This is a genomic window from Streptomyces iakyrus (genome assembly GCF_000717055.1).
Classification (GTDB): domain Bacteria; phylum Actinomycetota; class Actinomycetes; order Streptomycetales; family Streptomycetaceae; genus Streptomyces; species Streptomyces iakyrus.
The window spans coordinates 342,746-400,416 of the sequence record NZ_JNXI01000001.1; the positions used below are offsets into that span (position 1 = coordinate 342,746).

At 66.6% G+C, this 57,671-nt stretch carries 47 protein-coding genes, 3 tRNA genes and 1 pseudogene (2 of these 51 running past the window's edge); 23 read left to right on the forward strand and 28 right to left on the reverse strand.

Going from position 1 to position 57,671, the window contains the following annotated elements; all coding sequences use genetic code 11:
- The 3 genes from OO68_RS01560 to lysX all read left to right on the forward strand — a co-directional run.
- Positions 1–201, forward strand: the 3' portion of a protein-coding gene (locus OO68_RS01560; protein WP_157852656.1) for a nucleotidyltransferase family protein. The gene continues 630 nt to the left of window position 1, outside the view; only the last 201 of its 831 coding nucleotides appear in the window; its start codon lies beyond the left edge, outside the window; its stop codon occupies positions 199–201.
- The gene (locus tag OO68_RS01565; protein ID WP_078625128.1) at positions 198–1,460 is read left to right on the forward strand and encodes an aminotransferase class I/II-fold pyridoxal phosphate-dependent enzyme; all 1,263 of its coding nucleotides are present in this window, start codon (positions 198–200) and stop codon (positions 1,458–1,460) included. The genes OO68_RS01560 and OO68_RS01565 overlap by 4 nt, the downstream gene beginning before the upstream one ends.
- A 300-nt stretch (positions 1,461–1,760) precedes the next feature.
- Entirely contained in the window at positions 1,761–3,251 is a 1,491-nt protein-coding gene (lysX, locus tag OO68_RS01570; protein WP_033306234.1) for a bifunctional lysylphosphatidylglycerol synthetase/lysine--tRNA ligase LysX, read from the forward strand.
- 74 nt (positions 3,252–3,325) lie between these two features.
- Here the strand turns inward: lysX and OO68_RS01575 are convergent, their stop codons facing one another.
- The gene (locus OO68_RS01575) at positions 3,326–4,384 is read right to left on the reverse strand and encodes an ATP-grasp domain-containing protein (protein ID WP_033306235.1); all 1,059 of its coding nucleotides are present in this window, start codon (positions 4,382–4,384) and stop codon (positions 3,326–3,328) included.
- Positions 4,385–4,585: 201 nt separating this feature from the next.
- Here OO68_RS01575 and OO68_RS01580 point away from each other — a divergent pair, with 201 nt between their 5' ends.
- Entirely contained in the window at positions 4,586–5,236 is a 651-nt protein-coding gene (locus OO68_RS01580) for an HAD family hydrolase (RefSeq protein WP_033306236.1), read from the forward strand.
- 10 nt (positions 5,237–5,246) lie between these two features.
- Positions 5,247–6,116 (forward strand): DUF1932 domain-containing protein, encoded by an 870-nt coding sequence (locus OO68_RS01585; RefSeq protein WP_033306237.1) that lies wholly within the window; start codon positions 5,247–5,249, stop codon positions 6,114–6,116.
- A gap of 11 nt (positions 6,117–6,127) precedes the next feature.
- On the opposite strand, the gene OO68_RS01590 is transcribed toward OO68_RS01585, so the two are convergent.
- Positions 6,128–6,679: a hypothetical protein gene (locus OO68_RS01590; protein ID WP_033306238.1), complete on the reverse strand. Its 552-nt coding sequence runs from the start codon at positions 6,677–6,679 to the stop codon at positions 6,128–6,130.
- Positions 6,676–7,689 (reverse strand): AAA family ATPase, encoded by a 1,014-nt coding sequence (locus OO68_RS01595; RefSeq protein ID WP_033306239.1) that lies wholly within the window; start codon positions 7,687–7,689, stop codon positions 6,676–6,678. The genes OO68_RS01590 and OO68_RS01595 overlap by 4 nt, the downstream gene beginning before the upstream one ends.
- Positions 7,690–7,908: 219 nt before the next feature.
- Here OO68_RS01595 and OO68_RS48230 point away from each other — a divergent pair, with 219 nt between their 5' ends.
- From OO68_RS48230 to OO68_RS01615, 4 genes are all read left to right on the forward strand, one after another.
- The gene (locus OO68_RS48230; protein ID WP_280922456.1) at positions 7,909–8,358 is read left to right on the forward strand and encodes a helix-turn-helix domain-containing protein; all 450 of its coding nucleotides are present in this window, start codon (positions 7,909–7,911) and stop codon (positions 8,356–8,358) included.
- 113 nt (positions 8,359–8,471) lie between these two features.
- Positions 8,472–9,458: a phosphotransferase family protein gene (locus OO68_RS01605; RefSeq protein ID WP_033306241.1), complete on the forward strand. Its 987-nt coding sequence runs from the start codon at positions 8,472–8,474 to the stop codon at positions 9,456–9,458.
- A gap of 183 nt (positions 9,459–9,641) precedes the next feature.
- Positions 9,642–11,990 carry an nSTAND3 domain-containing NTPase gene (locus tag OO68_RS01610; RefSeq protein ID WP_157852657.1) on the forward strand — a complete coding sequence of 783 codons (2,349 nt, stop codon included), beginning with the start codon at positions 9,642–9,644 and terminating at the stop codon, positions 11,988–11,990.
- Positions 11,991–12,195: 205 nt separating this feature from the next.
- Complete coding sequence (locus tag OO68_RS01615) at positions 12,196–13,647, forward strand: DNA phosphorothioation-associated putative methyltransferase (protein WP_033306243.1); 1,452 nt, start codon at positions 12,196–12,198, stop codon at positions 13,645–13,647.
- Here OO68_RS01615 and dndA read toward each other — a convergent pair.
- Entirely contained in the window at positions 13,639–14,781 is a 1,143-nt protein-coding gene (gene dndA, locus OO68_RS01620; protein WP_033306455.1) for a cysteine desulfurase DndA, read from the reverse strand. The two genes, OO68_RS01615 and dndA, sit on opposite strands and share 9 nt — an antisense overlap.
- 83 nt (positions 14,782–14,864) lie before the next feature.
- On the opposite strand from dndA, the gene dndB reads away from it, so the two are divergent.
- From dndB to dndE, 4 genes are read left to right on the forward strand one after another with little or no spacing between them, the layout of a single operon-like run.
- Positions 14,865–15,995 (forward strand): DNA sulfur modification protein DndB, encoded by a 1,131-nt coding sequence (gene dndB, locus OO68_RS01625; RefSeq protein ID WP_033306244.1) that lies wholly within the window; start codon positions 14,865–14,867, stop codon positions 15,993–15,995.
- Positions 15,992–17,494, forward strand: coding sequence for a DNA phosphorothioation system sulfurtransferase DndC (dndC, locus tag OO68_RS01630; RefSeq protein ID WP_033306245.1), 1,503 nt, complete (start codon positions 15,992–15,994; stop codon positions 17,492–17,494). The genes dndB and dndC overlap by 4 nt, the downstream gene beginning before the upstream one ends.
- A gap of 4 nt (positions 17,495–17,498) precedes the next feature.
- Entirely contained in the window at positions 17,499–19,496 is a 1,998-nt protein-coding gene (gene dndD / locus OO68_RS01635) for a DNA sulfur modification protein DndD (RefSeq protein ID WP_033306246.1), read from the forward strand.
- Positions 19,486–19,863, forward strand: coding sequence for a DNA sulfur modification protein DndE (dndE, locus tag OO68_RS01640; RefSeq protein ID WP_033306247.1), 378 nt, complete (start codon positions 19,486–19,488; stop codon positions 19,861–19,863). Before dndD ends, dndE begins: the two co-directional genes overlap by 11 nt.
- A 43-nt stretch (positions 19,864–19,906) precedes the next feature.
- On the opposite strand, the pseudogene OO68_RS43625 reads toward dndE, so the two are convergent.
- The 3 genes and pseudogenes from OO68_RS43625 to OO68_RS01660 form a co-directional block, all read right to left on the reverse strand.
- Positions 19,907–20,778 (reverse strand): annotated as a pseudogene (locus OO68_RS43625) (IS5 family transposase).
- A gap of 60 nt (positions 20,779–20,838) precedes the next feature.
- On the reverse strand, positions 20,839–22,569 hold the full coding sequence (locus OO68_RS01655; protein ID WP_033306249.1) for an ATP-binding protein: 1,731 nt from the start codon (positions 22,567–22,569) through the stop codon (positions 20,839–20,841).
- A 454-nt stretch (positions 22,570–23,023) separates the two neighbouring features.
- A complete protein-coding gene (locus OO68_RS01660; protein ID WP_245236878.1) occupies positions 23,024–23,560 on the reverse strand; it encodes a hypothetical protein in 537 nt (178 codons plus the stop codon).
- 257 nt (positions 23,561–23,817) lie between these two features.
- On the opposite strand from OO68_RS01660, the gene OO68_RS01665 reads away from it, so the two are divergent.
- Together OO68_RS01665 and OO68_RS43630 are read left to right on the forward strand one after the other, a co-directional pair.
- On the forward strand, positions 23,818–25,599 hold the full coding sequence (locus OO68_RS01665; RefSeq protein ID WP_157852658.1) for a ParB N-terminal domain-containing protein: 1,782 nt from the start codon (positions 23,818–23,820) through the stop codon (positions 25,597–25,599).
- Complete coding sequence (locus OO68_RS43630) at positions 25,599–26,555, forward strand: HNH endonuclease (RefSeq protein ID WP_078625129.1); 957 nt, start codon at positions 25,599–25,601, stop codon at positions 26,553–26,555. Before OO68_RS01665 ends, OO68_RS43630 begins: the two co-directional genes overlap by 1 nt.
- A gap of 82 nt (positions 26,556–26,637) precedes the next feature.
- Here OO68_RS43630 and OO68_RS01670 read toward each other — a convergent pair whose 3' ends face one another.
- From OO68_RS01670 to OO68_RS01690, 5 genes are all read right to left on the reverse strand, one after another.
- Positions 26,638–26,967 (reverse strand): hypothetical protein, encoded by a 330-nt coding sequence (locus OO68_RS01670; RefSeq protein WP_033306251.1) that lies wholly within the window; start codon positions 26,965–26,967, stop codon positions 26,638–26,640.
- Between the two features lie 77 nt (positions 26,968–27,044).
- The gene (locus OO68_RS01675) at positions 27,045–27,332 is read right to left on the reverse strand and encodes a hypothetical protein (protein ID WP_033306252.1); all 288 of its coding nucleotides are present in this window, start codon (positions 27,330–27,332) and stop codon (positions 27,045–27,047) included.
- Positions 27,332–28,381, reverse strand: coding sequence for a major capsid protein (locus tag OO68_RS01680; protein WP_033306253.1), 1,050 nt, complete (start codon positions 28,379–28,381; stop codon positions 27,332–27,334). Before OO68_RS01680 ends, OO68_RS01675 begins: the two co-directional genes overlap by 1 nt.
- 14 nt (positions 28,382–28,395) lie before the next feature.
- Entirely contained in the window at positions 28,396–28,878 is a 483-nt protein-coding gene (locus OO68_RS01685) for a head decoration protein (RefSeq protein ID WP_245236879.1), read from the reverse strand.
- 40 nt (positions 28,879–28,918) lie between these two features.
- The gene (locus OO68_RS01690) at positions 28,919–29,626 is read right to left on the reverse strand and encodes a hypothetical protein (RefSeq protein WP_033306254.1); all 708 of its coding nucleotides are present in this window, start codon (positions 29,624–29,626) and stop codon (positions 28,919–28,921) included.
- 119 nt (positions 29,627–29,745) lie between these two features.
- On the opposite strand from OO68_RS01690, the gene OO68_RS01695 reads away from it, so the two are divergent.
- A complete protein-coding gene (locus OO68_RS01695) occupies positions 29,746–30,798 on the forward strand; it encodes a nitrilase-related carbon-nitrogen hydrolase (protein ID WP_033306255.1) in 1,053 nt (350 codons plus the stop codon).
- A gap of 28 nt (positions 30,799–30,826) precedes the next feature.
- Here OO68_RS01695 and OO68_RS01700 read toward each other — a convergent pair whose 3' ends face one another.
- The 7 genes from OO68_RS01700 to OO68_RS42915 all read right to left on the reverse strand — a co-directional run bounded on the left by OO68_RS01700 (position 30,827) and on the right by OO68_RS42915 (position 39,151).
- A complete protein-coding gene (locus OO68_RS01700; protein ID WP_157852660.1) occupies positions 30,827–32,527 on the reverse strand; it encodes a hypothetical protein in 1,701 nt (566 codons plus the stop codon).
- A 380-nt stretch (positions 32,528–32,907) separates the two neighbouring features.
- The gene (locus tag OO68_RS01705; protein WP_051814263.1) at positions 32,908–34,344 is read right to left on the reverse strand and encodes a terminase large subunit domain-containing protein; all 1,437 of its coding nucleotides are present in this window, start codon (positions 34,342–34,344) and stop codon (positions 32,908–32,910) included.
- Between the two features lie 53 nt (positions 34,345–34,397).
- Positions 34,398–34,931 carry a hypothetical protein gene (locus OO68_RS42910; RefSeq protein WP_051814268.1) on the reverse strand — a complete coding sequence of 178 codons (534 nt, stop codon included), beginning with the start codon at positions 34,929–34,931 and terminating at the stop codon, positions 34,398–34,400.
- A gap of 25 nt (positions 34,932–34,956) precedes the next feature.
- Positions 34,957–35,859: a ParB N-terminal domain-containing protein gene (locus tag OO68_RS01715; protein WP_033306257.1), complete on the reverse strand. Its 903-nt coding sequence runs from the start codon at positions 35,857–35,859 to the stop codon at positions 34,957–34,959.
- 2 nt (positions 35,860–35,861) lie between these two features.
- Positions 35,862–37,196 carry a putative antirestriction adenine methyltransferase gene (locus OO68_RS01720; RefSeq protein ID WP_033306258.1) on the reverse strand — a complete coding sequence of 445 codons (1,335 nt, stop codon included), beginning with the start codon at positions 37,194–37,196 and terminating at the stop codon, positions 35,862–35,864.
- 132 nt (positions 37,197–37,328) lie between these two features.
- Positions 37,329–37,730: a DUF488 family protein gene (locus tag OO68_RS01725; protein ID WP_033306259.1), complete on the reverse strand. Its 402-nt coding sequence runs from the start codon at positions 37,728–37,730 to the stop codon at positions 37,329–37,331.
- 278 nt (positions 37,731–38,008) lie between these two features.
- On the reverse strand, positions 38,009–39,151 hold the full coding sequence (locus OO68_RS42915) for a ParB/RepB/Spo0J family partition protein (RefSeq protein ID WP_051814272.1): 1,143 nt from the start codon (positions 39,149–39,151) through the stop codon (positions 38,009–38,011).
- A gap of 845 nt (positions 39,152–39,996) precedes the next feature.
- Between OO68_RS42915 and OO68_RS42920 the strand changes: the two genes are divergently transcribed.
- Entirely contained in the window at positions 39,997–40,539 is a 543-nt protein-coding gene (locus OO68_RS42920) for a hypothetical protein (RefSeq protein WP_051814278.1), read from the forward strand.
- A 125-nt stretch (positions 40,540–40,664) separates the two neighbouring features.
- On the forward strand, positions 40,665–41,312 hold the full coding sequence (locus OO68_RS01740; protein WP_033306260.1) for a hypothetical protein: 648 nt from the start codon (positions 40,665–40,667) through the stop codon (positions 41,310–41,312).
- Here OO68_RS01740 and OO68_RS01745 read toward each other — a convergent pair.
- On the reverse strand, positions 41,309–42,283 hold the full coding sequence (locus OO68_RS01745) for a recombinase family protein (RefSeq protein ID WP_033306261.1): 975 nt from the start codon (positions 42,281–42,283) through the stop codon (positions 41,309–41,311). The genes OO68_RS01740 and OO68_RS01745 overlap by 4 nt on opposite strands.
- A gap of 531 nt (positions 42,284–42,814) precedes the next feature.
- Here OO68_RS01745 and OO68_RS42040 point away from each other — a divergent pair.
- A complete protein-coding gene (locus OO68_RS42040; RefSeq protein ID WP_051814280.1) occupies positions 42,815–44,722 on the forward strand; it encodes a site-specific integrase in 1,908 nt (635 codons plus the stop codon).
- Positions 44,723–44,851: 129 nt separating this feature from the next.
- Here the strand turns inward: OO68_RS42040 and OO68_RS01760 are convergent.
- The 3 genes from OO68_RS01760 to OO68_RS01770 form a co-directional block, all read right to left on the reverse strand.
- A tRNA-Ile gene (locus OO68_RS01760) sits at positions 44,852–44,928 on the reverse strand.
- Between the two features lie 190 nt (positions 44,929–45,118).
- Positions 45,119–45,191 (reverse strand) — tRNA-Asn (locus OO68_RS01765).
- 5 nt (positions 45,192–45,196) lie between these two features.
- Positions 45,197–45,269, reverse strand: a tRNA-Asn gene (locus tag OO68_RS01770).
- Between the two features lie 159 nt (positions 45,270–45,428).
- On the opposite strand from OO68_RS01770, the gene OO68_RS01775 reads away from it, so the two are divergent.
- The 4 genes from OO68_RS01775 to OO68_RS01790 all read left to right on the forward strand — a co-directional run bounded on the left by OO68_RS01775 (position 45,429) and on the right by OO68_RS01790 (position 51,102).
- Positions 45,429–45,734, forward strand: coding sequence for a YtxH domain-containing protein (locus tag OO68_RS01775; RefSeq protein WP_033306263.1), 306 nt, complete (start codon positions 45,429–45,431; stop codon positions 45,732–45,734).
- Positions 45,735–45,881: 147 nt separating this feature from the next.
- Complete coding sequence (locus OO68_RS01780) at positions 45,882–47,330, forward strand: xylulokinase (RefSeq protein ID WP_033306264.1); 1,449 nt, start codon at positions 45,882–45,884, stop codon at positions 47,328–47,330.
- Positions 47,331–47,440: 110 nt separating this feature from the next.
- A complete protein-coding gene (locus OO68_RS01785; protein WP_033306265.1) occupies positions 47,441–49,174 on the forward strand; it encodes an ABC transporter ATP-binding protein in 1,734 nt (577 codons plus the stop codon).
- The gene (locus OO68_RS01790; RefSeq protein WP_033306266.1) at positions 49,174–51,102 is read left to right on the forward strand and encodes an ABC transporter ATP-binding protein; all 1,929 of its coding nucleotides are present in this window, start codon (positions 49,174–49,176) and stop codon (positions 51,100–51,102) included. Before OO68_RS01785 ends, OO68_RS01790 begins: the two co-directional genes overlap by 1 nt.
- Before the next feature lie 97 nt (positions 51,103–51,199).
- On the opposite strand, the gene OO68_RS01795 is transcribed toward OO68_RS01790, so the two are convergent.
- The 5 genes from OO68_RS01795 to OO68_RS01815 form a co-directional block, all read right to left on the reverse strand.
- On the reverse strand, positions 51,200–52,495 hold the full coding sequence (locus tag OO68_RS01795) for an RNA polymerase sigma factor (RefSeq protein ID WP_033306267.1): 1,296 nt from the start codon (positions 52,493–52,495) through the stop codon (positions 51,200–51,202).
- An 86-nt stretch (positions 52,496–52,581) separates the two neighbouring features.
- Positions 52,582–54,501: a DNA primase gene (dnaG, locus tag OO68_RS01800; protein ID WP_033306268.1), complete on the reverse strand. Its 1,920-nt coding sequence runs from the start codon at positions 54,499–54,501 to the stop codon at positions 52,582–52,584.
- Positions 54,502–54,626: 125 nt separating this feature from the next.
- Positions 54,627–55,892, reverse strand: a complete 1,266-nt coding sequence (locus tag OO68_RS01805; RefSeq protein WP_033306269.1) for an NAD(P)/FAD-dependent oxidoreductase — start codon at positions 55,890–55,892, stop codon at positions 54,627–54,629.
- Between the two features lie 126 nt (positions 55,893–56,018).
- Complete coding sequence (locus tag OO68_RS01810; RefSeq protein ID WP_033306270.1) at positions 56,019–57,302, reverse strand: deoxyguanosinetriphosphate triphosphohydrolase; 1,284 nt, start codon at positions 57,300–57,302, stop codon at positions 56,019–56,021.
- A 135-nt stretch (positions 57,303–57,437) separates the two neighbouring features.
- Positions 57,438–57,671 carry the final stretch of a sirohydrochlorin chelatase gene (locus OO68_RS01815; protein ID WP_033306271.1) on the reverse strand. 534 nt of this gene lie beyond the right edge of the window, so the window shows 234 of its 768 coding nt (coding positions 535–768); its start codon lies off the right edge, out of view — the gene reads right to left on this strand; the stop codon is at positions 57,438–57,440.

Genomic DNA, 57,671 nt, shown 5'->3' on the forward strand with positions numbered 1-57,671 from the left:
GAACTGGAAGTTCCTCACTGCCGACAGGCTCTAGCAGACCTGACTGCACGCGGAGTCCTAGGACACCAAGGGGATGGCAGCTTCGTTGTCGACGACGACGAGCTCCTTCGCTGGGCCGCTGACCTCGCCGACCTGCACCAATCCGGCTTCGACGCCGCATCCCTGCTCACCGTGACCTCCAGCCTCAGGCTCGCCGTATGAACACACCGACACTGTTTTCCGACCTTCACGCCGCGCACGATTGGCTGGCCGGCCGTGGACTTCTCCCGCCGGAGCGCCGGAGCGAGACCCTGCCCACACCGCACGTACGCCTCCACGACGGCAGCACCGTGGTCTCCTTCTGCTCGAACAACTACCTCGGCCTCAATCACCGCCCCGAAGTGAAGGCCGCGGCCGCCGAAGCACTCCACGAGCACACCCACGCCACCAGCGAATCCCGCCGACTCGGCGGCAACCTCGGGCTACTCGAACAGCTCGAATACGAGCTCGCCGAGTTCAAGAAGCAGCCCGCGGCTCTCATCACCGCAACCGGGCTGCTGGCCAACATCGCAGCTGTCCACGGCATCCTCGATGCCGGTGAACTGGCGCGCCGCTGGTATGGATCCCCGTCGCCCAGCAGCCGACCAGTGGTGATCTATGACGAGCTGTGTCACCGCAGCATCCAGATGGGAGCACGCCAATCGTCTGGCGAGCGGGTTCGATTCCGGCACAACGACGCCGAACATCTGGCCGACATCCTCGCCGTGTACAGGGGGCGCGCCACCCTGGTCGTCACGGAGGGCGTGTTCAGCATGGACGGAGACCTGGCAGATCTACCCCGGCTGGTCGAGGTATGCGATACGCACGGCGCGGTCCTCATGGTTGACGATGCTCACGGCACAGGCGTGTACGGAGCCGACGGATCTGGTACTGCCAACCACTTCGGCCTCACCGGCCGGATTCCCCTCCAAGTTGCCACCCTCAGCAAATCCTTTGGGGGCATGGGAGGAGCCGTTCTGGGCGATGAGCGGACAATCGCCATGCTCCGCACCTTCAGCTCGGGCTACCGCTTCACTTCAAGCCTGCCGGCAGAGCAGGCGGCAGCGACCATCGCAGCCCTGCGCATCCTTCGAAGCGATCCGGGAGTACGAGATCGCCTCTGGGCCAACGTGCGGCGGCTTCGAAGTGGACTGGCCCGCATGGGCATTCACCCGCCTGGCGACGGGCCCATCGTGCCCATCCAGATGGGTACACCACAGGCAGCGGCACAGTTCGAGGAGCTGATGCTCGACAAGGGGTATTGGTGTGTCGCCGTCACACCACCGGCCGTCTCTCCGGAGACATGCCGTATCCGTCTCACAGTGTCAGCCATGCACGACGCCGAGCAGATTGACGGACTTCTCGAACGAATCAACGAAGTGTCGTCGCAGGTCCCTGCACTCATGGGATTAGCGAATAGTTGCGCGGGAAGTGCACCTTGACCCGCTCAGACCTGGCGTTGATCCTTCGTGGCGGCTCACTCGTCCAACGGGTGGGCCGCCTCGGCGAAGGTGGATCAGCTGGTCGGCCGGGGTGCGGGAGGGCTTCGAGGCATCTGACCGCGCCAGTCCAGGGTCGGCTTTGTGCAAGTCTCAGGTGTCTGCGCCGCCAAGCGGTTACGATCTGCGCAGCCGCGAGCAGGAGCGGTCGCATCCAACGTCGTTCTCAGATCGAGGACTTGGCGGCACAGCGTGCCGTTGACCACGGTGAGGCCGTGGGGCGTTTCCCCCTATCCTTGTGCCATGAGTGACGAGATCTACGCAGGTGCCCCGGAGCAGATGCGCGTCCGTCTGGAGAAGGTGGCGCGGCTCCGGGAGGACGGCATCGAACCGTACCCGGTGACCTACCCGCGCACGCACACCATCGGCGAGGTCCGGGGAAAATACCCCGAGCTGGAAGCCGACACCGCGACCGGGGAAAAGGTCGGGATCACGGGACGGGTCATGCTGTCGCGGATCGGCGGCAAACTGTGCTTCGCCACTCTTCGGGACGGGACCGCCGACATCCAGGTCATGATCTCGCTCGCAGGCGTCGGTGAGGAGGCGCTCAAGGCATGGAAGCGCGACGTAGATCTCGGTGACCACATCGGCGTGACAGGCGAGGTCATCTCGTCCAAGCGCGGCGAGCTGTCGATCATGGCGGAGAGCTGGGCGATCACGTCGAAGTGCCTGCGGCCGCTGCCGGAGAAGCACGCCGGGCTCACCGATCCCGAGGCGCGTGTGCGTTACCGCTATCTCGACCTCATCGTCAACGACGAGGCCCGCAAGATGGCCTACCTGCGCAGTGACACCGTGCGGGCGATCCGGGACTTCTGGCACTCCGAGGGCTACCTCGAGGTCGAGACGCCCATGCTTCAGCCGATCCATGGCGGCGCGGCGGCCCGGCCCTTCAAGACCCACATCAACGCCTACAGCATGGAGATGTATCTCCGGATTGCGATTGAGCTCTACCTGAAGCGGCTCGTCGTCGGGGGCATCGAAAAGGTCTTCGAGATCAACCGGAACTTCCGGAACGAGGGCGCGGACTCCACGCATAACCCCGAGTTCACGATGCTCGAGACCTACGGCACTTATCTCGACTACAACGACATGGCCGACCTCACCCAGCGGTCGGTACAGCAGGCCGTGGTGGCTGCGCTGGGCACGACCGTGGTTGTCCACGACAACGTCGAGTACGACCTGGGCATCGCCGACTGGCCGCGTCGGACCGTCTACGGGCTGGTCTCCGAGGCCCTCGGCGAGGAGATCACCCCCCACACCCCGATCGAGGACGTCCGCAGGCTCGCTGATGTCCGCAAGGTCGATTGGGACGCCAAGTGGGGGCAGGGCAAGCTCGTCCAGGAGGTGTTCGAGGAGCTCGTCGAGCACACAATCATGCAGCCCACTTTCGTCATGGACTATCCGGTTGAGACCTCACCGCTGACCCGCCAGCACCGCTCTGAGCCGCTTCTGGCGGAGAAGTGGGACCTCATCGGTTTCGGCGCCGAACTGGCCACCGCCTACTCGGAGCTCGTCGACCCAATCGAGCAGCGCCGGCGCCTCACTGAGCAGTCCCTGCTAGCCGCGGGCGGTGATCCGGAGGCCATGCAACTCGACGAGGACTTCCTCCGTGCCCTGGAATACGGCATGCCCCCCACGGGTGGCATGGGCATGGGCATTGACCGCCTGATCATGGCCTTCACGGGCAAGAACATCCGCGAAACCATCCTGTTCCCTCTGGTGAAGCCCAGCTGACACGTCCCCGACGCTCCAAGTAGTGCGGCCCCTGCGTGAAGCTGACGCAGGGGCCGTCTGACGTTGAATGTCGGCTATCTGGCTAGTTCCCGCAGGATCGTTTCGTACAGATGTTCTACGAGAGCGGCCTGGCTGTCGCCGAGTGAGGCAAAGCCGTCGAGCTCAGGGGCACTGTTGATCTCCAAGACGACGCACTGTTCGTCGCTACGGGCACCGTGCGTCGCATCGCGGTGCGTCTGGGAGTGGAGGAGGTCGGGGTGCTCCATCCCGAGGTCGACCAAGAGGTCCACCCCTGCCAGGCGCAGTCCCGCAGTCTGGGCCGCGCTGACCGCCAAGTCCAACACGTCCGCCGGGAGCGCCCGAGACAGGTCGACTACGTCCGCCCCGGTCGCGACATTGGCGGCGTCCACCAGGGGAACGTGCTCGCCGCTGCGAGGTACGCGATCCAGTCCGCCCGCCCGTCTCGCCAGTCGGGCTGCGACTTCACCGTGATCTGGGAGTCGCCTTGCTGGCCCAGCGGTCTCACCATCGACATACAAGCCTTCGAGAAGCAGCTGGATCGAACGCCGGCCGTCACCAACGAGCACCGGCGGGATACGGCAGTACGCTGCGATCGGTGAACCGTCGAGCACCACGACTCTGACATCGTGCCCCCGGACGAAGGGCTGAACGAGAGCGATCTTGTCCATGCGCAGGGCCTGCTTCACGGCGTGACGCAGGGCTGGCATGTTGTCGACCTTCTCGACCCCTTGGCCGCCGTAGCGACTATTGGGCTTCACGATGAGTGGCCAAGAGTGCTGTGCAACGAAGCAGCCAAGGTGCTCGTCGATGACCGCGTCAAGTGCGCGGATCGGGAAGCTCCACGGAACCGGGATGCCGGCGTTCGCGAGGAAGTGCGCGCAGGCGTACTTGTCCCGCGCAAGGTCGGCGCTACCGGAGCGGTTGATGTCGAGGTTGCCATGGCGAAAGTAGGCGATCCGGCCATTGGGGAATTCGAGCCGGGCCGCTTCGCGTCCCCATGGTTCGAGTTCCAGCACAATGTCGAGCCGGGGCGCCACGCGAGAAATCACCTGGTATGCGAATGGAATCTCCGTGCCCGAGGGCCGATGGATCGCCCCGCTTGCCTTCTCCATGAGCCCATCCTTGTGACGACGAGGGAATGCCTATGAGCTGTCACCGATCGGATGCCAAGCGTGGCTCACTAGGACGGATCAAGCACATCACCGCGGTGATATGTCCACGCCTCGCCCATGTCGCTCGTCGAAGGGCCGAGCAGGGGTCTCATGCACGGTTGCCTGTCCCGAGGGCTCGTTCGTCCCGTAGGGTCTGCTCCCATGCAACGGCTGGTGATCTTCGACCTCGACAACACACTCGTTGATCGCCAAGGACCCTTGGCAGACTGGGTTTCGGCCTTCTCCACGCAGCACGCCCTGGACGACGATGCCCGACTCCATTTGCTGCAGTTCGTGCGAGAGCGCGCCTGCCCTGAGACCTTCGAAGCGATCCGCAACCAGTACGGCCTCGCCACTTCGGCTGCGACGCTGTGGAGCGACTACCTGGCTCACATGGCTCGCTCGGTCACCTGCCCCGCTCACGTGCTCGAAGGGCTGTCCACGCTTCGACGCGCTGGCTGGAAGATCGTCATTGCCACGAACGGTACGACCGAAATCCAGACCGCGAAAGCGACCGCATCGGGGATCGCCGATCACGTTGATGCGGTGTACACCTCCGAGGCCGCCGGTGCACGGAAGCCAGAAGTATTGATCTTCGAGAAGGCGGCCGCCATCTGCGGAGCCGATCTTGCACTCGGCGGCTGGGTGGTGGGCGACGGTGTGGACACCGACATCCGCGGCGGCAGAGCAGCCGGACTGCGCACCATCTGGATCAGCGGCAGCAGGCCCTGGCCCGGAAGAGACATAGCGCCGGACCACATCACCGCTGATGTACGCCAAGCGATCGAGCTACTGCTCGCAACCGAGAGCTGAGGACACCGTGATGGCTTCTGAAGGGATCACGGTTGGGCTGCTACACCCAGGCAGCATGGGCGCTGCCTTCGGCGCCCAGCTGCGCAGGCAGAACGTGCGGGTGCTGTGGTGCACGGACGGCCGCAGCAGCCGCTCCAGAGCCCGCGCCGAGAACGCCGGCCTCGAAGGCGTTCAGAGCCTTGGGCAGCTGGTGGCGCGCGCCAACGTGCTGTTGTCTCTGTGCCCGCCTGCGGCCGCGGTGGACGTCGCACAGCAGGTGGCTGCCTGCGAGCTCGACGGCCAGTTGTACATCGAGGCGAACGCGATCACACCGCGCCGCGTCAAGGATGTCGCAGAGCTTCTCCCCGGCGCGGTAGTCATCGACGGTGCGGTAGTCGGCTCCCCGCCGACGGGCGGCAAGCAGCCCACGTTGTATCTGTCCGGAAACCCGGACGGCTGTACCCGGGCCATGGCCTTGTTCAGCGAGAGTGACGTGAAGACCAAAGTGCTAGGCGCCGAGGTAGGGGCCGCCTCCGCGCTGAAGCTGTCGTACTCGAGCTATCAGAAGGCCTCCCGCGTCCTGGCGGCGCTCGCCTACGGCGTCGCCGATGCCAGCGGCGTTGCCGGCGAACTTCTTGAGATCGCAGGCAAACGGGGCGGCAGCTACCTGACCGAGATCGACTACATCCCCAAGACAGCGTCCCGCGCCTGGCGCTGGGGCCCGGAACTCGACGATGCAGCAGCCCTGCTGCGGGAGGCCGGGCTGCCGGATGACCTGATGCGTGCAGCCAGCCGAGTCCTCAGCCGGTGGTCGGGCGCCCGAGAGCGCGAGCTCACCATCGACGAGGCCCTCTCGCACCTCCGCGTCGACCACGACTCTGGGGAGCGCGACGAACCGTAGTGCCCCGCTGATCAAATAGCTCCTCGAATCAGAAGATCAATTTCTTGTGCCGCCTCTGCGGGGGACATGGCCTCGGTATCGAGCTGTAGATCCCAGGCGAAATTCGGACTCGCCTTGATGTCCTCGGCTGTAGCGTCCCAGGCTGTAAGGCGGGCCTCTGTGTCGCTATCGCCGCGCGCCTTGGATCGAATCTCGGTGCTTTCCCTAGAACACCACAGCAGCACACTGGTCCACGACGCGGCGAACTTCTCCACCACCGCCTCAAGGCCTGCAATCTGTCCTAGATGGAGGATGGGGATGCGCCCCTCCTGCGTGGCCTGTACAAGGCCGGGGCGGTCCACGAGGTAGATGTTGCCGTACCTGTCGTTGCGGTAGATCACCTCCCCGCGCGCCTCCAGCTCTGCGAGCTGATCAGCTGAACCCATCCGGTAGCCATGGGTGCGGCCACTGCCAATCTTCAGGCGCGTGAACGCACAATATGCGTCGTTGAGTTCGGACAGCGCCGCTGTGACGGTGTCCTTCCCCGATGCGGGAGGACCGTACAGCAGGATGCCCCGGCTCATGCGAACACCGTCCCAAAGATCTGCCGAACCTGATCAGTGAGGGATATGGCCGCGCCGAGACGGTTGTCAACCACCAAGTGCGGTACAGCTGGTCGTAGTTCCGGATCCACGGTCGAGGCGTACTCCTCCCAGTTCTGCAACTTCCAGGTGTCGCGGGCTGCTGAACGGAAGCTGATGTACTCGTGCATAGTCTCCAGGTCGCACCGGATCCAGATGACCGCCACGGTCACGCCCCGTGCCTCACAGCGGTTGATCAGCCGGCGCATCCACTGCGCGTCGCTCACCTCAGCAACGAACGGTGCCGTGAGCACCGTGCTGATCGAACAGTCGACGTTGGCGTAAGCGGTCTCCAGTAGGCACTGGTACTCCAAAGGCCGTACCTTCTCCCGATATACCTGGGAGTGGCGGTCATTTGGGTCGCTTCCCATCTCGACAAGTAGACGTTCAACGAGCGGACGCGTGATGGGGTCTTTGTCGAGGACGGGCCACCCGGTGAGCCGTGAAATGAACCTCGAGAACTCCGACTTCCCGCTTCCGGCGAAGCCACCCACCATCAACAGGGTGGGCCGATTCGGGTCGCCGCCTGTGTGGCGACGTTTCCACGCGTCAATGATCCGCTGCTGAACCTCCTGACCGTTGCTGCCAGCGTCGTCGCCTGGAGCGATCTGCAGCACCGCGCGCTCGACGGCCAGTACGTGGTCGCCGAGTGGCTCCACCTGGGCCGGGGTGAGCTTCAGCTGCGTCTGCTCGCCGGGCAGGGCCTTCCGAAACCCCAACTCGGGCTCGGTGGACCGGTAGAGAAGGCAGTAGGCCCTGCGGTAGTGGGGGCCGGGGTAGACCTCGCCCTGCTCGTGCTGCCACAGGGTCTGAAAGTTTGCTGCCGGCACAGTGAGTCCAGCGGCGCGCGCCACTTCACGTAGCCGCTCACCGGCACCCTCAAGCGTCAGACCATGTGCTTCGCGCATGGCGCGAAGCTGGTCCGGACGCCACCCCGTGCGTCTCTTCGCCATGCCTACCGCCTGCCCATTACTCACCATGATCGGGACTCTAAGTCTGCCCCGTGCGAACCCATGTGTAAGCGGATGTTGAAAAGTCACGTCGCCCGATGTTGAGCGGCTTCACCAAGTCCCAGTGATACTCCGCGGTGCTGATCGCAGATGTGATTGGCCCCTCCGGCAGAGCACTGGTCGGAGCCCAAAGTTGAACACTCGACGAGGGGGACGATCAGGGTGTCGGGGCCGCGAACCACCGAGGTAACTGCAACAGCGCGCGCCAGTCGCCGGTGTACCGCCTGCGGGTGCCGCCTGAGCCGGTACAACAACGACAGCATCTGCTCCGGCTGCAACCGTAGTAGGACAGCACCCCATCCAGCGCGCCCCTCTGTCCCCGCTCAGGTCTGGTCTCACCAGGACGTCAAAGACGCACTATTCCAGAGGGACTTCGGCAGACTCTGCCAACTCGTACGAGAGCGCGGCCATCTCCGCCAGGAGGACATGGCTCTCCTAACGGGGTTGAGCCAGTCGTTCCTGTCGATGCTGGAGTCCGGGCAGCGGCGCCTCACCAACATCGACCGGATCATCGTGCTCCTTGACGGCCTGGACGCACCCGCCGACCTCACAGGACCGATGCTCCTTCCCGCCCAGGTCATGCCGGCCCTACCACTGCAAGCCGTCTCCTGACCTCGGTACCCAGCATGAGGACTCCACGACTCAGGGGGAGCACACACCGCTGACGAGCAGAAATCAGCAGGAAACCCGTCGCGCGCTGTCGAGCGTTCCTTCACTCTGGCTGCATGCCGAAGATCCTCACCCCGCGGCTTCAATACGATTCCACTGCCGCGCGCCCGCGCTGGTCGCAGCTTCCGCAACACGTACGCGATCTCATCGAACGCCATCTCGGCGGTGCCGTACACGCCGAGGAGAGCGCCGGGGGCGGCTTCACCAGCGGGTACGCAGCCGTGGTCGAGGGCACTCACCGCTCCCAGTTCGTCAAAGCTGTCGACGCCCGGACCAACACGGTGGTGGCCGAATGCTACCGGCGCGAGGCACTGATCAACGAGGCGCTCCCGTCGGCCGTTCCAGCGCCCCGTATCCGCTGGTTGGACGAGCAGGAAGGGTGGCTCGTGATCGCCTTTGACGCGGTCGAAGGCGGACGTATGCCTGCCGCGCCGTGGACGACCGACGACCTCAACCTCACCCTTGCCACTTACGCTGTCACCGCCGAGGCTCTCGCGGAACCGTCCGAGCAACTTCAACAGGTCGGTCTGAAGCCGGTCGGTGACGGCGGCGACTTCGACGACTGGCGCACCGTAGTCTCCGGTGCGCCCAGCCCGAAGGTTTCCCTTCCCGACTGGGTGCCTTTCGACAAGCTGGATGCGTTGGCTGAGCTGGAATCAGCATGGCGACCAGCGGTGGCCGGCAACGCTGTCCTGCACCACGACCTGCGCCAAGACAACGTACTCATCGACGCCCACGGGACCGCATGGATCTGCGACTGGAACTGGCCCTGCCTGGGCGCCAGCTGGTTCGACCTCGTACTGCTCCTGGCCACCGCGTACGCCGACGGCCACGATGCCACCGCCCTCTTCCATGCTCATCCCACGGCTCGCGGAGTGAACGGCGAACAGCTTGATGCTGTGCTCGCCGCCCTCTCGGGCTTCTTCCTGGTCTCCGGCGCGCAGCCACCGGCGGACTGGTCCCCATACATTCGCCAGCACCAGACCTGGTGTGGCGAGGTCACTCTGCGATGGCTGGCGGATCGCCGGCGCTGGCGGCTCTGACGACGATGGCCGTCTCAGCGAGATCCTGGCCACAGCCTGCCAAGACAGTCTCGTCGGGCCATGGCAACCTGCCGGCCATGGAAAGAACCTGAGACTGCGACAAACCATTGCAGCCGCTCCCTGGACCACCGGCACCGGTCATATCCCGTACTACCTGAGTCCACCGCCAAGTAGCCTTTACGCATGAACAGTTCACACTCTTCCCGGTATCCCGGAGAGGCGTTCGCTCGTCCAAGCTATCGGTTGCACACCCTTGGATGGCGAGCGTTCGAGGATCTCGCCTTGGCCATCATGAGAGAGATCCTGGGCCCGACTGTGGTGAGCTTCGCCGAAGGCAGCGACGGTGGACGTGATGGCGCCTTCTATGGCGATTGGGATCCGGATCCAAAGGCGTCAGCGCCGTTCGGGGGCACGGGTGCCAGCAGACTGGAAGGGCCTTTTGTTATTCAGTGCAAGTTTGTTCAGAACGAGTCGGACACTCTAAAACCTTCGGACGTCGCCGGTGAAGTGAAGAAGATCAGCAAACTGGTGGCAAATAAAATCTGCTCAACCTATGTAGTCATGACTAATGCGCGCGTCACAGCAGACAGCGAGAGAGTGATGCGCGACATGTTCCAGTCTGCTGGAGCCAGGCATGCCCTCGTGTTGAGCGGGACTTGGATACAGGAGATGATCGCCGGCAGTGTGAGCCTGCGCAGGAATCTTCCTCGGATGTACGGGCTGGGTGACCTGACTCAGATTCTTGACGAAAGGCGGTACAGTCAAGCACACGCTTTCCTATCGCACCTCGGTGACGAGAGTCTGGCCACGTTCGTGCGAACGAAATTCTATGCCCAGGCCATGGACTATCTGGATAATCACGGGTTCACCATCCTGGTCGGTGGGGCGGGTTCTGGGAAGTCGATCACTGCGGCTGCTCTTGCCATCGGTGCGGTGGATGCTTATGGGAGTGCCGTCATTAGGGTTGACGCACCTGAGGAATTCCGGGACGCATGGAATCCGCACGAGCCAGACCAGCTCTTCTGGGTTGACGACGCGTTCGGCGTCTTTAGGTTCGATGCCCGGTCTACCGAGAAGTGGGTTCGCAACTTCGGGCTGATGCGAACTGCGATCAAGAACGGTGCACGTTTTGTCTTCACTAGCCGCGATTACATCCTTGAAGCCGCACGAGGCGAGTTCAAGGGAACCGCAAGGGAACTCCTCGATCGCCGGGTGGACCTGTCTCCCCATGGCCTGACGGTGAGAGAGAGGGAGCAGATTCTCTACAATCACCTACGGCACGGAGACCAGCCCAAGAGCTTCCTCACAGAAATTAAGGACCATCTGCACGTCGCGGCTCGATCTACATCCTTCACGCCCGAGCAAGCCAGGAGACTGGGAAATACCTACTTGTCATCCGGACTTGAGAGTGGATCGGAGCGGCAGCTACTGGACTTCTTCGCGAATCCCATCGACCATCTCTGTGAGGTACTCAGAGGGCTGGACCAAGATTCACTTTCGGCGTTGTGTCTGGTGTACATGGCCGGCGAAGGCTTGAAGTCACCTATCGCCTTCACCTCGCGGGAGGTAGAAGCACTGGATCTCATAGGGGGAACCAAGGCCGGAGTGACTCAGGCCCTTGGCCGCTTGAGCGGGTCGTTCCTCCTTAGGGTCGACACTCAGACCAGTCCACGATGGAAGTTCTACCATCCGAGTTTGGCGCACGCCCTGGCGAAACACATCGGCCAGAACAGCGAATTGGTCGAGATCTTTATCTCCGGACTGACCGAAAGAGCACTGTTCACCATGGTCGACTGTGGCGGCCAACAAGATGTCTCACGCGAGACCGTCGTGATCCCGGAGGTGTGCTACGACCTCCTCATCAACCGAATCTCGGAGCTTCAGGACACTCGTCTTCTCTGCGAGTCGCCGGACTTTGCCGAGTTTCTCTCCTCATGCTGTAGCCCCGCATTCCTACTGAGGCTTGCAGAGTTGAGAGGAGACATTATCGGAAAGTTCACTCATGTAGACACGCTTCGCTTCGGGGTAACTGGCATCAAGCTCTTGGCTCGCCTGTGGAGAGCCGGACTCCTCCTGGAAAAGGAACGGAGGTCTGCCGTTGTCAAAATCACAGAGGACGCCGCTTCCCTCCCCATCCATCTTGAGGTCGACTTCGACTGGGCAAAAACGTCCGCAACCACTGAACTCACCACATCAGATGAGTACCAAGAACTCCGAGAGCGAGTCTTCCGCGACGTCATCCCCGAACTAGCGGACGTGATCGAGGATCCGGGAAGCACCATCGAATGGGAGTCCGAAGAAGACTGGCTCTACGTTGCGCGACACTACGAGGCCGCTGTGGACGCATACCGCGCCGCCTACGAGGACCACCCCGATGCTTCCGCTGAGCTCTCGTATACCGAAGACGTACTCCGCACCTACCTGTACTCGTCTCCCATGTGCGGTGGGGGCTTCGAAGAGGAGGAGAGCGAAGAGGCAAGCGGCGACGGCACTGGGGGCCGGAGCATCTTTGACGACTTGGACTCCGCCTGAGCGCGGGGCGACCCGACACCACGAACCCACAGAGAAGTACATCGGGCCCACGCTGTGGGCGGCGAACCTGCCGGAGCCTGACCTGCCCGGGCTTGTAGACGTCCATGCCCGTCGCCGGCAGCCGTTCGCCTTCCCGAGTTACCCCAAGCCCAGGAGCGCCCGACGTTACCCTCCGCGTGTCTCCCAGTTATGCAAGGGCGTGAGCATGGAGCAGCAGGCATGGAACAGCGACCGCAGACTCACCGCGATCAGCCGCACAAGCCTCTCCGTGCCTGCCCGACAGGCTGTGATCGACAGGCAGGTACTCCCCGGACGTACCGTCCTTGACTACGGCTGCGGCCGCGGTGGTGACGTGCGCACCCTTCAGCAGCTGGACTACCGTGCCGTTGGCTGGGATCCGTTCTACCTACCCGAGACGACGCTGGAGCCAGCGGACGTTGTTCTTCTTACCTACGTCCTCAACGTCATCGAAGATCCGCAGGAGCGGCGAAAGACGCTGAAGGCAGCGTGGGAACTGGCGGGAACAGTCCTGGTCGCCTCAGCACGACTTACCTGGGAGAAGTCGAAGGTCCGCGGTGAGGCGTTCGGTGACGGCCTGCTCACCAGCCGGCAAACGTTCCAGCACCTATTCGGGGCGAGCGAACTGCGCGACTACGTCGAAGAAGTAACGGGCGTACGGACTGTCTCAGCGGCGCCAGGGATTGTCTATGCCTTCAAGGATGAGACGGCGCGGCTGAGTTACCTCGCTCAACGGATCGTTCCCGACGCGGAGTGGCTCGCCTCCGAAGACACGACCTCGGCGATCGCCGCAGTGGTCGACCACGTGGAACGGCGCGGGCGCCTTCCCCGTATGGAGGAAGTGCCCCAGCCGATGGCTGAGCTTCTCGGCCACCTACGCCCCAATGAATTGCGCCGCCTTGTCCGGGACTCCGCCGAGCAAGCCAAGGTCGAGGAGGGCCGCAAGCGGACCACGCTCAATACGCTGCTCTTCCTGGCCGTCGAACTCTTCAACGGCCGCGGCCCTTTCAGCAGCCTCCCCCTGAGTGTCCAACTCGACGTCCGTGCCTTCTTCACCTCCTACAAGGAGGCATGCCAGCGATCCGACCGTCTTCTGTTGAAACTCCGCGACGACGTGTACCTCCGCGGAGCCATGAACGCCTCCGCGGTCGGGAAGCTGACCCCGACCGCGTTGTACGTGCACAAGCGCGCCCTCGACCGCATGCCCACGATCCTGCGCCTGTACGAGCACTGCGCCTCGATCGCGGCCGGCCGCCCGCAGGATTGGACCGTGGCCAAGCTGCGTCACCAGGGACGGGCCGTGAGCTGGCTGGACTACCCCGACTTCGACAGCGACCCGCACCCGCGGATCCTGTCGTCGTACCAGGTAGATCTCAAAACGCTCGAGACCTCCCACACCTCATACGCCGAATCGAAGAACCGGCCGCTACTGCACCGCAAGCACGAGTTCCTGGCTCCCGACGATCCGGACGTCGAGCGTTACAAGCGACTCACGGCAGCAGAAGTGAAGGCGGGGCTGTACGAGCACCCACACCTCATCGGTACAGAGAACGGCTGGGAGGCCGAGCTCCTCCGCTGTGGGCGCGAGTTGCGGGGGCATCGTCTGGTCCGGCGGGCTCCGCATGACCGATCAAGCTGAGTCGGGCTGCAAGCGCATGATCGCTTTTGCCAGCTCGGTGGGGTCCAGGTCCGTCGTCTGGCTGGGGAACCACGACAGGCGGAGCCCGTTGGAAGCCACTTCTTCAGGCAGGCCCATGGCGGTCAGGACGTGGCTGGGGGTGTAGGAGGCGCTCGTGCAGGCGGAGCCCGTCGCTACGGCGACCTGGTCCTTCAGCATCACGATGAGTGCCTCGGCGTCCACGCCGTCGAAGGTCAGGTTGAGGATGTGAGGGACTGTGTGGTCTTGGTCACCGTTGATACGGAAGCGCGTCTTCGCGAGTGCGTCCAGGAGGCGAGCACGGAAAGCAGCAGCTTCCTTGTTCCACTGGGCGTGTTCCTTGTGGAAGATCTTCGCCGCTTCAGCCAACCCCATGATCAACGGGACCGGGAGGGTACCCGGCCGAAGTTTCCGCTCCTGACCGCCGCCGAACATGATCGGCTTGAGGGGCAGGGTGTCCCAGCCGCGGTGGCGAGCCAGGAGCATCCCGACGCCCTTGGGTCCGCCGATTTTGTGCCCGCTGACGCTGATCATGTCGATGGGCGCCGTGAGGTCCTGTGTCAGTTTCCCGTAACCCTGTGCGGCATCCACGTGCATGTATGTGGAGGTCTCACGCAGCTTGTGCGCGAGCTCGGCGACAGGCTGCACGACCCCTGTCTCATTGTTGACGTGCATGAGCGATACCAGCAGGGTGTCCGGACGCAGGCGTTCCATCACGGCGTCGACGCTGACGCGTCCTGACGGGCCGGGTTCGATGAAGTCGACCTCGAAGCCCCGTGTCTGCAGGTGCTCAAGAGGCTCGATGACCGCTTTGTGTTCAATTGCCGAGGTGATGATGTGACGTCGGCCAGTCTCTTCGCCATGGGGGGCCAGACCCAGCAGGGCGATGTTGTTGCTCTCGGTCGCGCCGCTGGTGAAGATCAGCTCGTCTACCTCGGCATCGAACGTACCGGCCAAGTACTGACGCGCCTGCTGCACGGCACGTTTCGCCCGGGAGCCGTACTCGTGGGTGCGACTGCCTGCGTTACCGAACTCCTCAGTCATCCAGTGCAGGACAACCTCGGCCACGCGCGGGTCCACGCGCGTGGTCGCTGCCGCGTCGAGATACGTCACCACTAGCCCCACCACACCTCTGTGCGTTATTCCTGCATGCCCTGTACGTCTAATCTCTGACGTACGAGTACGATACCGTTGCGTAGGTGGGATCACAGTCACCTTCGCAGCTCGCAGACGCCGCTACCTCGTCAGGCTTCGAGTACATCTTTCCAGCCATCCGAGGGGTCCAGGCGGGGCGCGAGTTCTACGTCTCCATGTGTCCGCTTCGTCTCATTCCGAAGATCTTCCTGTTCGATGAAGACGAGCTGGCCCCTGAAGTACGCGCGCAACGGGTGCTGAACAAGGGGAGACTCCCAGCCCTCACTCGGTACATCGTGGACAATCCGGACGATTACGTCTTTAGTGCGCTGACGGCGTCCGTGGATGGCGAGATGTACTTCGAGAGCATCTCTGACTCCGGGGTGGGGATGCGCGCAGGGCAGATCCGCATCCCCATGGCCGCTCGCTTCCTCATCAACGACGGCCAGCATCGTCGAGCTGCGATCGAACAGGCGCTGAAGGAGAACCCGGATCTCGGCGAAGAGACCATCGCCGTCGTCTTCTTCCACGATGCCGGCCTCGCCCGCTGCCAGCAGATGTTCGCCGACCTCAACCGCCATGCCGTTCGCCCGGCCCGGTCCATCGGCGTGCTCTATGACCACCGAGACGACCTGGCCATCATCACCCGACTGCTTGCCATGAAGTCGCCCGTCTTCAAGGGACACGTGGAGATGGAGAACAGCACCCTCTCCCAACGGTCCCGCAAGCTGTTCACTCTCAGTGCTGTCTACTACGCAACTCAGTCTCTCCTTCAGGGACTTGAGGTTAAAAAGGAACAAGCGCAGACACTCGCTGAGCAGTATTGGGAGGCCATTGACGCGGTCATCCCAGAATGGTCTCTGGTGCGCCGCCGCGAGTTGACGGCCCCCGAGGTTCGCCGTGACTTCATTCATAGCCATGGCATCGCACTGCATGCCCTAGGCAGGATCGGTAACACCCTCCTGAGGAACGCACATTCTCCCAAGGCGTGGAAGCCGAAGTTGGCCCGCTTGAAGTCCGTGGACTGGACGCGCAGCAACACCGACTGGGAAGGCCGAGCACTCGTGGGTGGCCGCGTGTCGAAGAGCCACCAGAACCTGACTTTGACTGTGAACTACCTCCGACACCACATGGACCTTCGGCTCAGCCCCGAAGAACAGCGTGTAGAGGACGCATACGCACGAGGAGATGCATGAGCACCGTGGCACGTCCCGTGGCCTTCCAGGGCCGGGGCCTTTCCGAGGTCGTGAACGAGCTGACCGATGAAGTGCGTGAGCTCTACACCGCGGACGAGGTGCCCTGGGTCATCGGCTACAGCGGCGGAAAGGATTCCACCGCCGTCCTTCAACTCGTATGGCTTGCTCTGCAAGGACTGCCGGCCGAGCAGCGCACCAAGCCAGTACATGTAATCAGTACTGACACCCTGGTAGAAAATCCCATCGTTGCTGCCTGGGTGTCGCAATCACTTGAGACAATGAAGAAGGCCGCGGCCGAGCAGAACCTGCCGATCGAACCGCACCGGCTCACCCCCAAGGTGGAGGACACCTTCTGGGTCAACTTGATTGGCCGTGGATACCCGGCCCCTCGGCCGAAGTTCCGTTGGTGCACGGAGCGCATGAAGATCAAGCCATCGAACCGCTTCATCCGCCAGGTTGTGCGTCGTCATGGCGAAGCCATTCTCGTCCTCGGTATCCGCAAGGCTGAAAGTCAGGCCCGCGCCCGAGCCATGGCAAAGCACGAGAAGCGGCGCGTGCGCGACCGCCTGTCCCCTAACGGCAACCTCCCAAACTCGCTCGTGTACAGCCCTATCGAGGACTGGACCAACGACGAGGTCTGGGCCTTCCTCATGCAGCAGGCCAATCCATGGGGTTACAAGAACAAGGACCTGCTCACCATGTATCAGGGGGCATCCAGCGACTCCGAATGTCCGCTGGTTGTGGACGACACCACCCCGTCCTGCGGTGACAGCCGGTTCGGCTGCTGGACATGCACGCTTGTGGACCAGGACAAGTCCATGACTGCCATGATCCAAAACGACCCGGAGCAGAAGAAGTGGATGCGTCCACTCCTCTCTCTTCGCAACGAGCTGGACGACGTGTCGAAGGAGAAGGAGACACGGGACTTCCGGCGGATGAACGGTCGAGTGCAGCTGTTCAACGACCGCATCATCCAGGGCCCGTACACCCAGAAGGCTCGCGAGGACTGGCTGCGGAAGCTGCTTCGCGCCCAGGCGCACGTCCGTAGGGAAGGTCCCGAGGAGGCCCGCAACATCGAGCTGATCACGATGGAAGAGCTGCACGAAATCCGTCGGATCTGGGTGTTCAAGAAGCACGAGGTAGAAGACATCCTCCCGCGGATCTACGAGGAAGAGACCGGCGAGAAGTTCCCCGGGCAAGACCTTGAGGAAAGCCTGGTCATCCGCGCGAACGAGATCGACCTCCTCCGCAAGATCTGCGGCGACGACGAAATCCACTTCACCATGGTCCGTGAACTACTGGCTGTTGAACGTGAATACAGGACCAAGACACGGCGCAAGGGTCTCTACGAGGCGCTTGAGAAAGTGATCGAAAAGGGGTTCTACGAGAGCAAAGAGGACGCGCTGGAGTTCGCGCAGCTTAAGCAAGCTATGCACGAGAACGGCGTCCGACCTGAGACCACAGACCAGCCCCAGGCCCCGACTTTGGACGAAGAGTAGAACGATGCTCCTGCATAACATCACGCTGCGCGACTTTGGGGCGTACCAAGGCGAGCAGCGGCTCGACCTCCGCACAGAGCCCGGGCGCCCCATCGTCCTCATCGGCGGACTGAACGGCTGTGGCAAGACCACGCTTCTCGATGCCATCCAGCTCGTACTCTACGGCCCCAAAGCTGACTGCAGCGGCCGCGGCAGCCGCCCTTACAACGACTACCTTCAGCAGTGCATCAACCGAGAGGCAGATCCCGCCGAGGGCGCATCCATCGCCTTGGAATTCTCCATCACCGTGGAGGGGGAAGAACACTACTACCGTGTCGTCAGGAACTGGTACTTCACCGGCAGTAAGACACTGCGTGAATTCCTGACTGTCTTGGTCGATGGCGAGTTCAGTCGCCCACTGACTGAGGGCTGGGCCGATCACGTTGAGACGATCCTTCCGCTCGACGTAGCCACGCTCTTCTTCTTCGACGGAGAGAAGATTGAGGAGCTTGCCGATCCACGAAGCGCAGCCAAGGTCATCGAGTCGGCCATTCACTCGCTCCTCGGCGTCAGCGCCGTGGAACGCCTGCGGCAACTCCTGAAAACCCTCCAGAACCGTCAGCGGCTGTCCGACGCCGATCAAGACGTTCTGGACAAGATCCGGAAGCAAGAACTGGAGTTGGCGCAGGCTACCCAGGCCGCATCTGATGCCCATCAGCTAATGGCGGCAGCCCGCTCAGAACTCCTCGTGCGCCAAAAGGAATTGGATGACGTTGAGTACAAGTTCGAGCGTGCTGGTGGCAAGGAGTACGAGCGCAGGAAGGAACTGGAGGCCGAGCGTAACCGCGTCAAGAATCAAGCGGTGGCTACGAACAAGGCTTTGATCTCCCTAGCCGAAGGACCGCTTCCGCTTCTACTCCTGCAAGATCAACTCGCCGGAGTCAGGAAGCAGGCGGAGCTGGAAAAGGAAGCCGATGATGCCTCGCGCTTCCTCGGAGTCCTAGAGGAACGCGACGAGTGGCTGCTCATGCAAGTCGCAGACGAGCTGCCCGCTAATGCCCGCTCCGCGCTGAAGAGGAAGCTCACCAGCGATCGCAAAAAGCGTGAGAGGGCCGCTGACCTTGAGCACAACCTCGGACTCCCTCACGACGCCTTGCTGCAGTTGTCGGCACTCGACCAGGCGCTGGCCAGTGACTCCGCCCGGGCCCGCGATCTGCTGAAGGAAGCTGCCGACATCGCGGAGCACCTCGAGGCCGCCCAACAGCAGGTAGACGCCGTGCCTGACGACGAGTTCATCGGCGGGCTCGTTGAGGAGCGCCGGACCGCTATCGAGAGAATGGCGGTTGCACAGGCGCAGTTCCAGCGAGGAGAAAGCCTGCACGCTGAAGCTGTCGCACGACGCCAACGGCTAGAGGATGAGCTTGACCGTGCTCATCGGTCCCGCCGTGCGGCCGAGTGGCGCTCTGCGTGGCTGGAGCGAGTGGTCAAGTACTCAGAGAAGACACGCGGCACCCTGGAACAGCTCGGGGACGATCTCCTCGCTCACCACATCGAGAACGTCGAAGCCGCCGTGTTGCACAGCTTCAACACGCTCATGCGCAAGCAGGGCCTCATCCGTGACATCCAAATCAACACGGACGATAAGTTCGCCCTTGTCCTCACCGGCCCGGATGGCGAAACCATCGACCCCGGCCGGTTGAGCGCCGGCGAACGCCAGCTGCTTGCCGTCTCCCTCCTGTGGGGCCTGGCCAAGACCGCCGGCAACCGGCTGCCGAGCGTCATCGACACCCCTCTCGGCCGTCTGGACAGCAAGCACCGGGAGCACCTCGTGGACCGCTACTTCCCCAAGGCTGGCCGCCAGGTGCTGCTCCTGTCCACGGACGAGGAGATCGACGAGAAGCTGCTCGGTCGCCTCAAGCCCTATCTCTCCCACACGTACACCCTCGTCCACGACGACAAGACATTCACCACCACCGTCGAACCGGGCTACTGGTGGACCGCAGGAGCAGCGCATGTCGCTTGAGACCATCCGCCTCTCGCAGACGGCCAAGGACCAGCTCGTCTGGCTCAAGCGCCATACCGGCATCACACACTGGAATGTCCTGTGCCGCTGGGCTCTCGCACTGTCCCTGCGTGACGCTTCGACTCCGCTGGTTAAGGACATCGTCACCGACTCGAACGTCGAGATGAGCTGGAGGACGTTCGCTGGAGCGTACGGGGACGTATACCTCGCCTTGCTGAAGCAACGGTGCCTCGCAGACGGCGAAGAGCCCACGGACGAAGCCGTCTCCCGCACATTGATCATCCACATTCACCGCGGCGTCGGTTTCCTCCACGGGCGACGCGATCTGAGAAGCATCAGCGACTTCGTGTCGCTCGCGGTGGCTTGACAGATGAGGGGCCGGCGGCGACAACTAGGCAGTTTCGTTTGGATCATCGGGCGGACCAGAGGAAGATGCCTGCGATGTAAAGTCCGGCCAGGTAGATGGTGGCGGTTTTCTCGTAGCGGGTGGCGATGCCTCGCCACTGCTTCAGGCGGTTGATGCACCGCTCGACGGTGTTGCGCTGTTTGTAGGTGTCGCGGTCGAAGGCTGGTGGCCTGCCGCCTCGGTTGCCCCGACGCAGCCGGTGGCTGCGCTGGTCTGCGGGGACGGGGATCACGGCACGGATGCCGCGCTTGCGTAGGTGCTCGCGGATCGCGCGGGAGGAGTACGCCTTGTCGGCCAGGACCAGGTCCGGCCGGGTGCGGGGCCGACCTCGCGGACGGGGAACACGCAGGCGGGACATGACCTCGGTGAAGGCAGGTGCATCACCGGCCTGGCCTGGGGTGAGGACGAACGCGAGGGGCCGGCAGCGGGCATCGGCAGCGAGGTGGATCTTTGTGGTCAGTCCGCCGCGGGAGCGGCCGATGGCGTGGTCGCCGGGTTCGCCGGCCGGGGCCCCTTTTTGCGGGCTCCGGCCGCGTGCTGGTGGGCCCGCACGATCGTGGAGTCGACCGAGACGGCCCAGTTGAGGTCCTCGTCCGCGTCGGCCTGTGCCACCAGAGCGGTGAACACCCGCTCCCAGGTACCGTCGACGGCCCACATCCGCAGTCGGTTGTAGACCCCTCGCCAGTTGCCGTACTTCTCCGGCAGGTGGACCCACTGCGTGCCGGTCTGGAACTTGAAGGCGATCGCGTCGATCACCTCACGATGGTCCCGCCAGCGGCCACCCCGCTTCGGCGTCCGGTCCGGGAGTAACGGCTCGATCCGCGCCCACTGCGCATCAGTCAACGGCACACCCGGACCAACGACCGACCGATCCAAACGAAACTGCCTAAGTGTCGCCGCCGGCCCCTCATCCTGTCCGCAGGCCGTCAGCTGACGTCAGAGGACGTCCTTGATCTTCGTCAGGTACTGCTCGGTGAAGCTGCCCCACCACTTCCGCAGCTCCTTGTACTGGTCGACCGGCGTCTCATGCATGGACTCGGCCTTCGCGTACGCCACCAGGAGCAGGGTGATGGCTTCGATGGCTCGACGAGCCGTTGCGGACACGTTGGGGCCGGTGCCCGTACCGCCCTCATTCGACAGCAGCTGCAAGGGCTCGTACATCTCCTGGTAGAACACATGGCGCTGGTTCAGCCGGATGATCGTCTGTTCCTTGAGGTGCGTGAGCTGAAAGAGATCATCTCCGGGCACGTCCACCGTCTCGATGACGAACGGAAGCTCCTTGATCTCCTGCACGTAGGCGGCCTTCTCCTCCTCCGTCTTGTTCCGCCCAGCGTCCTTGGCCAGATTTTCGTACTCCCTCTCCTGCTGGGCCGGCGTGGGGACCTGCTTGACCCGGGCCTTCGGCATGGTGCGGTCCGCGTCCTTGAGGGCCTTCGTGATCGGGGCGTGCTCGCCGGACTTCACTGCGTCGTCGCGGTTGACCTCGCCCCATACGCGGTCGATCTCGTCACGAGCCTTCGGGATGACGCTCTCCGCGATGGTCCGCAGGGTCCTGCGAAGCTCATCAGCGGGGACCGCCCCGCGCTTCACGTTGCGAACGCCCATCATGCGGTCGAGCTCCGGGGTGAAGTAGACCTCGAAGCCGATGTACCGGTCCTTGGTCTGGATCCCGGCGGGAAAGAGCTTGGCCACTGGGGTGTAACTGATCTCGCGGTCAAGCCGCATGAAGCTGATGGCGCCCTCGTTGTCCGGGATCCGCAGCCGCTTGGCGAAGGCGTCGCCGCCGGCGCCCTTGAAGCGCAGGATCTCGGGCGGTGCCAGAGCGATCACGACGCGGATCTTGTGATCGGTGCCCTGCACCTTGACCTCTTCGTTGAAGAAGACCTGACCGTGGAAGTGCCGGGTCTCAGCCCGAGATTCGCCGCTGGCGCGGGCGAGTTCCTCGGTGAGCACCTGATCGGCCCAGGTGCCCTTCCGGAGGAAGGTCGGGTCGTGGGGCTTCAGGTCCGTGTGGTCGACGGTGATCCGAATGCCACCGCTCAGGAACTCCCGGAAGACCCGGGCCAGTTCCTTGTTCATCTCATTGCGAATGTGGTCAGGAGTGCTCCGGCCATGGCCGTCGGAGACCCGGTCGATCTTCGACCACGTCACCATGGTGCCCGAGCCCTCCGGGAAGTAGACCTCAAGGTGGGCGGGCAGAGGCTCGTCATCGGGGGGGTAGATCCCGACCTTGTCGCCGCGCTTCTCGGCCTCGATGCCCTCTTCGAGGTCGAAGAACACGTGCCTGATCTGCTCGCTGCCCTCGACGCGAGACCAAGCGTCGATGCGCATGCCGACGCTGAGACCCGCGAGCTTCGCACCGACACCGAACTTCCCGATCGTCTTCTCGGACATGAACCTCTTGGAGAAGCCGAGCTGCAGATAGTGCTGCAGCGTCTCGTCGTCCATGCCCTCACCGTCATCGATGAAGGAGACCTGTGTGAGGGTCTTCTTGCGGCTCTTCATCGCTTCTTCGGTGATGATCTGGATGTGGTTCGCGCGGGCTTCGATGCTGTTGTCGATGACTTCCCCGACAGCCGACGGGAAGTTGTGGCCGGACTCGCGGAGGCTGAGAAGGGCCTGTCCGGAGAGGACGACCGGGATGATGTCCATGTCGGCGGTGGTCATGATGTGCTCCTGATGTCAGAAGGTCGTGGCCGAGGCAGAGCCCGGCTCAAGGCGCGTTCGATAGCCGTTTCAGGGCAGAAGGGGCAGCGGCGGCCCGTTCCGGCGGGGCTGGCGGGGTGTATCTGGTTCCGGATGGTGCGGCCCGCGGACCGGTATTGGTGGTACCAGTAGGACTCGATCGCATAGGCCTGGTGGGAGTTGCGGGCCGGGGCCACGACGAAGTGGGTTGCACGCCCGCGAAGCGGATGACGGGATAACCTCCGGCGAAGGCAGGTGTCCGACCGTCCCACGTACAGCGGGCGGGCACCTTCCTGCTCGTGCTCCATTAGTAGATAAGCCCCGATGGTCCCGGTCGGGATCTGCATGTTCACGACGCCCCGTGTGAACCGGAGAGCGGCACGAGAGGTGCCTTCGTAGGGCTCAGCAACCCGGACGTGAACGCTGGTGGAAGTCGTCATGCGGTGCCGCTGATCAGCGCCTGGGCGTGGATGCGGAGAGCGCGTCGGGCACGCTCAACCGTTGCCACAGAGACGCCAGTCTGCCTGGCCGAGTCAGGGACGGTCGCCATATCAAGCATGCCTTGGAGGCAACCGGGGCCATGAGGACCAAGCGTGGCGGCGAAGGCCGCCAGCTCCTGGATGGTTTCGGTTGCGAGTGCACGCGCCTCGGGGGTGTCGTACGTGACCATCTCGATGACGGGCGAACCGTCCGCTGCGGTGGTGGACACGCGGCGGCGAGCAGCGTCAGCCAGCGGCCGGCAAGCGGCACTCCGGCGGGCATTGGCCTCCGAGCGGCGGATCGTACGACGTGCGTCCCGGATGACGTTCCGGCACAGAAGGTCGGGATCTTCGGCCACACGCTTGTGGCCAAGTGCGAGGTTCAGAGCGGTGTCGAGAACGTCGAGGTACTCGCCGTCCCACGCCCTTGCCTTGTTCTTCCTGTACAGACGGCACATCGTCTCGACGCGCACGTCGTTGATCTGGAGCATCATGCCCCTCCCCGGGTGCCCGGCTGCTATATGCCGGACCCACTCAGTTGTGACCCGCTCGCCCTTTGGCCGTCGTCGCCGTTCGGTCGACTCCGGCATGAGCAGGTGTTGAAACTGTAGAGCCCGCCACCGACAGTCGGCGGTGGAACGCTCACATCACCTAGGGGACAGCCCAACAGCACATCCCCTCACGGCAGTTGCTGGGTCGATCAGGTGTTCGCGGTCGACGCAGGTCAAGGGCAGGACGGGGAGCAGGCTTTGTGAGACTTGCGGTGGAGCTCGGCCCCCAGCAGGTAGCGTTGGAGGCATCTTGGATCATGCTCTCTGGAGGCCCCTGCGTGAACGCTAAGACGATCACCTACACGTACCCAGCCCACATCACGCAGCAGACCCCGTCGGGCAAGCCACTGGTCTTCTTCGCAGCGCCGGCTACGCAGATTGATCAGTGGGTCGGCGTGCCTCAGCGCAGTCGTCTCGATGACGAGGAAACCATTGGTTTCCAGCGGCAGGAGAGCAGGTCAAGGATCAGGGAGTTGTCCAGCTTCTATCACGATGAGCGCAACATCGTGCAGAACCCACTCCTGGCTGCTCCGCAGAGCGAGACCTCCGTCAGCTTCAAGCCTCTGGACGGCACTCCCGAGTTCGGCACGCTGGAGATCGTGAGCGAGGACTTCAGCGAAACGTCGTTGCTGGAGCTGATGTCGCGCGTAGTTGCACGCCTCGAGTCGCGCATGCCGGAACTGAAGAAGACCGCTCTGGATCAGGAGCGACTTTCGTCGATCATAGATCGGGCTCGAAAGGAGCACGGGCTCGATGCCGTTGGAGACGAAGACGACGAAGACGAGGAGGTGTCAGCGGAGGAGGCGGGGAACGGCGATGAGTCAGATGCAGCGAGCGTGCTCCTCACTGACGAGACCCACCTGATCGACTTCTACACCGAGCTCAAAGGTCGAATCAAGGTCCTCGAAGCCCTCGACGCGGACGTGAAGCCGAAGAAGATCCTCGGCTTCGACCGGGAAGCGATGATCAGCTACCTCAAGCCGATCATGCTCGTCGATGGACAGCACCGGCTGAAGGGCGCAGTGTTGGCCGCGGCGAGCCTGGCTGAGAGCCAGGACGGGGAGGCCTTCCTCCTTGAGGCAGCAGAGAACGGCCTGGACCCTGCTCAGGCAAAGGCCGACTTCATCTCGGCACACGCTCGGCGGCTGCCCGTCTCCCTCTTGCTCGACCCCAGCCCAAGCGAGCACGTTTTCCAGTTCGTGGTCGTGAACCAGAAGGCCACGCCGATGGGCAAAGCCCTTCTGGGCACGATCGTGTCGACGAGCTTGAGCAAGGACGAGCTGGACCCGGTGGCACAGCGACTCAAGGACGCCGGCATCAAGCTGGACGACTCTCAGGCCATCGCCTACCTCACGCGGGCGGAAGAGAGCCCGTTCAAGAACTTCGTACAGACAGGTATCGCGGGAGACAACAGGACCCTGCTGCAGTGGCCGGTCCTCAAGGGACTCGTAGGGATCTTCCGAGAGCTGTCCGGGGGCAAGCTCTACGGCCAGAAGACCGACTGGGCCCGGGTTTGGGGCAAGTACCACCTTGACGAAAGTGCGTTCGTCGCAGACTTCGACACTCACGACGAAAAGGTCGCGGCATGGGCCAGGCCTGACGGTCCCTGGCGGGACGTCTTCATCAGGTTCTACTCGAACATCAGGGACAAGTTCGGCGCCGACGATCCGGAGGCAAAGAACGCCTGGGGAACCACCCGCAGCAACCTGTACAACAAGATCAGCCTCACGATTCTGGCGGCTGACTACTTCGAATTCCTGCGCATGCAGAAGAAGACGCTCAACAGCCTCGACGATGTCGACTCCACCATGGAGGCGTGGCTCACCGACGTCAACCCTGCGTACTTCAACCGACTTTGGAACGTCGAGAAGAAGGACACCCCACTCATCCGCAGAACTTGGAGTCGCCTCTGGTACGACTACCGAAGGAACCCCGAGTCCCTGCCCAAGGAGGGCGAGTACAACCCCGCTGCCGGGGCGTGATGCAGCCACAGGAGGTCGGCGAGTTCTTCGCCGAGATCAAAAAGGCCCTGGACAGTAACTGGTCGGACGAGGCCCTGAAGTCTCTCTCGAAATACACAGTGCCAGAGGTCGTGTCTGGAAATCATGGATGGCTGCTGCGCGGAGACCTGTCAACGGTCTGGGGTCGCTGGTTCATCGAAAGTCTCGTTGACCTGGCTCCGTACGAACTGGACACCGAACTGAGTATCGGACACCTCCACGCGCCCATACTCGACTACTTCAACACCGTCAGCCCGCAAGTCCCCTTGGACGAGCGAAAGAAGTATGCACGCGTGCTGACGAAGTTTGCTTGGCAGCTTGTCTCAGCGCGGAGGAGGCGGAAGCGGTCGGCGGTCGGACTCGCCACCCGCGAAGAACTGTGGGCCATGGGGCAGCCGGAACCTCGCTGCTACCTTTGCGGTTACCTGTTCGGAGACCATGCCCGAGATAAGTTCCTCGGCATCGCCCAAGACGAGCCGCCTATCCCACCGCTCGTTGATTTCACGCGCCCCCGAGGCATGCGCGCGAGTCAGCTGTGCATCGAGGTGGATCATGTAATCCCGGTTGCAGAGGGTGGGAAGACGTCTGTTGAAAATCTGCGCCTTGCCTGTGGCTGGTGCAACTCCGTAAAGAACAGATACACGAACATATACGACACGATTCCGTGGTCGGCCGGCATATTCAACCATCAAGCTCTGGGTCCTGTGACGCAGCCTCAGCCACTTTGGGTGTTGCGGACCGTGGCTACTCGTAGAAGGTGCGAATTCCCCGATGGTTGCACCGCCAAGATCGAGGACAGTGAACTCTTCGCCGGGCCCCGAAATCCCAACGGTGCGCTCACTCCGGTCAATCTGGCCGTATTCTGTGAGCAACACGATCCCTGGCGCCTCGACAGGTGGATCGGTCCCAAGCGCCTTGCTGCGTCCATCGCCAGCTAGAAACGCTCGGCGTCCGAGTCACCTCTGATGACGGCCGCCCCCGCCAACCGGCCATGGGGCAGCCCGAGCTCGTTCCCGGGACCTAGCGGTAGCGGCGCGCAGGCGTCAGCCACGTCATCGCCAGCGCCTCATCTGCGTCGTCCTCGTCTTCGGGGCCACCCGGGGCGGGTGCCTGGCGGACCTGCTCGATCTGCCGCTCGACCCCTCGAAGGTTCTCCTGCAGATCCATCGTCACTACGCCGTCGACGGTTACCTTCAGCGGGTCGGCGAGCAGCCTCGCACGCCGCTCGCCCAGTACCTCGAGTGCAACCGCGCGTACCGACCGCAGCCGGAAGAACCGGCGTTCCAGGTCAGCCGCGTCAGTATCCGGCCCGAGCTGCGCCAACAGCCATGACCTCTGAAACTCATCCACAAGGGACCCCTCCAACGAACGAGGTACGGCCCGTCACCAGACGGGGGATGCTGGTGACGGGCCGTACGAGCGTCATCCTACGACCCGGACGAACGGGAGCGCCGGGATTGCGGCTTCTTGATCGCGCCAACGTCGGCCGTCTCCTCCTGGCCACCGGCCTTGCTCCCGGACGGCTCCGGCTTCTCCATCACGACAGCCTCGTCCGGCTTGTCGCAGTCGTCCGACGGTTCCTCCCACGCGTCGGGGTGGGAAATCAGCACGGCCACCTCCGGGCCCGGGCTCTCGCCCGGCCGCAGGATCACCTCCTCCCGCGTGGTCGGGTCCTGTACGTACACCGCGGCCTTCAGCCGCCCGCGGCCGGCCATCACAGGACCTTCGCCACGATGTGCGCGTCGGGAGTGTGCATGACGGGCATGCCGACCGCCGCGCCCTTGGTCCAGATCTGCACGGGGTCATCCTGGACACCTCGGGTGATGATCAGGCCGGGGGCGTCCTCCCGGATGATCTCCGGGTTCGATCCGCGCGACAGCACCAGGCCCTCCGCGGTCACCCCGTACATGGTCTGCGCCCACTTCTCCCGCTCCGGCGGCACGAGAATCCACAGGTCCTCGGGCAGCACCTTGCGGGGCTTGCCGTCCACCCGCACTTGGGCCTTGTAGAACTGGATCGGCGGCAGGCTGTAGTTGCCGCGCACCACGTTGATCTGCTGCGGGGTGAGCGTGGCCGTCGGCGTGGTCGACGGGTTCACGCTGCCGTAGTAGGCCGCCCTGTAGGCGTTGTTCGCTGCCAGGTAGCTGAACGCCTTCCGGCTGGTGATCACCAGCTCCGGTTCCGGTGCGCCGATGTCGTCCAGGTGCTGGATCCACCGCAGCTCGTCCGCGATCGGGTCGGAGGCCGGGTCCGACCACGGTATCCGGGCGACCGGCATGTTCTCGGCGGGGACGTTCCAGTCCACCTCCAGCGTCAGGCCGTTCTCCTGTTCCAGCGTGAACCGGCCGTCCGCGAGTACGTCGCCGGCGGCCAGCTCCAGCCGGGACCGGATGGCTTCGACGTGGCGTTCCACGTCGTCGTACAGCAGCTCGATCAGCCGGTCCTGGTCCGAGCCGTGCGACGCCTCTAGCAGGATCTGTTCCTGCTCGGAGACGACGAGCTTCTGCCCCAGCGCGGGCAGCGCACCCTCACGGGACGTCTGCCACGCCTCACGGGTCGCGAACGGCACCGAGGCGTTGAACGCCCGGTACTTGGCGACGTTGACGTACCGGCCGGAGTCCTTCGTACGCCACTTCACCTCCCGCATCTCCACGGTCGGGAAGATCGTCTGCGTGAGCAGGAAGTCCTTCGGGGTCGGGATGGCCCTGGCGAACGCCGTCAGGTCCATGACCGAGACGTCCTTGAGCAGGTCCTGAATCGTCACAGCTCAGCCCCCGCTCACACGAAGCGGATCTGCGCGGCACGCGGGTGCCACACGAGCTGGGACACGTCGATGCCGCCCGGGACCTTCGACGCCTTCACCGCGCCGTGCCACAGCAGCGCGGCAGGAACACGGGTCTGCCCCGTCGCGAACGGGACCTCGGCGATCACGAAGCCGCGCAGGATCTGGCGGCCGCAGTGCGCCTCGGGGTCGTACGGGCCGTACAGGCCGGACTCCGCGACCCTGCCGACCGGCACGCCGGACAGCACCCGGCCGTACGGGTCGCAGCCGTCGCCGCACACGTAGTGCGTGCCTTCGCAGAACAGGTTCAGGTCGAGGGTGATCGTGTCGACGGAGTCGGTGCCGTGCAGGGACGCCAGCCACTCGCGGTTGGCGGTGGTGTATTCGGACTTCGAGACGGGCTGGATGGTCATGTGCTTGGTCTCCATGGACGCTGCGGTCAGATTCCGCACACCGCCCACGGAGGCGATGCCGTCCACGAAGTTCAGGGGGCGTGGTCCCCCAAGTTCTGGGCCCGAACTATCGGGCGGCGGAGTCGCTGAACTCCGGGATCAGGCCACGGCGCTTGGCCATCTCCAGTCCGGCTGAACCGGGCTTGGACACCGGGGTCGTACGGGTCGGGCCGCGCCCGGCCGGTGCGCCCGCGGGGGCGGCCGGCACCGGGGTGCGGACCTCACCGAACAGCTCAGGACGCCTGGCTCGCAGGGCTTCGGCCGCCGACTGGATCTGTGCCTCGTCCGCGTCCTCGTCGTCCACGGCCAGCAGACGCTCCGCATCCACCAGGTCGTCGCCCTCCGCGCCGAGCGCCACCAGCGCGGCCCGGCGAAGCGCCGCCCTCTCCCGCTCGGCGGCCAGCTCCTCCCGGCGCGCGGCCTGCAACTCCCGCTCGGCAGCTGCCTGTTCCCGACGCTCCACCTCCGACAGCGCGGCCTGCTCGGCCTCCCGCTGCGCGGTCACGAACTCGGTGAGCGCCTTCGGGGAGTCGAACCCGAGCGTGGCCAACAGCCGTTTGATCGCAGCCCGTTCGCCCTGTGCCTTCTCGCGGGTGAGCATCTTGCCCAACCGGTCCTGGGTGACCGTGACCTGCTGCTCCTGGCCGCCGCTGTCCGTGGCGTCGTCGAGCTGGTCGTTCGTCTCGTCCTCCGACGAGGCACCGAGAATCGGGTAGATCGGCCGCCCGTCACGGCGGTGGCCGACAGGACGGCGAGGCGGCAGGGGCCGGACCATACATCTCCTCCAGAGCGCGCCCCCGCGCTGACGGCCAGTGTAGTCACCTGCACCGACACGGCCACGAACCCTTGTCCGACCGCCCCCACAGGATGGCCTCGAACAAGGAGGCACCACCCATGACAATCGACCCCTACACCGCTGTCGGGCTCATCCCGGAGATCACCGAGATCCAGCAGCGCGACGACATCGCCGCCAACCTCGACCACCTCTACGCCCTCACCCGCACCGCTGTCTCCCTCGGCGGCCTCGACCACCCCGTCCGACTGGTCGCCCTGCCCGAAGGCGCGCTCCAGGGCTTCACCGACGAGATCCACGACCTCGACCACGCCACCTACGCCCGCACCTGCGCCATCAGCCTTCCCGGCGCGGAAACACAAGAACTCGGCCGCTGGGCCCACGAGTTCAACATTCACATCATGGCCCAGGCCAAGGCCCTCCACCCGGCCTTCCCCGACCGGTACTTCAACGTCGGCTTCGTCATCGACCCCGTCGGCGAGATCGTCCTGCGGCACTACAAGCTTGCCCCGCTGCCACCCATGGAACACAGCATCAGCCCACACGACGTGCTCGACCAGTGGACCCGTCTCTACGGCCGGAGCCCTGAGGCGTACTGGCCCGTTGCCGACACCGCCATCGGCCGCCTCGGCGTCATGATGGCCAACGAGGCGTCCTACCCGGAGAACGCCCGCGGCCTCGCCCTCGGCGGATGCGAGATCGCCTACCGCACCAGTTACCCGCTGCCCGGCGTCGCCTCCGACGCCTTCGACATCCAGAACCGCGCCCGCGCCCTCGACAACACCATGTACGTCCTCGCCCCCAACCCGGCCTCCTACACCGGAGCCGACGTGCAGCGTGTCGACTTCTTCGGCGGCCACTCCACCATCACCGACTACACCGGCCGCACCATCGGCCACCTCGACCACGGCGGCGTCGCCACTTTCGTCACCGCCACCATCGACCTGCCCGCTCTCCGCCGCCAGCGCACCACCGCCGCGTGGACCAACTGGGCCAAGGACCTGCGCAGCGAGCTGTTCGCCACCCTCTACGAACAGCCCATCTACCCGGCCAACCTCTACGCCGACCGCCCGCCGTACAACCACGCCGAATACCGCGAGCACGTCACCGAACCCCAGATCGACCTGATGCGCGCCCGCGGCATCTGGCGCTGACCCCCGCTTCACGCACCCCGAGGCCGCGTCACCGGCCCGCCTCCACCGGCTCCCGCTCGCTCACCTTCCCCACCGGCTTCCTCACCCCGGCCGACCCCGACGCGCCGTCCTCCTCCAGGTACTCGTCGTCCTCGTCGGGCCCGCGCCGAGCAGCGGCCTCCGCCACCCGCACCGCGGCCTCGGGCTCCGCCTTCGCCCTGATCCGCTCCACCTCCTGCGAGGCGTCCTTGATCGGGTACCCGGCCTCCAGCAGCATCGCCACCGCCGTCTCCAGCGACAGGACCCCGGCGCCGTACGCCTTGACGACCTCCTCCAGCACCGCGCCCCGGTCCGTCGGCGTGTGCGGCGCCCACGCCAGCCGCGCTGGCAGCGTCTCCCCATCCGTCCAGCCCTCCGCCCGTCCGGCCTGGTACAGCCGCTGCACCATCTTGAACAGCAGCCGGTACTTGTGCTCCCGCGCCAACCGCATCATCCCGATCAGCGCATCCAGCGGCCCCAGAGCCAGCTTCAGCGCGTACCCCGACGGCACCTCCGTGGCCTCCAGCGTCCCGAGCCCAGCCGCCGTCACCCGGCTGTTCGCCGCAATCCGCTCCAGCAGGTGATCCACCCGCGCCCGCAGTTCGGCCAACTGCGGCGACGTGTCCAGGGCATCCATCCGCCCCGTTTCACCGAGCTGCCACACCGCACCGGCCTTCACCTGAAGCTCCTGCGGCTTGCCCGTCGCCCGGTCCACCGGCAGCCGCGCACCCGCGAGCCCGATGATCGGCGTGCCCGTCGTCGCCGAGGCCGCCGAGCTGTCCGAGTCCGTGGCCGCGAGCTCATCGAGCGCCTGCAAAACCCGCGCCAAAATCGAGCGCCCCCAGTGCTCCCCACCGTCGGGGATCGTGTTCGCGATGTGCACCACCGGCACGAAGTCGATCATCAGATCCAGCCGGTTCAGCTCCGTGCCATCCGGCCGCACCCGGAAGCTCGCCTTGTCCATCGGCAGCCGGTCCAGCGTCTCACCGTTCTTCAGATCCTCCAGCAGCCACTCCGCGTCCGTGAGGTAGCACGTCACGTTGGACATCCGACCCGGCTCCCACGGGTACTGCCGCCCACCAGCCGCAGCACCGTCCTCGCCGTCCTCGGAGATCGGACCCAGCTCGTACGTCACACGCCGCACCCGGGCCTTCAAACCGGCGTCGTCGTCCGCCGGCAGCTCCCACGCCAGATGCACCCGCCTGGGAAAGTCCTCGTCCTCATCGCCCCACTGAGGGAAGAAGAACCCCGGATCGTAGACCCGCAACGTCGGCCGCTGCTTCTCCGGGTTCCACGCCAGCACCATCACGCTGTCCCCGAGCAGCACCGCCGCCCGCTCCGCCTGCTGGACCCGGAAGGTCAGCAGCTCTTTGTCCGCCCACTTCCGCAACCGGTCCTGGACCGCAGCGGCCTCGACCGCACCGGGCGTCGGCGTCTCCGCATCGGCATGCTCCGCGCCCTCGACCATGACCTTCTGCTCCGAACCGAGGAGGTAGCCGAGCGCAGTGTCCACGAGGTTGGCCGCGTCACCCAGCTCCCGCCGCTCCAACGCGCTCGCATCGCCACCGGCCGCCGCAAGCTGCCCGACCTGGTTGTTGTCGTACGACGCCAGCACCTTGTACGCGGCCAGCCGACGCAACTCGTGCGGTGGCACCCACGTCTTGGCCAGCTCTGGGAACGCGCGGCTGCCCAGACGGCCAGCCTCAGCCATCACTGGCTTGTAGTTCAGCCACGACCACGCATCGATCACGAGTTGGCGCAGGCCCACGGTCTCCTCCGGACGTCGGCCCCGCGCCGTCGATCAGCCTATAGTCCGGCGAACCGCCCACCGTCGGCCGCCGACCCGGCCACGCCCGCGTACAGGTGACGCCTCCCCCGTCGCCTCACACCGCACGCCATCGTTGTTCACGGCGTGCCTGCCGCCGACAACCCCGACACGCCGCCTTGCCCCCCACCGCCCGGCTCACGGGCGCTTACTGGCTGAACACGCCACCGCACACCCCCGACGAAGGCTGCACCTGGTGTGCCCTACTCCGCGACAGCACGGCCCCGAGCAGACCACATGACCACCCGAGCACACCCCATAGCCGGTCACCGACGACCGCTGAGCCGCTGGTCGTCCCCACCACGTGGTGGTGGCATCGTCGGATCAAGGAACAGATCCCACAGCGCCCACACCGCCGAGTCCAGCAGGTCCGGCGAGTCCTCCGTCTCCCCCTGACCGACGAACGTGGTCATCTGTTCCTCCAGCTCCGCGAACCGTCGAGCCGGGCCAACGTGAGACACCCGAGCCTGCTCGTACAGCTGGGCGGCCGGGGCCGCCCGCGCCCGCTTCCCTCTGGTGGCGTGAACGATGCGCCAGTTCACTGTCGGGTCCACCTGCTCCAGGAGAGCGGGCAGGTAGTCGCCGCCGTTGTTCGCCTCGATGACCACGCAGTCCGCCCGGTGCTCGTGGTACAGCGTGGCGGCCCGCTTCATCGCCTGCGTCGGCGTGTACCGGTCCTGCTCACAGTGCAGCAGATACCCGCGAGGACGGTCGTCCCCGAACATCGTCTCCACCGGGAACCCGCGCCCCGCCACCGTGAACGCGGTCATGTCGGCGTTCTCGTGGCTCTTGGTCGCCGGGTCGACGGCCACCACCACGCGCTGGAGGTCCGGCAGATGCTCGGGCCGGGGCCGGAAGCCCTCGACCTCCAGCATCCAGCCCTTCCACAGCGCGCCCTCCACGTCCTCGAGTAGCTCGCCCGACAGCTCCTGACGGCCCAGCCGGGTGCCGGCGTACTCCTCCTCCAGCTCCTCGCGGGCCGCCGCCGACAGGTTCGCGTCGTTCTCCCGCATGTGCCCGCGGGTCAGCACGACCCGCGGCGGCGCCCCGCCCTCCTCGTGTGCCTTCTCCTGCTTCCTACCGCGCTCGACGAGCCGCTTGACGTGAGGGAGCGGCTTCGGCGTCGTGGAGATGACGACCTGCGGGGTGTCCGCCTCACGAAGGCAGAACCACAGCATGTCGTAGACCTCCTGCGCGGTGTGCCGTGACCAGGCCGCGTACTCGTCCAGCCACGCCTTGTCGAACGCCCAGCCGCGCAGGTTGTCCGGCGTCTCCGCACCGAACCCCCGGATCAGCGTGCCATTCGCCAACCGGAGCGTCGTCTCACCGAGCGACGAGTTGTACTTCGCCACCTCCTCCGGCGGGAACACCGACAACAGCCCCGACTTCGGGGACTCGAAGCAGATGTCCCGCACCAGCGTCGCGTTCTTGGCCACCACCGCGATCTGCAAACCCGGCGTATGCGCCCACTCCCGGACCGTCTCCGCCGCCGTCCGCGACTTCCCCCAGCCACGGCCGGTGAGCAGCATCCACACCGTCCACAGCCACAGCGGCTGACGCTGCGCCGCACGGGCATGGTGGTGCAGCCACCCCGCGTGGGGCAGCCCGTCACAGTTCGGGACCTCGCACGCCCACCTGCGCGCCGACAGCTCATCGGCCCGGACCAGTGCCGCGACCTCAGCCTTCAACTGCTCGTCGCTCATCACTGACGGGTCCGCGAACCCCTCGACTATTCGGCGCTTGGCCCGGCCGCGGCTCACTGCGCGACCTCCGACAACCGGCGCTCCAGCTCACGGCGGAGCTGATCCATACGAGCCCGGCGATCCTCGTCCGATAGAGAGGCCACGTCCACGCCCTGGTCCCGGTCCTCGACCGCTCCGGCCGCCGGGGCCTCACCTACGGCTCGACGTTCGATCTCCGCCGCGACCTGGATGTAGCGCAGCAGCTCCGACGGCGACAGCTCCCGCGGGTCGAGCGTCTGGAGCCGCGCGACCGCCTTGCTCTGCACGGCCTGCGCCAACTTCGCGTGTCTGCGGGCGATGTCCCGCCGCGCCTGTGCCTGCTCCGCGAGGAACAGCCGGTCCTGCTCCCGGTCGTAGGCCGCGGCCCGCATCACCCATGCGAACTGCCGCGACCACCGGCCCAGCAGCGTGCGGGATTTATGCAACTCGCGTGCCGCCTTTGTCAGACTCCGCGCTGGGCCGAGATCGCGGTACACGGCGAACGCCTCGAACGCCTGGACCGACTCCCCGCTCTGCCGCTCCCAGGACTCCACGGTGCCCTCGGCCACCGCTCACCTCCTGGCCGACGGCCGACTAGTTGCTCTGTGCGGCCAGGATTTCCAGCGCCCGCCACGGCTCGTCGGCCGGCACGGTGCCGTCCTGCACCATCCGGTCGATGGCCGCCCGCACGACGGCGGCCGTCTCCACCGGCACGTCCCGCACCCCGAACACCGTCTCCAGCGGCGCCGCCCCCGCCCGGGTCGCCTCCCCGGTGGCGGCGTCGAACCAGCCCTCGGCCAGCTCGCCCAGGTGCCGCTCGAACACAGCGAGGATCACGCCGAGCGCCGTCGCGCTGTTGCCGATCTTGTACGCGGCCCGGGAGGTCTCCAGCGCATCGAGCACCGGCTCGTACTGCTCCAGCCCGGCCACCCATCGCTGGTCCGCCGTCGCCGTGGACCGGGCCGCGTCGAACGCGGCTTCCGCCCGCTCCAGCTCATCGGGAAGGAACATGAACTGCACGCTGGCGAAGTCGAGGTTCGCCTCGCCCAGGGAGGCGACGTCCACCTTCTCCAGCAGGTCCAGAGCCTTGTCGTCCAGGCCCGTGTACTGCCGCCACTCCACCGACTCCAGCTCGTCGTACAGCTCCTTGAGGATCGCCGGATCGTCCTGCCCGGCGATGGCGTTATGCGAGAGCTGAAGCGCGATCTGCCGCTGGCGGGGCAGCGGCTCGTCTATCTGCATCCACCAGATCTGCGACAGGCCGGCCTCGATCGCGGCGAGCGTGCGGTGGTTGCCGGACAGGACGACCAGCCGCCCCGTCTCGCGGTCGTTCCACACCAGCGGCGTCGAGGTCAGGCAGCCGTCACGCTCGATGTTCGCCACGAGCTGCCGGAACTGCTCGTGCGGCAGGAACCGCGCGTTGACGTCGAGCAGCGTCAGCGTGCGCGGGTCGCCCTGAACCATCTGCGGCGGGGCGAGGCAAGTGGTCTCCTCCATGGTCAGACTCCCGTCTTCGTCGTCGGGGCGCCCCACCGCTTCGCCCACATGTGAAGGGCCTCGGCCAGCGTGTGCTGGCCCATAGCCCCCTGGTACTGGAGCTGGAACTTCCAGCCGTCCTCGTTCGACGGGCTGCGCTTGTGCAGCCGCAGCAGCCCGCGGTACTTCATCGACACCGGGTTGTTGCTGAACGCCGTCGTCGCCACCCTCCGGATCCGCCGCGAGAAGGCCCGCTGGCACAGCAACTGCGCCTCGGCGCTGGTGGCCGCGAGCACGATCAGCTTCGACAGCCGCGGGTAGTCGGTTGGGGCGACCGCGAAGTCCGAGAGCACGTACGCCTCGTCCGGCGTGTACGTGCTCGGGGCCATCGCGAACACGCCCAGGAGTCGCCCGTCGCCGTCCTTCACCGCGACGGCCAGGTTCGCCGCGCCCGGCGCGATCTTCGGGTTGAGGTACCGGGAACGCAGCGCGTTGAACTGGCCGGGCTTCAACAGCGACAGCCGGAGCGGGCCGACCAGTTCGTCACCCTCCCGCAGACGCGGAACCTTCACCGGATCGATCGGCTGGCGTGGAGCGACGATCCTCGTCCGGGCCTGACTGGCATACACGTAGAAGGGAGCGGCGCGCGGTGTCGCCTTGATCACGCCGCGCAGGTAGGGGTGCAGCTCAGGCACGTCGTGGTTGGAGGCCGTCAGCCAGTACGGCCGGTCCGTGATCGCGCCGAGCACGCTGACCACGTCGTCGTCGGACAGCGGCTCGTACTCGGGAGCGTCCCAGGTGAAGTGCGCCTCCAGCGGCTCGTACAGCTTCTCGTAGCCGCCGCCGTAGAAGGGAGGGAAGGAGCACACCGGGGCGTCACGGGGAACCTTCTGGAGCCACGAGCGCACGTCCTCCACCTCGTACGAGGCGAGTTCGATGTCCGAGCCGGACAGCCGCTCGACCGTCTCCGCGTGCTTGACCCTCCACTGCTCCCGATAAGAGCGCACGACCCGTTCATGCCACAGCCCCTCGCGGCCGACGCTGGCGAGGAACCGAGTGCCGAGCATGAGCGTGGCGACGGTGCCGACGCCGTCGTCCAAGGAGTCCGCGAGCCAGCCGAGTTCGTCTCGGCTCTCCTCGCGGAGCTGGATGCCGACCGGCTGGCGGGTGAGCCACCGGCCGACCGCGCTGCTGTAGATGGACACGTCGGAGGAGTGGAGGGCGAAGCCCATGCCGGCCACGCTGCGCTCGATGGTGAAGTTGCCGCAGCACGGGACGTACACGGGGCCGCTCGGCCACTGGCTGGCGGTCTCGCGCACGATGGAGCGCATGGGGCCCGGGATGGTGCCCTGGAACATCTCTCGCCTCCCGACGAACGACAACGCCCGGCCTCGGCGGGTGCCGGGCCGGGCGCTGCGCTGGAACCTTACACAAGGAGCGCGCAGCCCCTTGGAATAATGTCACCTATCTTTGAGGCGCGGTTCCGACGCTCAGATCAACGTGCCCTGCTGATCCATCGGGGACAGCTCCCGCACCTCATCTCCCGTGACCTCCTTCCACCAGGCCGCGAACACGCGGCGGTGGCACCACAGGCCCGGCTTGGCCAGGTCCTCGAAGCAGAGCAGCACCAGGCGGTGATCGCCCTCGGCCTGCGTGATCTGCCGCAGACGCGCGGCGATCCGCTCGGGGCCGAGCTGGTCGAGGTCGGCCCGATACGCCGTCGTGAACTCGGGCTCGGGCTGGGAGAGGTAGTCCCGACGCGGGGCGAGCTCCCGCACCGAGTGGGTGAGAGAGTAGGGGAGTTTGAAGCGGGGAGCGCCCAGGGTGATGCGGACCGGCACCCCTTGCGGGGGCTGGAACGCCTGGAACCGATTGGTGAACAGGGTGAGCACGTGGCCATTCCTTTCGTGGTGCTCAGATACCAGGGCGCGTCGGCGTCCCCGCCGGCGGCCCCGGTGACCGATGATGCCGCCCGCTCGGACCTGTAGGGGCCTGAGCAGCACCGGGCACGTAGGGAAAGTGCCTCCCTGCGCGCCCGGCTCGGGCCGAAATGGGTTGGAATTCGGAGAGGAATTCAAGCGGAAAGAGGCGCGGCCGGAATTCCGGCCGCGCCCACTCACCCAAACCCACAGGAGAAGAAGGGGCGCGACCGCCGCCGCGCCCCTCCGTTCTACTTCGCTGCCGCTTGCGCCTTCTTGGCAGGCGTCCGGCGCGCCGGGGCCTTCGTGCCCGCGGCCGTGCGCGCCGCGGGCTTCGGGCCGGGCTTGGCCGCCGCCTTCTTCCCCGTGGACTGCGACTCGTCCGCCGCCTTCGCCTCCGGCTTCTCGGCCTTCGCCTCGGGCTTGGCCGCCGCCTCGGTCTTCTTCGCAGCCGCCGCCTCCTGCTGGACCTCCACGGCCGCCTTATTGAACTCCTCGGCCATGGCCCGCTGGATACCCTGCGCCTTGCTCAGCAGGTTCCGTACCATCTGCACCTTGGCGTACAGGCGGCCGACGACCCGCAGGTGACGGGCGAGGTCGTCACCGAGGATGACAGCCAGATCCTCCGGCTTCTTCTCCGCCAGCTCCTCCAGCAGCGGGATCAGGACCTCCTCCGCCTTGCCGAGTTCGTCCTTCGCCTTGGCCTTGGCCTTCTTCTGCTTCTCCTGCTCCTCGGCCGTCGGCGCCTTCTCGTTGGTGAGGGAGGTCTGCTGCTCCATCATCTTGAGGCCGTTGGCGAAGTGCTGCGCCTCGGCCTCGCTGTCGAAGTCGCCGCGCACGTACCGCATGGCGGCCACCATCTGGTTCGCCGGGTTGAGCTGGGCGATGTGCCAGGCGAGGTTGTTCTTGATCTGTCCCTGGTCGACCATCTCGGCCACCTCGGGGCGCAGGGTGAGCAGGCCCAGCCGCCAGGTGATGTGCGTCTCCGTCTTGCCGAACTGCTTGGCGATCTTCGCCGGGGTCCATCCGGCGGCCTTGAGGTCGGCGTACGCACCGGCCTCCTCCATGATGGTCATGTCCGCCCGGTTGACGTTCTCAGCGATGCTGAGGACGTACGCCTCTTCCTCGGTGGCACCCTCGACGACCTTCGCCGGGATGACCTCCAGGCCGGCCGCCTGGCAGGACCGCCAGCGCCGCTCGCCCGCGATCAGCATGTAGGGGACCTTGGCGCCCTCGACCGGCCGGACGACGACCGGCTGGAGGAGGCCGTTCTCCTTGATGCTGTTGGTCAGCTCGTCCTGCGCCTCCTCGGAGAAGAACTTCCTCGGCTGCTCCGGGTTGGGAGCGATCTCGCTGACCTTGATGTTGATGAACTCGACCTTGTTGTCAGCCATTTTCCCGCGCCTTTCGTGAATTCCGTTCGGAGTGTTTCCCTTTGTTCTTACACTTATATCTTAATGGCGAATACCGCCAAATCAAGTTCAGAACTCTTTTAATTCAAGGGAATTCAGAAAGGGGAATTCGCCGCATATCTAAATTCGCCTTCCCGGATGCGGACATGAGAGAGCCCGCCACGACCAAGCGGTCACGGCGGGCTGGCTCCCGTCAGGCACCCCGACGGCCGCACCGGACGGCCGACTCCTCGCCGGGCGGGGCGCGGGGGGGTCGGCCGCCCGGCGAGGAGTAGGGAAGGACGCCGCTCGCGCGACGCTGCCATGCGGGCTCCTGCGGCTGCTGTACCCGCCCGGCACGTCAGAACATACAGCAGCATCTCAAAAATGTCACCTATCTGGCCCCTGTCTGAGTGTTGGTCACCCTGTGACTCAACAGCAGCCATCCTCTCGCTGGCCGTCATCTGACTCCCGGCCGCGCATACCAGCCTGCCACTCCAGCAGCCTTCGGGCCTCCTGGCGGGCCGAGACGTCCGCCCCACCTCGAAGCAAACACGGGGGCTGCTTGGCCAGTTCAGCGATCCGCCGCTCGTCGATTTCGGACATGCGATTCCTCCCGTGAACGGCAAGCGCGCCGCCTTCGCCCGCCCAGATGCGACTTCCTCGACAGCCCACCAAGAGGCAGGCAACGGAGCGCGTGACGCCCGCAGTTCGCCCGCCGGCTCCCCCGGGGAAACTGTCCAACAAACCCTATAACCCCTCCGAGCTGCGAGGTATCGTAGAGGCAGGGACGATTGTTACCGGCCAGTCACCTGCGGCAGCATACGGCACGGCCAGAGAAGGCGGACATGACAGACACCACTGACCGGCGTCAACTCATGAGCCTGGCCTCGAAGTTGCTCGCCCTGCTGCGACTGCGCCGCGATCCGGACGGGTTCACGCCCAGCGCCCGGGACGTCTCAGATGCGACGACCCCCGTGGGACAGCGCAAGCCCCTGCTGTCGCACGGCACCGTCAACAGCCTGATGAACGGCACCAGTAGCAACCCCAGATCGTCTACACTCATCGCGCTTGCGCAGGCACTCGACGCCCCGGCCGCGTTCCTGCTCCCAGGACCGGAGTGGGACGACCTCGCAGCCCTGTCCGTGTACCAGGAGCGCCCAGAAGCCCGCGAAGTCCTGCGTTTAATGCAGGGTCTTGAGGTGCAGGACATTCTTGAAATCAGTTCGAAGCTCCGGGAGATCCGTGGTCGCAGGGGACTACCCAAAGAGGTCCCCACGATCCCCCCACCTCCCCCCGGCGTCGACCAGCCCCGTGAGGGCCGGCCGCGCCGCCTGCTGAGCCTGCACGAAGCCGCTGAGAGGGCAGCGGATGATCTGGAAGGACGTTGAACCTCTTGGACGGCCCCATCTACGGTGTCTGTGCCCTTGTCACAGCCGTAAGCGCGGCGATACGCCTGCACTACACCCGTAAGCGTCGCAATCAAGCGGTCTATCAAATCGCCCATAGGGCCCGAATGTCGGCGTTCGCAGCCTGCTTCATCGGCTCACTCCTGGCGATCCCCACAGTCGCCGAAGCCATTGACCGACTCATGGACCTCAACGAGGTCTCCTCCCTCGCCTCGGACCTCGCCGCAGTGATCTTCTGGGCATGCCTCCAAGTCATGATCGTGGACTGGACGCGCTCAAGAAGCCACGTACCGGCGGGAGTCGCGGTGCGCATCATCGCCGTGTGCTGTGTTGTCGCGGCGATGATCTGGGAGTTCCACATGGCCGACACCGCGCACACTGAGCTGTCCGCGACCTACGCGCGTAGATCCGACGTCCGGCTGTACCTGCTCACCTACCTCGGCTTCACAGCCGTGGCCGGGCTGGAAATCGGCGCCTTTTCTACCGGGCTGGCCATTGCGGCCTGGCAGCAACGACGCGCAGCCGCAACCGGACTGTCCATCGCTGCAGCCGGGGGCATCTTCGGCGTAGCCCATGCGCTCAGCCGTAGCGCGTACATCATCGCTGACCGGACCGGGCACGCGTGGCCGCTGCCTGTCGAAAACGCCGTCAGCCCCGCCTTGGCGGGGCTCTCCATCATCTGTGTGGCCACCGGTCTCGCGCTGGCCACCATCGGCTACAACATCAGCCCCAAAGGCGCCGGCAGCGCAGTTTAGGCGGACAACTCCTCAGCCTCCGCGCCCCACTGCCGCCAATGCAGTGCCACCCGGTTCGCGTCCACCGTGCGAGAGCCTCTGGACGCGGCCGGGTACACAGCCACCTTCTCCAGCATGAGAACCAGGACACCCTTCTTCGCCCTCATCGGCGCGTGCTTCCACCAGCGCATGAGGTCAGGGATGTCACCCACCGGCACATGCTTGACCTGCTCCAGGAAACGAGCCTTCGTCTCGCTCTCGCGGATCAGCTGCGTGAGTTCCTTGTCGGCCGCCCTGAACGCCTTGAGCGACATGTCCGGCGAACGCCCGTAGTCCACGCCCAGCTTCTTCTGCCGACGGCGCGCGGCTGCCGCCTCCTTACGCAAGAGGGCAGCCTGGGTCAGCAGTTCATCTCGCGCCTGACCAATCAACGCGCTGACCTCCGGCTTGGCCAACTCTGCCAGCACGTGCTCAGCAACGTACGTCTCCAGCAGGTCAGCATTGATGCGGACCTTGCCGCACCCGCCCGGATGCTGAGCTGTGCTGGGCGCACACCGGTAGCCGCGGCTGCCGCGGTTCGAGGGAGAGGAGCCCAGCGAGGTCGTGCACAGCCCGCAGGTACCCATCAGACCCGGAACCAGGTACTCGCGCTGTGGCGCCCGCTGCTTGGCGGGGTCATGGACGGGGCGCATGGCGCGGATGGCCTCGAAGTCCTCCCGAGGGATGATCGCGGGGCCGCCCGTTTCGACGAGGTTGCCGTTCTCGTCTTCCTCCAGACCGGCGATGGCCGGGTGATCGAGCACGTTTGCCAGGACGTCTGGCTTCCACAGGCCACCGCGCGTCGTGCGGTACCCCTCGGCGTTCATCCACTCCGTGATGGCGGGATAGGGCTGCTTGAGCAACCGTCGCGAGGCGGCAGCACGAATGCCCTCCGCCTCGCTCTCGCGCACCCGCCGGTACGCCATGTCCTCAAAGCCGTACAGCCTCGGCATCTCCTCGCCCCTCCTACCGACCCCCTTTAGTGAACTAGTTTACCGAAGATAGGTCACATTGTTGGAAACTCAACAAACACCCCAAGATCACGCGCCGCCTCCGTCGATCACGTACTCGCCCCCGCGTCCCGGCGCTGCTCGATGCCGAGGACCTTCCACAGCTCCGCCGTTGGTACCCGGACTGTGCCGCCTAGCGGGAGCGTCCGAACAGGGAACTTCCCATTGCGGATCAGCTCGTACGCCTTGTCTCGGCCAATTCCCAGAGCACGCCCGGCAGTTGTCACGTTGACCGTGGCCGGAAGAGCCAGCAGCTCCTCCAGACCCATCGCTCCGGCCGAAGCCTGTCCGCCCGCTTCCTGAGCAGTCATCTCGTTGGTCGCAATCTCCCCCGCGCCAACTTGTCAGCAACTTTACAACGCTGTCCGACACCCCCAGCAAGATCGAGAGAGATCACGCCAGACACGTACGGACACGTACGCACACCAACGGCTGGCTGTGATCCAAGCGACAGTCAACAGGGAGCAGTGTCGGATGTTCGAGCCGAGCTACTACAGGCGGTGCCAGTGCAAGGGACCACTCAAGGACAAGAAGGGCAACCCCGTCCTCGACACCGACGGCAACCCCAAGATCGGCTCCATCGGCACGACGTGCCCCAAGCTAGGCAAGGGGCACGGCACCTGGAACTTCTACTTCGAGCTCGAACCAGCCGAGGGCGGCACCCGCCAGCGGGTACGCCGCGGCGGCTTCGCCAAGTTGGAAGACGCCAAGAAGAAGGCCAGGGAGATCTACGACGCCGCCATGGCCGGCGGCGACGTGCTGTCCGATGAGAAGTGCGGCGACTTCTTCCTTCGGTGGATCAAGGCGAAGAAGTCCCTGGCCCGTACGACCCGCCACGGCTACGAGGAGCACATTAACAACTACCTCCTCCCGCACCTCGGGCACATCAAGTGCCGTGACCTCAAGGTTCGGCACCTCGACAAGATGTACGACGCGATCGAGAAAGAGAACGCCCAGCGGATCCTCCACCGGCTGCATGTCGACGAGCTCCAGAAGAAGCGCGACGCCGCGCACCGGGCCTGGGTGAAGACGGCGGGCTATGCCAAGAAGGAGGAGCGCCGCGCCGCGCGCCGGGCCTTTCTCGACGCCAACGCAGAGCTGCGCGACGGAAAGAAGGGGCTGCGGAAGGTCACCTCCCCAGCCACCATGCACCGCATCAACGACACCCTCAGCTCGGCACTGTCCTGGGGCATCAAGCGCGAACAGCTCTTCCAGAGGAACTGGGCCCAGCTCGTGGAGCTGCCCCCAGTCACTCGGCCCAAGCCGCTCGTCTGGACTCCCGAGCGCATCGAGCACTGGAAGCGCACCGGCGAGAAGCCCGGCCCGGTCATGGTCTGGACACCGGAGCTGACCGGCCAATTCCTCGACTTCGTCAAGGACGATTGGCTCTACGAGCTGTGGCACAGCTTCATCTTCCTCGGCCCCCGCCGCGGCGAGATGGCCGCCCTGCCCTGGACGGAGGTCAGCCTCGATGCCCTGTGGCTACGGATCTCCCAGCAGATCGTCGAGGTGGCGTACGAGCTCTACGGAGAAGCGCCGAAGGCCGACAGCGTTCGCACCCTGTCCCTGAGCCTGGAGTCTGCGGACAACCTCGCCACCTTTCGCGCGAAGCAGGAGAAGCAGCGCCAGGAGTGGGGAGACGCCTACGTCGAGAGCGGCCGGGTGTGGACGCACGAGAACGGCGAGGCGCTGCACCCCGACTGGATATCCCGACGCTTCACCCGCCTGGTCGAGCTGTCCGGCCTGCCGCCGGTCCGCCTCCACGACCTGCGCCACCTCGCCGCCACCCTGTCCCTGCTCGCCGGGCACGACATCAAGGTCGTCCAGGAGAAGCTGGGGCACTCCTCGCGCCAGATCACCTCCGACACGTACACCAGCGTGCTGCCCGAGATGCTGCGGGCCGAGGCAGAGTCGGTCATGGCCGTCGTCCCCCGCGACGTCCCCTTCCAGGTGCGCACCCCGCTGACGATCCCCGAGGCAGCTTGGCAGAACGACATCGCCGTCTTCTTCGCGCACGGCGCACGGCAGTCTGGCGACACCTGGGCCGTCGGAGCGCAGACCCAACCGGACTCCGAACTCCTCGGCATGATCACCCTGACCGGCCGGGGTCAGGACGACGCCGCCAACGGAGCGGTGAAGTGGGTACGTGATCACTGCTCCGCGAGCGACCTTGAGCTGGTACGCGTGGAGAACTTCAACGACCGCTACCCCGAGGACCAGCGAGCCGACTTCTCGCTCACGCGCTTCACGGTCGCCCGCTCCGAGTCCCCGACCGTCGAGCCATGGGCCCTACCGACCGGCCTGCCTCCGGCGGCGCCCCGCCACGGTCTCCGGGCTCGAAAGGGCGCCGGAAGGCGGCGTGAGGGCGCTTCTGTCCACTGAATCGCCCCCGCGTCCACTGTGTGTCCACTGGATCTTGGTCTGAACGGATGAACGGGGGGCACCACCTTGGAGTGGTGCCCCCCGTTCTTACGTTTCCGCAGGTAGAAACGGTTCTCCCCGCGTAGTGAGTGGTGGGGCGGGTGGGACTCGAACCCACGGCCGACGGATTATGAGTCCGCTGCTCTAACCGGCTGAGCTACCGCCCCATAGCGGCGTGTCGCGTACATGTGTGCGCGCCGTCTGCCGCAGCATAGCCGCTCATACGATCTCCTGCTTCGGCTGGGCGGCTTCGCACGGCCTGCATGACCTTGAGGACTGCGCCGGGTGCCGCGCGGTTCCCGGGACAGCGGATCGGACATGAAAAAGGACCCCTGAGAGGGGTCCTCGTTCAACCTGCTCCCCCGACTGGACTCGAACCAGTAACCTGCCGGTTAACAGCCGGCTGCTCTGCCAATTGAGCTACGGAGGACCGAGCTCCCCGGACTGGACTCGAACCAGTAACCTGCCGGTTAACAGCCGGCTGCTCTGCCAATTGAGCTACCGAGGAAGGTCTCGTTTGCATCGAACGTACCTACCTGGGTATCCGCCAGGGGGCGCGCGTTCGCTGCGACACATACATTAGCGCAAGCAGGGGGGTGCTCCGCCAATCGGCACTCCCCGGCGCCAACGCCGCACCGGAGACCTACGCAAGGAAAGGGTGGCCGCCATGCGTTACCGGCTCACGTTCGTCGCCGGAGTCGTCCTGGGTTACGTGCTGGGCACGAGGGCCGGGCGCGAGCGCTACGAGCAGCTGAAGAAGTCAGCCCGGCAGTTCGCTCAGAACCCCGCGGTCCGCAACACCGCCGAGACGGCGGCCCACCAGGGCCGTGAGTTCGCGGGCAAGGCGTACCACGTGGTGAGCGACAAGGTCGGCGACCGAGTCCCCGAGTCGGTGGCGGACCGGGTCCGTCACCTCCGCGACCGAGCCACCCACAACGGTGGCGAGGACGACTGGGGCACGACCAACACGTGATCCCTTGATGCCGAGGATGTCAGCGCCCCGAAAGGGGCGCGGGGAACGGCGCGACCAGCCACGACGAGGCCCGCACGCGGCACCCGGCACAAGCCCCCACGGCGCCCACGGCCCAAGCCAGCGCAGCGGTACGGCAGAATTTTGGCCATGGGGATAGTCGCCGGGTTGGACAGTTCACCCGATTTCACTCGTATCGTCGTCTGTGACACGGACACCGGAGCCGTGCTCAGGCAGGGATATGCACCGCATCCGGTGGAGAGCCCCGCGGGCGGCGGGCGGCCGTCGGACGTCGATCCGCAGGCCTGGCTGCTCTCCCTGGGCGAGGCCGCGGGCGGTGGGCTGCTCGAGGGTGTGCAGGCGATCGGTGTCTCCGCCCAGCAGAACGCCGTCGTGCCGCTGGACGCGCAGGGCAACACCGTGCGGCCGGCGATGGTCGGCGGTGACAAGCGGACGCAGGTCGCCGCGGCCGACCTGGTCGACGCGCTCGGCGGGCGTGAGGCCTGGGCGCAAGCCGTCGGCTGTGTGCCGCAGGCCGCGCAGCCCGTCACGAAGCTGCGCTGGATGGCCCGGACCGAGCCGGAGAACGCGCAGCGCACCGCGATCCTCCTCCAGGCGCACGACTGGCTGGTGTGGCAGCTGCTGGGCCGGCCGGTCAGGAGGACCACCGACCGGGGCGGGGCCTCCGGCACCGGCTACTGGTCGGCGGCGACCGGCGGCTACCGGCCCGACCTCGTGGAGCTGGCGCTCGGCCACCAGGTGATGCTGCCGGAGGTGATCGGTCCGGCGGACGCGGCCGGTACGACGCCGGAGGGGCTGCTGATCTCCGTGGGCACCGGCGAGACCATGGCGGCGGCGTTCGGTCTCGGCATCGGCCTCGGTGACGCGGTGGTGTCGCTGGGCGCGTCCGGGTCCGTGATGGCCGTGCACCCCGAGGCGCTGGTCGACGGGTCCGGGATGATCACCGCGCTCGCGGACGCGACCGGCATGCATCTGCCCGTCGTCACCACGCTGAACGCGGTACGGACCCTGCGCGGGGCCGCCGAGCTGCTCGGGCTGCCCGATCTGGAGAGCCTGTCCGATCTGGCGATGAAGTCGACGCCCGGGTCGCACGGTCTGGTGCTGCTGCCCTATCTGGAGGGCGAGCGGACGCCGAACCTGCCGCACACCGCCGGGACCCTGGCCGGGCTGCGGCGCGAGTCGATGAAGGCGGAGCACCTGGCGCGGGCGGCGTTCGAGGGGATGCTGTGCGGGCTCGCGGACGCGCTGGACGTGCTGCGCGGCCGGGGCGTGGACGTGCGGCGTGTGTTCCTGCTCGGGCAGGCCGCCGAACTGCCCGCCGTGCAGGCGGCGGCACCCATGCTGTTCGGGACGCAGGTCGTGGTGCCGCAGCCGGCGGACTACGCGGCAATCGGCGCCGCCCGTCAGGCGGCCTGGGCGCTGGGTGCCTCGCAGGGCACGCTCGACGTGCGGAACCCGCCGGTCTGGCAGGGCGCGGTCGCACAGGTCCTGGAGCCCGGGGACGAACTGGCCGTGGGGCAGGCGGTGCGCCAGCAGTTCGTGGCGGTGCGGGAGCAGACGCATCCCGGAGCCCTCTGACCTGTTGACCGCCCGTTGGGTTAATTCGGTTGAGGTAACACCGGTGGAGTGTTCGACGATAGGGGCCAGGGGCAACCAACCGCTCCGTCGCCCACTCCGAGAGAAGCAGCGTGCTCATACGACTCCTGCGGACCTACCTCAGGCCCTACAAGAGACCCATCACCCTGCTGGTGCTGCTGCAGTTCCTGCAGACCTGCGCCACGCTCTACCTGCCCACGCTCAACGCCGACATCATCGACCGGGGTGTCGTGAACGGCGACACCGGCTACATCCTGGGCTACGGCGGTCTGATGATCGGCATCTCGCTGGTCCAGGTCGTGTGCAACATCGGCGCCGTGTACTACGGCGCCCGTACGGCGTCGGCGGTCGGGCGGGACGTGCGCGGTGCCGTCTTCGACCGGGTGCAGTCGTTCTCCGCGCGTGAGGTGGGCCACTTCGGGGCGCCGTCGCTGATCACCCGGACGACGAACGACGTCCAGCAGGTGCAGATGCTGACGCTGATGACGTTCACGCTGCTGGTGTCGGCGCCGATCATGTGCGTGGGCGGCATCGTGCTGGCGCTCGGTCTGGACGTGCCGCTGTCCGGGGTGCTGGTGGCGGTCGTGCCGGTGCTGGGCATCTGCGTGACGCTGATCGTGCGGCGGCTGCGGCCGCTGTTCCGGGCGATGCAGGAGCGGCTGGACTCCGTGAACCGGGTGCTGCGCGAGCAGATCACCGGCAACCGGGTGATCCGCGCCTTCGTCCGCGACGAGTACGAGCAGCAGCGCTTCCGCAAGGCCAACACCGACCTCACCGACTTCGCGCTGGGCACCGGCAACCTGCTCGCGCTGATGTTCCCGATCGTCATGACGGTGGTGAACCTGTCGTCGATCGCCGTGGTGTGGTTCGGCGCGCACCGGATCGACAGCGGCGGGATGCAGATCGGCGACCTGACCGCGTTCCTGGCCTATCTGATGCAGATCGTCATGTCCGTGATGATGGCCACCTTCATCTTCATGATGGTGCCGCGCGCGGAGGTGTGTGCCGAGCGCATCCAGGAGGTGCTGGACACCTCGTCGAGTGTCGCGCCGCCGTCGGCGCCGGTGCGGGAGCTGCGGCGGCACGGGCATCTGGAGATCCGCGGGGCGGGCTTCCGCTATCCGGGTGCCGAGGAGCCGGTGCTGCGGGCCGTCGACCTGGTGGCCCGGCCTGGCGAGACGACGGCCGTCATCGGCTCGACCGGCAGCGGCAAGTCCACGCTGCTCGGGCTGGTGCCGCGGCTGTTCGACGCGACCGACGGGCAGGTGCTCGTCGACGGTGTCGAAGTCGCGGAGATCGAGCCCAAGCTGCTCGCCAGGACCGTCGGGCTGGTGCCGCAGAAGCCGTACCTGTTCGCGGGGACCGTGGCGACCAACCTGCGCTACGGCAATCCGGACGCCACCGACGAGGAGCTGTGGCACGCGCTGGGGGTGGCGCAGGCCAAGGACTTCGTGGAGCGGCTGGAGGGTGGTCTCGACTCCCCGATCTCCCAAGGCGGGACGAACGTCTCCGGCGGGCAGCGGCAGCGGCTCGCGATCGCTCGGACGCTGGTGCAGCGGCCCGAGATCTACCTCTTCGACGACTCCTTCTCCGCGCTCGACTACGCCACGGACGCCACCCTGCGGGCCGCGCTCACGCGGGAGACCGCCGAGGCGACCGTGGTGATCGTCGCCCAGCGGGTGGCGACCATCCGGGACGCCGACCGGATCATCGTGCTCGACGAGGGCAGGGTCGTCGGCACCGGGCGGCACCACGAGCTGATGGCGGACAACGAGACCTACCGGGAGATCGTGCTCTCCCAGCTCACGGAAGCGGAGGCTGCCTGATGGCGGGGCCCATGGGGCGGATGATGGCCGGGGGCGGCCCCGACCAGCGCTCGCTGGACTTCAAGGGATCCGGCAAACGGCTCGTCGCGCAGTTCCGGCCGGAGCGGGCGACCATCTACGTGCTGCTGCTGTGCGTGGTGCTCAGTGTCGGCCTCAACGTCGTCGGGCCGAAGATCCTCGGCAAGGCGACCGACCTGGTCTTCGCGGGCATCGTCGGGCGGGGCATGCCGGAGGGGGCGAGCAAGGAGCAGGTCCTCGACTCCATGCGGCAGCGCGGGGACGGTGGCGTCGCCGACATGCTGCGCAGCACCGACTTCACGCCCGGCGAGGGCATCGACTTCACGGCCGTCGGGCATGTGCTGCTGCTCGCGCTGGGCGTGTTCACGGTGGCCGGGCTGCTGATGGCGGTGGCGACGCGGCTGGTGAACCGGGCCGTGAACCGGACCATGTTCCGGATGCGCGAGGACGTCCAGACGAAGCTGTCGCGGCTGCCGCTGTCGTACTTCGACAAGAGCCGGCGTGGTGAGGTGCTGTCCCGGGCGACGAACGACATCGACAACATCGGGCAGACGCTCCAGCAGTCGATGGGGCAGCTCATCAACTCGGTGCTGACCATCATCGGCGTCCTCGCGATGATGTTCTACGTCTCGTGGATCCTCGCGCTGGTCGCGCTGGTGACCGTGCCGCTTTCGTTCGTCGTGGCCACGTGGGTGGGCAAGCGGTCGCAGCCGCACTTCGTGCAGCAGTGGCGCTCGACGGGGCAGTTGAACGCGCACATCGAGGAGATGTACACCGGGCACGCCCTGGTGAAGGTGTTCGGGCGGCAGGAGGAGTCGGCGAAGCAGTTCGCCGAGCAGAACGACGCGCTGTACGAGGCGGGGTTCAGGGCACAGTTCAACAGCGGGGTCATGCAGCCGCTGATGATGTTCGTGTCGAACCTCAACTACGTGCTGGTGGCGGTGGTGGGCGGGCTGCGGGTCGCCTCGGGCTCGCTGTCGATCGGTGACGTGCAGGCCTTCATCCAGTACTCACGGCAGTTCTCGATGCCCCTGACGCAGGTCGCCTCCATGGCGAACCTGGTGCAGTCGGGTGTCGCCTCCGCGGAGCGGGTCTTCGAGCTGCTCGATGCGGAGGAGCAGGGCGCCGACCCGGTTCCGGGGGTGCGGCCGGAGGAGCTGCGCGGGCAGGTGGCGCTGGAGCACGTGTCGTTCCGCTACGACCCCGACAAGCCGCTCATCGAGGACCTGTCACTGAAGGTCGAGCCCGGGCAGACGGTGGCCATCGTCGGTCCGACGGGCGCCGGCAAGACGACGCTGGTGAATCTGCTGATGCGGTTCTACGACGTCACCAGCGGGCGCATCACCCTCGACGGGGTCGACATCGCGCGGATGTCGAGGGACGAACTGCGCGCCGGGATCGGCATGGTGCTCCAGGACGCCTGGTTGTTCGGCGGCACGATCGCGGAGAACATCGCGTACGGCGCGTCCCGGAAGGTGACCCGGGGCGAGATCGAGGAGGCGGCCCGGGCGGCGCACGCTGACCGGTTCGTCCGGACGCTGCCGGACGGGTACGACACGGTGATCGACGACGAGGGGGCGGGGGTCAGCGCCGGTGAGAAGCAGCTGATCACCATCGCCCGGGCGTTCCTGTCCGACCCGGTGATCCTGGTGCTGGACGAGGCGACGAGCTCGGTCGACACGCGGACGGAGGTGCTCATCCAGAAGGCCATGGCGAAACTCGCCCACGGCCGCACGTCGTTCGTCATCGCCCACCGGTTGTCGACGATCCGGGACGCGGACGCGATCCTGGTGATGGAGAACGGGTCGATCGTGGAGCAGGGTGCGCACGAGGAGCTGCTCGCGGCGGGCGGTGCGTATGCGCGGCTGTATCAGGCGCAGTTCGCGCAGGCGGTGGCCGAGGTGGACTGAAGCGGCGGGCCCGTCGTGGCTGGTCGCGCAGTTCCCCGCGCCCCTTCACGGGCGCGGGGAACTGCGCGAGCGACCCCCACCGGACCCGCACACGGCATCAGTCCAGATAGCCCCTCAGCTGGTCCGCAAAAGCGTGATCCCGCAGCTTGTTGAGGGTCTTGGACTCGATCTGCCGAATCCGCTCCCGCGTCACACCGAAGATGCGGCCGATCTCCTCCAGCGTGCGCGGGCGGCCGTCCGCGAGGCCGTAACGGAGCTGGACCACTTTCCGCTCCCGCTCCCCCAGCGTCGACAGGACCGCCTCCAGGTGCTCCCTGAGCAGCAGGAACGCCGCCGACTCCACCGGAGAGGCCGCGTCGCCGTCCTCGATGAGGTCACCGAGGGCGACGTCGTCCTCCTCGCCCACGGGCGCGTGCAGCGACACCGGCTCCTGGGCGAGGCGCAGGACCTCGCTGACCCGCTCCGGCGCGAGGTCCAGGTGGGCCGCGACCTCCTCTGGCGTCGGCTCGTACCCACGCTCCTGCAACATCCGCCGCTGCACCCGTACGACCCGGTTGATGAGCTCCACGACGTGGACCGGGACCCGTATCGTGCGGGCCTGGTCGGCCAGGGCGCGGGACATTGCCTGGCGGATCCACCACGTGGCGTACGTGGAGAACTTGTAGCCGCGGGCGTAGTCGAACTTCTCGACGGCCCTGATGAGGCCGAGGTTGCCCTCCTGGACGAGGTCGAGCATGGTCAGGCCGCGGCCGACGTAGCGCTTGGCGACCGAGACGACCAGGCGCAGGTTCGCCTCGATCAGGCGGCGCTTGGCCATGCGGCCCATGACGACGAGCCGGTCCAGGTCGAGGGCGAGCTGGCTGTCCAGGTCGGGGGTGAGCCGCAGCTTCTCCTCGGCGAACAGGCCGGCCTCGACCCGGCGGGCGAGTTCGACCTCCTCGGCGGCCGTCAGCAGGGGGATGCGGCCGATCTCCCGCAGGTACTGGCGGAACAGGTCCGAGGAGGGGCTGCCGGTCTCGGTACGCGCCGGGGTCGGTGGGACGACCTCGGGGGGCTCGGCGGCCTCGACGGCGTCGGCGGGCGGCTCCTCCGGCTCCGGTTCCGCCTCGGGGTGGTGCACGGCGCGGCTCTGCGCCGGGACCGCGGACAGGGCGTCGGCCTCCGCGTCCGGCGCGGTCCCGTCGGCGCCGGGGGCGGCACCGGCGTCGGTCTGGGTGAGGGTCCGGGTCTGCACGGGGGCGACCTCCAGGATGATCGCTGCCGGCGGGTACGGCAGCGGTACTTCGGGGGCGGAGTCGGCCTCGCCGCTTTCCGTCCCGTACGCGATGAGCGGAACCGCGGGGGTCTGGGACCCGTCGGTGACGGATCGGCCGCGCTCCGAGGACTCAGGCACCGGAACCCAGTGTGGGGTAAGACACATCGTCGCCACGAGGGGCGTGCGATGACTTTTTGCTTCCGGTCCGTGACCGCGCGGTGACCTCAGAGCGCGGCGGCGCCGTGTTCCCTGAGGGTCTGGTCGTACTGCTGGAGGACCCACAGTTCGTTCTGTACGGCGGCGAGCTCCGCCGGGTCGCCGTGGGCGCCGAGGCGGGTGAGCCGGCCCGTGATGTCGCGGATACGGCGCTCGACGGCCCGGCGGCGGACCGTCACGAGCTGGGCGCCCGCATACACCTCGTCGACGCCCTTCACACCCTTGTGCAGCATGATCGCCTCGACGGCCAGCTCCGTGACCATCGCGCGGACCGCGTCGTCCGGGGCGGCCTCGCGGACCCTGACGAGGTAGTCCTGGGGGTCGGCGACGCCCGGTTCGGCGCCGCCCGCGTCGAGGATGGCCTGGCGGACGGCGGCGTAGGGCGGGGCGGTGAATTCGTCCACGCCGTACGCGTCGAAGGCCGGGGAGACCAACTCGGGGCGCTGGAGGGCGAGTTTGAGCAGTTCCCGTTCGGTGGCGAAGACCGGGTTGCGGAGGTTGAGGGCCGGGCCGCGGGGGGTGGCCGGCTGGGGCGGGCCGGCGTACCGCCCGCTCTGGTGCTGCCGCTCCGGGGCGGGGCCCTTGCCGCCGCGGTCGCGGGCCCAGCGGGCCAGCTGGGCCACGCGCTTGACCACGAACTGGGTGTCGAGGATGCCGAGCATCCCGGCGAGCTGGACGGCGACCTCGTGCTGGGCGCCGCTGTTCTTGATGCGGGCGACGATCGGGGCGGCTTCGTCCAGCGCGGAGGCGCGGCCCGCCGGGGTGTCGAGGTCGTAGCGGCTCACGATCTGGCGCAGCGCGAACTCGAAGAGCGGGGTGCGGGGTTCGACGAGGTCGGCGACGGCCTCGTCGCCCTTGGCCAGGCGCAGGTCGCAGGGGTCCATGCCGTCGGGGGCGATGGCGATGTACGTCTCGGCGGCGAACTTCTGGTCGTCCTCGAAGGCGCGCAGGGCCGCCTTCTGGCCGGCGGCGTCGCCGTCGAAGGTGAAGATGACGCGGGCCGAGCCGTTGTCCATGAGCAGGCGGCGGAGGATCTTGATGTGGTCGCCGCCGAAGGCGGTGCCGCAGGTGGCGATGGCGGTCGTCACACCGGCGAGGTGGCAGGCCATGACGTCCGTGTAGCCCTCGACCACGACCGCGCGGCTGGACTTCGCGATGTCCTTCTTCGCCAGGTCGATGCCGTAGAGGACCTGGGACTTCTTGTAGATCGCCGTGTCGGGCGTGTTCAGGTACTTGGGGCCGTTGTCCGCTTCGTAGAGCTTGCGGGCGCCGAAGCCGACGACGTCGCCGCCGATGTCGCGGATGGGCCACATCAGGCGTCCGCGGAAGCGGTCGATGGGGCCGCGGCGGCCCTCCTGGGAGAGGCCGGAGAGGATCAGTTCCTTGTCGGTGAAGCCCTTGCCGCGCAGGAAGCGCGTGAGGTGGTCCCAGCCCTGGGGGCTGTAGCCGACGGAGAAGTGCTGGGCGGCGGCCTGGTCGAAGCCGCGCTCGGCGAGGAACTGGCGGCCGGTGTCGGCCTCCGGGCTGGTCGCGAGCTGCTCCGCGTACCAGTCGGCGGCGATCTTGTGGGCCTCGACCAGGCGGATCCGCTCACCGCGCTGGTGGGAGGGGTTGTAGCCGCCCTCCTCGTAGCGCAGGGTGATGCCCGCCTGGCCGGCCAGGCGCTCGACCGCCTCCGAGAAGGTGAGGTGGTCGATCTTCATCACGAACGTGATGGTGTCGCCGCCCTCCTGGCAGCCGAAGCAGTGGAAGAACCCCTTGCTCGGGCTGACCTGGAAGGAGGGCGACTTCTCGTCGTGGAACGGGCAGAGTCCCTTCAGGTTGCCGCCGCCCGCGTTGCGCAGCTGGAGGTACTCGGACACCACGGCGTCGATCGGGACCGCGTCCCGTACCGCCTTCACGTCCTCGTCGTTGATCCGTCCAGCCACGAGGTGAGTCTACGGGGCCGAACCGACACTCCTGAGGCCAGACGGCTTTCCGGCCGGGGGTCCGGGGGTGGCCCCCCGGGAATTGCAGCACGGCGGCGGACCGACACCCCCGACAGCCCCGGCGGCTACGGGGCGAGGCTGTCCAGCGGCACGTGCGGGTCCGCCAGCGACTCCGTGTTCACCCGGTCCCGGGAGCGGACCAGGCGCTGGATCTTGTCCGTGACATCCCACACGTTCACGTTCATCCCGGCCAGCACCCGGCCGTCCTTCACCCAGAACGCGATGAACTCGCGCTTCCCGGCGTCCCCGCGGATCACCACCTGGTCGTAGCTGCCGGCGGGCGCCCAGCCGGAGTACTCCATGCCCAGGTCGTACTGGTCGGAGAAGAAGTAGGGCACCCGGTCGTACGTCACCTCGCGGCCCAGCATGGAGCGCGCGGCCGCCGGTCCGCCGTTGAGGGCGTTGGCCCAGTGCTCGACGCGCACCCGCGTGCCGAACAGGGGGTGCGGGAAGGAGACGACGTCGCCGGCCGCGTAGACGTCCGGGTCGGAGGTGCGCAGCCGCTCGTCGACGACGATGCCGCCGCCGTGGGCCCGGTCGGCGATCTCCAGGCCGGACGCCTCCGCCAGGTGGGTGCGCGGGGCGGCGCCGATCGCCGCCAGCACGTCGTGCGCCGGGTGCTCCTCGCCGTCGTCGGTGCGGGCTGCGAGGACCATGCCGTCCTGGCCGACGATCTCCGTCAGCCGCCGGCCGAAGTGGAAGCGCACCCCGTGCTCGCGGTGCAGCTCGGCGAAGAGCCCGCCCAGCTCCGGGCCCAGCACGCCGTGCAGCGGGGTCGGACCGTGCTCGACGACCGTGACCTCCGCGCCGTACTCGCGGGCCGCCGCCGCGACCTCCAGGCCGATCCAGCCGGCACCGGCGATGACGAGGTGTCCGTTGTCCCGGCCGAGGTTGGTCAGGACGTGTTTGAGGCGCTCGGCGTGGGCGAGGCGGCGCAGGTGGTGGACCCCCGCCAGGTCCGTGCCCGGCACGTCGAGGCGGCGGGGCTCGGCGCCGGTCGCCAGGAGCAGCTTGTCGTAGCGGACGACCGTGCCGTCCTCGCCGAAGCGGACCGTCTTCGCCGTACGGTCGATCGCGTCGACGGTCTGGCCCAGGTGGAGCTCGATGTCGTTGGCCGCGTACCAGGCGGGTTCGTGCACGAAGACGCTGTCGCGCTCTTCCTTGCCGAGGAGGTAACCCTTGGACAGGGGCGGGCGCTCGTAGGGGTGGTCGCGTTCGTCGCAGATCAGTATCACGCGGCCGGTGAAGCCCTCCGCGCGGAGCGTCTCCGCCGCCTTCGCGCCGGCCAGTCCGCCTCCGACGATGACGAATGTCTGATCCGCGTCGACCACTTGATGCCTCCTCGTAAGGGTGTCGCCACTTGCGAGCGTCCCGCACGGAACGTGGTGCGGGAAGAGGGAGTGACCCGATCAGGCCACGGAGGGCCACAGGGGGGTGCTCGCGTCCCGCCCTTCGCGTCAGTTTCCTGCCTGCCCCGTCAGGCGGACGTGAAGCGAACGGGCGGAGGTGTCGGTGAGGGAGGCGATCTGGTCGACGATCACCCGTTTGCGCGCCCTGTCGTCCGCCGCCCGGTCGAACAGAGCGCGGAACTGCGGGTCCAGGCCGTCCGGGGCGCGGGCGGTGAGCGCCTCGGCGAGTTCGGCGACGACGATCCGCTGGTCGGCGCGCAGGCGTTCCTGCTCGGCGCGCTGCATGACGTAGAGGTCGGCGACGGCCTTGAGGACGGCGCACTCCAGCCGGGTCTCGCGCGGGACGACCAGCTCGGCGGCGTACCGGGTGAGCCGCCCGGCCCCGTACGCGGAGCGGGTCGCGGTCTCGGCGGCCAGGCAGAAGCGGCCGATGAGCTGGCTGGTGGCGTCCTTGAGGCGGGCCTGGGCGACGGCGGTGCCGTCGTAGCCGTGCGGCCACCACTCCTGGGCGAGCAGCCGGTCCAGGGCCTCGGCGAGCTCGGCGGGGTCGGTGCCGGCGGGCACGTACCGGCCGCGGGCGACCTCGAAGACGTCACGGCGTTCGGGGTCGGCGTGCAGGCAGTTCGGGTCGATGTGGCCGGCGTGCAGACCGTCCTCCACGTCGTGCACGGAGTAGGCGACGTCGTCGGACCAGTCCATGACCTGCGCCTCGAAGCAGGTGCGGGTGCCGGGTGCGTCCTTGCGGAGCCAGTCGAAGACCGGGCGGTCGTCCTCGTAGACGCCGAACTTGTTCGAGGCCGGGTCCGTGGGGTGGGCGCCGCGGGGCCAGGGGTACTTGGTGGCGGCGTCGAGGGCGGCGCGGGTGAGGTTGAGACCGACGGAGCCGTCCGGGGTGAACCGCTTGGGCTCGATGCGGGTGAGGAGCCTGAGGGACTGGGCGTTGCCCTCGAAGCCGCCGCAGTCCGCCGCGAACTCGTTGAGGGCCTGTTCGCCGTTGTGGCCGAAGGGCGGGTGGCCGAGGTCGTGGGAGAGGCAGGCGGCTTCGACGAGGTCGGGGTCGCAGCCGAGGGCCGCGCCGAGTTCGCGGCCGACCTGGGCGCATTCGAGGGAGTGGGTGAGGCGGGTGCGGGGGCTGGCGTCCCAGGCGGGGCCCAGGGTGCCGGGCGTTACCACTTGGGTTTTGCCGGCGAGTCTTCTCAGGGCGGCGCTGTGCAGGACCCTGGCGCGGTCGCGTTGGAAGGCGGTGCGGCCGGGGCGTTTGTCGGGTTCCGGGGCCCAGCGCTCGACTGACGTCGGGTCGTAGGCCGGGGGGTTCTGTGCGGTGCCTGCCATGTGTCGACAGTACGGGCACGGGTGTGCTGCCCGCCGTCGCGTGTGCCGAGTTCGGTGGCGTGGCGTGTGCCGGCTCGTCGTGGCTTGTCGCGCAGTTCCCCGCGCCCCTGAGGACGCGGCCCCCACACCCCCGTTTCAGGCGGAGGCCAGTACCGGTTCGGTCGCTGCGCGCAGTGCTTCCTCGTAGCGGTGGAGGACGAGTTCGGCCATCGTCGGGTGGGTGCCGAGGGGGGCGGCCGCTATCCAGGGGGCCTGCTGGGCGCACTCCGTGGCGAAGCGGCCCGGGGCCGTGAAGTAGGACGCGAGGGCGATGTGGCGGCGGCCCCTCGCCAGGAGGGTGCGGACCGCGGTCGGGACCGTGGGGGTGGC

What these genes read in the sequence shown, in the direction of transcription:
- OO68_RS01585 (WP_033306237.1), top strand. Translation starts at nt 5,247, where the DNA reads ATGGCTTCTGAAGGGATCACGGTTGGGCTGCTACACCCAGGCAGCATG.
- OO68_RS01810 (WP_033306270.1), bottom strand. Translation starts at nt 57,302, where the DNA reads ATGGCAGGCACCGCACAGAACCCCCCGGCCTACGACCCGACGTCAGTC.
- OO68_RS01615 (WP_033306243.1), top strand. Translation starts at nt 12,196, where the DNA reads ATGGAGCAGCAGGCATGGAACAGCGACCGCAGACTCACCGCGATCAGC.
- OO68_RS01745 (WP_033306261.1), bottom strand. Translation starts at nt 42,283, where the DNA reads ATGCCGAGGCTGTACGGCTTTGAGGACATGGCGTACCGGCGGGTGCGC.
- OO68_RS01580 (WP_033306236.1), top strand. Translation starts at nt 4,586, where the DNA reads ATGCAACGGCTGGTGATCTTCGACCTCGACAACACACTCGTTGATCGC.
- OO68_RS42920 (WP_051814278.1), top strand. Translation starts at nt 39,997, where the DNA reads ATGACAGACACCACTGACCGGCGTCAACTCATGAGCCTGGCCTCGAAG.
- OO68_RS42915 (WP_051814272.1), bottom strand. Translation starts at nt 39,151, where the DNA reads ATGGCTGACAACAAGGTCGAGTTCATCAACATCAAGGTCAGCGAGATC.
- OO68_RS01705 (WP_051814263.1), bottom strand. Translation starts at nt 34,344, where the DNA reads ATGAGCGACGAGCAGTTGAAGGCTGAGGTCGCGGCACTGGTCCGGGCC.
- dndE (WP_033306247.1), top strand. Translation starts at nt 19,486, where the DNA reads ATGTCGCTTGAGACCATCCGCCTCTCGCAGACGGCCAAGGACCAGCTC.
- OO68_RS01740 (WP_033306260.1), top strand. Translation starts at nt 40,665, where the DNA reads ATGTCGGCGTTCGCAGCCTGCTTCATCGGCTCACTCCTGGCGATCCCC.
- dndD (WP_033306246.1), top strand. Translation starts at nt 17,499, where the DNA reads ATGCTCCTGCATAACATCACGCTGCGCGACTTTGGGGCGTACCAAGGC.
- OO68_RS01775 (WP_033306263.1), top strand. Translation starts at nt 45,429, where the DNA reads ATGCGTTACCGGCTCACGTTCGTCGCCGGAGTCGTCCTGGGTTACGTG.
- OO68_RS01610 (WP_157852657.1), top strand. Translation starts at nt 9,642, where the DNA reads ATGAACAGTTCACACTCTTCCCGGTATCCCGGAGAGGCGTTCGCTCGT.
- OO68_RS01790 (WP_033306266.1), top strand. Translation starts at nt 49,174, where the DNA reads ATGGCGGGGCCCATGGGGCGGATGATGGCCGGGGGCGGCCCCGACCAG.
- lysX (WP_033306234.1), top strand. Translation starts at nt 1,761, where the DNA reads ATGAGTGACGAGATCTACGCAGGTGCCCCGGAGCAGATGCGCGTCCGT.
- OO68_RS01590 (WP_033306238.1), bottom strand. Translation starts at nt 6,679, where the DNA reads ATGAGCCGGGGCATCCTGCTGTACGGTCCTCCCGCATCGGGGAAGGAC.
- OO68_RS01720 (WP_033306258.1), bottom strand. Translation starts at nt 37,196, where the DNA reads ATGTTCCAGGGCACCATCCCGGGCCCCATGCGCTCCATCGTGCGCGAG.
- OO68_RS01565 (WP_078625128.1), top strand. Translation starts at nt 198, where the DNA reads ATGAACACACCGACACTGTTTTCCGACCTTCACGCCGCGCACGATTGG.
- OO68_RS01695 (WP_033306255.1), top strand. Translation starts at nt 29,746, where the DNA reads ATGACAATCGACCCCTACACCGCTGTCGGGCTCATCCCGGAGATCACC.
- OO68_RS01655 (WP_033306249.1), bottom strand. Translation starts at nt 22,569, where the DNA reads ATGACCACCGCCGACATGGACATCATCCCGGTCGTCCTCTCCGGACAG.
- OO68_RS01700 (WP_157852660.1), bottom strand. Translation starts at nt 32,527, where the DNA reads ATGGCTGAGGCTGGCCGTCTGGGCAGCCGCGCGTTCCCAGAGCTGGCC.
- OO68_RS43630 (WP_078625129.1), top strand. Translation starts at nt 25,599, where the DNA reads ATGCAGCCACAGGAGGTCGGCGAGTTCTTCGCCGAGATCAAAAAGGCC.
- OO68_RS01660 (WP_245236878.1), bottom strand. Translation starts at nt 23,560, where the DNA reads ATGATGCTCCAGATCAACGACGTGCGCGTCGAGACGATGTGCCGTCTG.
- OO68_RS01675 (WP_033306252.1), bottom strand. Translation starts at nt 27,332, where the DNA reads ATGGCCGGCCGCGGGCGGCTGAAGGCCGCGGTGTACGTACAGGACCCG.
- OO68_RS42040 (WP_051814280.1), top strand. Translation starts at nt 42,815, where the DNA reads ATGTTCGAGCCGAGCTACTACAGGCGGTGCCAGTGCAAGGGACCACTC.
- OO68_RS01605 (WP_033306241.1), top strand. Translation starts at nt 8,472, where the DNA reads ATGCCGAAGATCCTCACCCCGCGGCTTCAATACGATTCCACTGCCGCG.
- OO68_RS01595 (WP_033306239.1), bottom strand. Translation starts at nt 7,689, where the DNA reads ATGGCGAAGAGACGCACGGGGTGGCGTCCGGACCAGCTTCGCGCCATG.
- OO68_RS01690 (WP_033306254.1), bottom strand. Translation starts at nt 29,626, where the DNA reads ATGGTCCGGCCCCTGCCGCCTCGCCGTCCTGTCGGCCACCGCCGTGAC.
- OO68_RS01780 (WP_033306264.1), top strand. Translation starts at nt 45,882, where the DNA reads ATGGGGATAGTCGCCGGGTTGGACAGTTCACCCGATTTCACTCGTATC.
- OO68_RS01575 (WP_033306235.1), bottom strand. Translation starts at nt 4,384, where the DNA reads ATGGAGAAGGCAAGCGGGGCGATCCATCGGCCCTCGGGCACGGAGATT.
- OO68_RS01715 (WP_033306257.1), bottom strand. Translation starts at nt 35,859, where the DNA reads ATGGAGGAGACCACTTGCCTCGCCCCGCCGCAGATGGTTCAGGGCGAC.
- dndC (WP_033306245.1), top strand. Translation starts at nt 15,992, where the DNA reads ATGAGCACCGTGGCACGTCCCGTGGCCTTCCAGGGCCGGGGCCTTTCC.